General features: G+C 63.0%; 50 protein-coding genes, 1 tRNA gene and 1 other RNA gene (1 of these 52 running past the window's edge). 23 read left to right on the forward strand and 29 right to left on the reverse strand.

From position 1 onward, the window contains the following. Positions 1-276 precede the first annotated feature (276 nt). Positions 277-483: a hypothetical protein gene (locus tag IEW81_RS03875; RefSeq protein WP_097060366.1), complete on the reverse strand. Its 207-nt coding sequence runs from the start codon at positions 481-483 to the stop codon at positions 277-279. 180 nt (positions 484-663) lie between these two features. Here IEW81_RS03875 and IEW81_RS03880 point away from each other — a divergent pair, with 180 nt between their 5' ends. The 3 genes from IEW81_RS03880 to IEW81_RS14620 all read left to right on the forward strand — a co-directional run bounded on the left by IEW81_RS03880 (position 664) and on the right by IEW81_RS14620 (position 3,843). Beyond that, positions 664-1,242, forward strand: coding sequence for a thermonuclease family protein (locus tag IEW81_RS03880; RefSeq protein WP_097060365.1), 579 nt, complete (start codon positions 664-666; stop codon positions 1,240-1,242). 24 nt (positions 1,243-1,266) lie between these two features. Next, entirely contained in the window at positions 1,267-3,342 is a 2,076-nt protein-coding gene (locus tag IEW81_RS03885; RefSeq protein WP_097060364.1) for a RecQ family ATP-dependent DNA helicase, read from the forward strand. Between the two features lie 375 nt (positions 3,343-3,717). Continuing rightward, entirely contained in the window at positions 3,718-3,843 is a 126-nt protein-coding gene (locus tag IEW81_RS14620; RefSeq protein WP_268236626.1) for a hypothetical protein, read from the forward strand. Here IEW81_RS14620 and IEW81_RS03890 read toward each other — a convergent pair. After that, entirely contained in the window at positions 3,840-4,679 is an 840-nt protein-coding gene (locus tag IEW81_RS03890) for a hypothetical protein (RefSeq protein ID WP_097060363.1), read from the reverse strand. The two genes, IEW81_RS14620 and IEW81_RS03890, sit on opposite strands and share 4 nt — an antisense overlap. Before the next feature lie 586 nt (positions 4,680-5,265). On the opposite strand from IEW81_RS03890, the gene IEW81_RS03895 reads away from it, so the two are divergent. After that, on the forward strand, positions 5,266-6,726 hold the full coding sequence (locus tag IEW81_RS03895) for a DNA cytosine methyltransferase (protein WP_097060362.1): 1,461 nt from the start codon (positions 5,266-5,268) through the stop codon (positions 6,724-6,726). Here IEW81_RS03895 and IEW81_RS03900 read toward each other — a convergent pair. From IEW81_RS03900 to IEW81_RS03915, 4 genes are read right to left on the reverse strand one after another with little or no spacing between them, the layout of a single operon-like run. Next, positions 6,715-8,787, reverse strand: a complete 2,073-nt coding sequence (locus tag IEW81_RS03900; RefSeq protein ID WP_097060361.1) for an AIPR family protein — start codon at positions 8,785-8,787, stop codon at positions 6,715-6,717. The genes IEW81_RS03895 and IEW81_RS03900 overlap by 12 nt on opposite strands. Continuing rightward, positions 8,784-9,788, reverse strand: a complete 1,005-nt coding sequence (locus IEW81_RS03905; RefSeq protein WP_179691810.1) for a PD-(D/E)XK motif protein — start codon at positions 9,786-9,788, stop codon at positions 8,784-8,786. Before IEW81_RS03905 ends, IEW81_RS03900 begins: the two co-directional genes overlap by 4 nt. Then, positions 9,778-12,618, reverse strand: a complete 2,841-nt coding sequence (locus IEW81_RS03910; RefSeq protein ID WP_097060359.1) for a Z1 domain-containing protein — start codon at positions 12,616-12,618, stop codon at positions 9,778-9,780. The genes IEW81_RS03905 and IEW81_RS03910 overlap by 11 nt, the downstream gene beginning before the upstream one ends. Next, entirely contained in the window at positions 12,615-14,357 is a 1,743-nt protein-coding gene (locus IEW81_RS03915) for an ATP-binding protein (protein WP_097060358.1), read from the reverse strand. The genes IEW81_RS03910 and IEW81_RS03915 overlap by 4 nt, the downstream gene beginning before the upstream one ends. A gap of 94 nt (positions 14,358-14,451) precedes the next feature. Here IEW81_RS03915 and IEW81_RS03920 point away from each other — a divergent pair, with 94 nt between their 5' ends. From IEW81_RS03920 to IEW81_RS14625, 3 genes are all read left to right on the forward strand, one after another. Further along, a complete protein-coding gene (locus IEW81_RS03920) occupies positions 14,452-14,862 on the forward strand; it encodes a very short patch repair endonuclease (RefSeq protein WP_097060357.1) in 411 nt (136 codons plus the stop codon). Positions 14,863-14,871: 9 nt separating this feature from the next. Continuing rightward, positions 14,872-15,213, forward strand: coding sequence for a hypothetical protein (locus IEW81_RS03925; RefSeq protein WP_143544649.1), 342 nt, complete (start codon positions 14,872-14,874; stop codon positions 15,211-15,213). Positions 15,214-15,548: 335 nt separating this feature from the next. Further along, the gene (locus IEW81_RS14625; RefSeq protein WP_268236627.1) at positions 15,549-15,740 is read left to right on the forward strand and encodes a DUF433 domain-containing protein; all 192 of its coding nucleotides are present in this window, start codon (positions 15,549-15,551) and stop codon (positions 15,738-15,740) included. A gap of 97 nt (positions 15,741-15,837) precedes the next feature. Here IEW81_RS14625 and IEW81_RS03935 read toward each other — a convergent pair whose 3' ends face one another. Together IEW81_RS03935 and IEW81_RS03940 are read right to left on the reverse strand one after the other, a co-directional pair. Continuing rightward, entirely contained in the window at positions 15,838-17,274 is a 1,437-nt protein-coding gene (locus IEW81_RS03935) for an APC family permease (protein WP_097060355.1), read from the reverse strand. Positions 17,275-17,334: 60 nt separating this feature from the next. Further along, positions 17,335-18,441: an alcohol dehydrogenase catalytic domain-containing protein gene (locus tag IEW81_RS03940; protein ID WP_097060354.1), complete on the reverse strand. Its 1,107-nt coding sequence runs from the start codon at positions 18,439-18,441 to the stop codon at positions 17,335-17,337. Between the two features lie 201 nt (positions 18,442-18,642). Between IEW81_RS03940 and IEW81_RS03945 the strand changes: the two genes are divergently transcribed. Next, complete coding sequence (locus IEW81_RS03945) at positions 18,643-19,749, forward strand: PucR family transcriptional regulator (RefSeq protein WP_097060353.1); 1,107 nt, start codon at positions 18,643-18,645, stop codon at positions 19,747-19,749. Between the two features lie 20 nt (positions 19,750-19,769). On the opposite strand, the gene IEW81_RS03950 is transcribed toward IEW81_RS03945, so the two are convergent. Both IEW81_RS03950 and IEW81_RS03955 read right to left on the reverse strand, forming a co-directional pair. Further along, positions 19,770-19,973, reverse strand: a complete 204-nt coding sequence (locus IEW81_RS03950; protein ID WP_097060352.1) for a hypothetical protein — start codon at positions 19,971-19,973, stop codon at positions 19,770-19,772. Between the two features lie 218 nt (positions 19,974-20,191). Next, positions 20,192-21,466, reverse strand: coding sequence for a hypothetical protein (locus IEW81_RS03955; protein WP_097060351.1), 1,275 nt, complete (start codon positions 21,464-21,466; stop codon positions 20,192-20,194). A gap of 221 nt (positions 21,467-21,687) precedes the next feature. Between IEW81_RS03955 and IEW81_RS03960 the strand changes: the two genes are divergently transcribed. Then, positions 21,688-22,659, forward strand: a complete 972-nt coding sequence (locus tag IEW81_RS03960) for an aldo/keto reductase (RefSeq protein WP_097060350.1) — start codon at positions 21,688-21,690, stop codon at positions 22,657-22,659. Positions 22,660-22,695: 36 nt separating this feature from the next. Here the strand turns inward: IEW81_RS03960 and IEW81_RS03965 are convergent, their stop codons facing one another. Continuing rightward, positions 22,696-23,523 (reverse strand): acyltransferase domain-containing protein, encoded by an 828-nt coding sequence (locus tag IEW81_RS03965; protein ID WP_097060349.1) that lies wholly within the window; start codon positions 23,521-23,523, stop codon positions 22,696-22,698. Positions 23,524-23,645: 122 nt separating this feature from the next. Beyond that, positions 23,646-24,422 carry a GntR family transcriptional regulator gene (locus IEW81_RS03970; RefSeq protein WP_179691809.1) on the reverse strand — a complete coding sequence of 259 codons (777 nt, stop codon included), beginning with the start codon at positions 24,420-24,422 and terminating at the stop codon, positions 23,646-23,648. Between the two features lie 272 nt (positions 24,423-24,694). Between IEW81_RS03970 and IEW81_RS03975 the strand changes: the two genes are divergently transcribed. The 7 genes from IEW81_RS03975 to IEW81_RS04005 all read left to right on the forward strand — a co-directional run bounded on the left by IEW81_RS03975 (position 24,695) and on the right by IEW81_RS04005 (position 31,233). Next, positions 24,695-26,008: an ABC transporter substrate-binding protein gene (locus IEW81_RS03975; RefSeq protein ID WP_097060347.1), complete on the forward strand. Its 1,314-nt coding sequence runs from the start codon at positions 24,695-24,697 to the stop codon at positions 26,006-26,008. A gap of 122 nt (positions 26,009-26,130) precedes the next feature. Further along, the gene (locus tag IEW81_RS03980) at positions 26,131-27,102 is read left to right on the forward strand and encodes a carbohydrate ABC transporter permease (protein ID WP_218839990.1); all 972 of its coding nucleotides are present in this window, start codon (positions 26,131-26,133) and stop codon (positions 27,100-27,102) included. Next, a complete protein-coding gene (locus IEW81_RS03985; RefSeq protein WP_097060345.1) occupies positions 27,099-27,983 on the forward strand; it encodes a carbohydrate ABC transporter permease in 885 nt (294 codons plus the stop codon). Before IEW81_RS03980 ends, IEW81_RS03985 begins: the two co-directional genes overlap by 4 nt. Next, positions 27,980-29,026 carry an N-acetylglucosamine kinase gene (locus IEW81_RS03990; RefSeq protein WP_097060344.1) on the forward strand — a complete coding sequence of 349 codons (1,047 nt, stop codon included), beginning with the start codon at positions 27,980-27,982 and terminating at the stop codon, positions 29,024-29,026. The genes IEW81_RS03985 and IEW81_RS03990 overlap by 4 nt, the downstream gene beginning before the upstream one ends. After that, entirely contained in the window at positions 29,007-29,744 is a 738-nt protein-coding gene (locus tag IEW81_RS03995) for an N-acetylmannosamine-6-phosphate 2-epimerase (RefSeq protein WP_097060343.1), read from the forward strand. Before IEW81_RS03990 ends, IEW81_RS03995 begins: the two co-directional genes overlap by 20 nt. Further along, a complete protein-coding gene (locus tag IEW81_RS04000) occupies positions 29,741-30,490 on the forward strand; it encodes a sugar isomerase domain-containing protein (protein ID WP_097060342.1) in 750 nt (249 codons plus the stop codon). Before IEW81_RS03995 ends, IEW81_RS04000 begins: the two co-directional genes overlap by 4 nt. Beyond that, complete coding sequence (locus IEW81_RS04005; RefSeq protein WP_097060341.1) at positions 30,487-31,233, forward strand: sugar isomerase domain-containing protein; 747 nt, start codon at positions 30,487-30,489, stop codon at positions 31,231-31,233. Before IEW81_RS04000 ends, IEW81_RS04005 begins: the two co-directional genes overlap by 4 nt. A gap of 59 nt (positions 31,234-31,292) precedes the next feature. Here the strand turns inward: IEW81_RS04005 and IEW81_RS04010 are convergent, their stop codons facing one another. The 3 genes from IEW81_RS04010 to IEW81_RS04020 all read right to left on the reverse strand — a co-directional run bounded on the left by IEW81_RS04010 (position 31,293) and on the right by IEW81_RS04020 (position 34,673). After that, a complete protein-coding gene (locus tag IEW81_RS04010) occupies positions 31,293-32,078 on the reverse strand; it encodes a glucosamine-6-phosphate deaminase (protein ID WP_097060340.1) in 786 nt (261 codons plus the stop codon). Between the two features lie 290 nt (positions 32,079-32,368). Further along, the gene (locus tag IEW81_RS04015) at positions 32,369-32,761 is read right to left on the reverse strand and encodes a nuclear transport factor 2 family protein (protein WP_097060339.1); all 393 of its coding nucleotides are present in this window, start codon (positions 32,759-32,761) and stop codon (positions 32,369-32,371) included. A gap of 334 nt (positions 32,762-33,095) precedes the next feature. Then, a complete protein-coding gene (locus IEW81_RS04020; protein WP_097060338.1) occupies positions 33,096-34,673 on the reverse strand; it encodes a purine-cytosine permease family protein in 1,578 nt (525 codons plus the stop codon). Between the two features lie 84 nt (positions 34,674-34,757). On the opposite strand from IEW81_RS04020, the gene IEW81_RS04025 reads away from it, so the two are divergent. Next, positions 34,758-35,423, forward strand: coding sequence for a cyclase family protein (locus IEW81_RS04025; protein WP_097060337.1), 666 nt, complete (start codon positions 34,758-34,760; stop codon positions 35,421-35,423). Between the two features lie 89 nt (positions 35,424-35,512). On the opposite strand, the gene IEW81_RS04030 is transcribed toward IEW81_RS04025, so the two are convergent. Continuing rightward, complete coding sequence (locus IEW81_RS04030) at positions 35,513-36,895, reverse strand: MFS transporter (protein ID WP_097060422.1); 1,383 nt, start codon at positions 36,893-36,895, stop codon at positions 35,513-35,515. A gap of 106 nt (positions 36,896-37,001) precedes the next feature. On the opposite strand from IEW81_RS04030, the gene IEW81_RS04035 reads away from it, so the two are divergent. Next, entirely contained in the window at positions 37,002-37,910 is a 909-nt protein-coding gene (locus IEW81_RS04035) for a CPBP family intramembrane glutamic endopeptidase (protein ID WP_097060336.1), read from the forward strand. On the opposite strand, the gene IEW81_RS04040 is transcribed toward IEW81_RS04035, so the two are convergent. After that, positions 37,854-39,011, reverse strand: coding sequence for an MFS transporter (locus tag IEW81_RS04040; protein ID WP_229671228.1), 1,158 nt, complete (start codon positions 39,009-39,011; stop codon positions 37,854-37,856). The two genes, IEW81_RS04035 and IEW81_RS04040, sit on opposite strands and share 57 nt — an antisense overlap. A 173-nt stretch (positions 39,012-39,184) precedes the next feature. Here IEW81_RS04040 and IEW81_RS04045 point away from each other — a divergent pair, with 173 nt between their 5' ends. Together IEW81_RS04045 and purU are read left to right on the forward strand one after the other, a co-directional pair. Continuing rightward, on the forward strand, positions 39,185-40,384 hold the full coding sequence (locus tag IEW81_RS04045) for a low temperature requirement protein A (protein WP_179691807.1): 1,200 nt from the start codon (positions 39,185-39,187) through the stop codon (positions 40,382-40,384). Next, complete coding sequence (purU, locus tag IEW81_RS04050) at positions 40,381-41,235, forward strand: formyltetrahydrofolate deformylase (protein ID WP_097060333.1); 855 nt, start codon at positions 40,381-40,383, stop codon at positions 41,233-41,235. Before IEW81_RS04045 ends, purU begins: the two co-directional genes overlap by 4 nt. A 5-nt stretch (positions 41,236-41,240) precedes the next feature. Here purU and IEW81_RS04055 read toward each other — a convergent pair whose 3' ends face one another. The 7 genes from IEW81_RS04055 to ffs all read right to left on the reverse strand — a co-directional run bounded on the left by IEW81_RS04055 (position 41,241) and on the right by ffs (position 49,839). Continuing rightward, positions 41,241-42,305: an aspartate-semialdehyde dehydrogenase gene (locus IEW81_RS04055; protein WP_097060332.1), complete on the reverse strand. Its 1,065-nt coding sequence runs from the start codon at positions 42,303-42,305 to the stop codon at positions 41,241-41,243. An 83-nt stretch (positions 42,306-42,388) separates the two neighbouring features. After that, positions 42,389-43,654 (reverse strand): aspartate kinase, encoded by a 1,266-nt coding sequence (locus IEW81_RS04060; protein WP_097060331.1) that lies wholly within the window; start codon positions 43,652-43,654, stop codon positions 42,389-42,391. Positions 43,655-43,713: 59 nt separating this feature from the next. After that, complete coding sequence (recR, locus tag IEW81_RS04065) at positions 43,714-44,313, reverse strand: recombination mediator RecR (protein WP_097060330.1); 600 nt, start codon at positions 44,311-44,313, stop codon at positions 43,714-43,716. A gap of 3 nt (positions 44,314-44,316) precedes the next feature. Further along, entirely contained in the window at positions 44,317-46,332 is a 2,016-nt protein-coding gene (locus IEW81_RS04070; protein WP_097060421.1) for a DNA polymerase III subunit gamma and tau, read from the reverse strand. A 193-nt stretch (positions 46,333-46,525) separates the two neighbouring features. Then, entirely contained in the window at positions 46,526-47,641 is a 1,116-nt protein-coding gene (locus tag IEW81_RS04075) for an acetate/propionate family kinase (RefSeq protein WP_097060329.1), read from the reverse strand. After that, on the reverse strand, positions 47,638-49,725 hold the full coding sequence (gene pta, locus IEW81_RS04080; protein WP_097060420.1) for a phosphate acetyltransferase: 2,088 nt from the start codon (positions 49,723-49,725) through the stop codon (positions 47,638-47,640). Before pta ends, IEW81_RS04075 begins: the two co-directional genes overlap by 4 nt. 17 nt (positions 49,726-49,742) lie before the next feature. Next, an RNA gene (ffs, locus tag IEW81_RS04085) (signal recognition particle sRNA small type) lies at positions 49,743-49,839 on the reverse strand. Between the two features lie 82 nt (positions 49,840-49,921). Here ffs and IEW81_RS04090 point away from each other — a divergent pair. Together IEW81_RS04090 and IEW81_RS04095 are read left to right on the forward strand one after the other, a co-directional pair. Next, positions 49,922-50,006, forward strand: a tRNA-Ser gene (locus IEW81_RS04090). A gap of 85 nt (positions 50,007-50,091) precedes the next feature. Next, a complete protein-coding gene (locus IEW81_RS04095; protein ID WP_143544648.1) occupies positions 50,092-50,706 on the forward strand; it encodes a YdbT family protein in 615 nt (204 codons plus the stop codon). Here the strand turns inward: IEW81_RS04095 and IEW81_RS04100 are convergent. The 5 genes from IEW81_RS04100 to IEW81_RS04120 form a co-directional block, all read right to left on the reverse strand. After that, positions 50,703-52,427 carry a helicase HerA-like domain-containing protein gene (locus IEW81_RS04100; RefSeq protein ID WP_097060419.1) on the reverse strand — a complete coding sequence of 575 codons (1,725 nt, stop codon included), beginning with the start codon at positions 52,425-52,427 and terminating at the stop codon, positions 50,703-50,705. The genes IEW81_RS04095 and IEW81_RS04100 overlap by 4 nt on opposite strands. Positions 52,428-52,640: 213 nt before the next feature. Beyond that, the gene (locus IEW81_RS04105) at positions 52,641-53,912 is read right to left on the reverse strand and encodes a saccharopine dehydrogenase family protein (RefSeq protein ID WP_097060327.1); all 1,272 of its coding nucleotides are present in this window, start codon (positions 53,910-53,912) and stop codon (positions 52,641-52,643) included. A gap of 9 nt (positions 53,913-53,921) precedes the next feature. Further along, a complete protein-coding gene (locus IEW81_RS04110) occupies positions 53,922-54,584 on the reverse strand; it encodes a phosphatase PAP2 family protein (protein WP_229671229.1) in 663 nt (220 codons plus the stop codon). Positions 54,585-54,607: 23 nt separating this feature from the next. Continuing rightward, complete coding sequence (locus IEW81_RS04115; protein ID WP_229671230.1) at positions 54,608-55,849, reverse strand: ROK family protein; 1,242 nt, start codon at positions 55,847-55,849, stop codon at positions 54,608-54,610. A 312-nt stretch (positions 55,850-56,161) separates the two neighbouring features. Beyond that, complete coding sequence (locus tag IEW81_RS04120; protein ID WP_097060325.1) at positions 56,162-57,391, reverse strand: multidrug effflux MFS transporter; 1,230 nt, start codon at positions 57,389-57,391, stop codon at positions 56,162-56,164. Positions 57,392-57,575: 184 nt separating this feature from the next. Here IEW81_RS04120 and IEW81_RS04125 point away from each other — a divergent pair, with 184 nt between their 5' ends. Continuing rightward, a protein-coding gene (locus tag IEW81_RS04125) for an acetylxylan esterase (RefSeq protein WP_097060324.1) crosses the window boundary here: on the forward strand, positions 57,576-57,671 show its beginning. 867 nt of this gene lie beyond the right edge of the window; only the first 96 of its 963 coding nucleotides appear in the window; it begins with the start codon at positions 57,576-57,578; the stop codon falls past the right edge of the window.

The raw sequence follows: 57,671 nt of genomic DNA on the forward strand, positions 1-57,671 counted from the left end.
GGGGGGGGGGGCGAAAGAGAAGAAGCTTGAGCAGGAGATGACGGAAGGGAGAAGCAGGAGGTGACGGAAGGGAGAAGAAAAAGAAGAACGCGGTGGATGCAGGGGGAGGTAGAGCCTGTGGAGGAGCAGACGTCGGAGCACAATGGGGCTCATTCCGGCGGCGCATTCGGGCGTGAAGTCGGCGGCGTCGCTGGGGCACGGCGGGCGGGCTCGATAGCCATGCATGCAAGTGGCTCGATCCCGTCGATCGGGGCCAGTGCCTGAACGACGGTCAGGTCATCCTGAGTCAGGAGCGTCTGCCTGCCGTCGAAGTTCACTGCCGTCGAAGTTCATCCCCACGCAGAAGGAACATGAGACGGCGAATGACACCACCGTGCGCACGAGCTCGAGAGCTCGTTCGGCGAGCCAGCCATCGTCGTGCACGATGAGCGACTCGAGCACGGCCGCACCGGCTGCGACGTGGCTGCGGCTGCCGCGAACCACGCTGGCAGCTGCGCCGGAAACAACTCAATGCCCGAGCGTCGCTGCGCGATCCTCAATCCCTGACGCGGGGTGAACGGCATACGGATCGGTGCGCTGAACTGCGCGGTCGTGCTCACGCCTGCCACCGCGCGCCTGTGCAGTGACACAGCACCGCGCGGGCCGAGGTGTCAGACTCGTGGCATGCCCCAACGCTTCAGGCCCGGAGTTCTGGTGCTGCTCACTCTCATCGCGATCGTGATCGCGGTGCTGCTTGCAAGGCTCGCGGGCGTCGGCACGCCCGAGACGTCCGGCACGCCCGGCACGTCCGGCACGTCCGGCACGCTCGGCACGACACCGGCCACACGACCGGAAGCGAGCGTCGTCCCGAGCGCAGCCACCGAGGCGACCGTCGAATATGTGCATGACGGGGACACCCTTTTTCTCACCGACGGCCGCAAGGTCAGGATGCTCGGAATCAACACCCCCGAGATCGGTGACAATCTCGAATGCTACGGCGACGAAGCGACCAGCCTGCTGCGTCAACTCCTCCCCAAGGGCACCAACGTGCGAGTTCTCCCCGACGTTGAGCCGCTTGACAAATACGGTCGGTCCTTGCTGTTTATCTACTTGGATGATTCCACCAACGTCAATCTCGAGATGCTCAGGCAGGGCGCCGCCGAGGTCGAGATGTATCGCCCGAATCTGTTGTTCCAGGCTGAGATCGAGGCGGCAGAACAGGCTGCCATCGATTCCGGTGTCGGCATGTGGGGAGTGTGCTGACGGTAGCTGCTGGGAGACTCGAGTGTGACCGATACGCGAAGCGCAGCCCTGGCCATCCTCCGCACCCTGGTCGGCAGGGATGACGCCGACTTCCATGACGGGCAGTTCGAGGCGATCAGTGCACTTGTCGACGACGCGAGTCGGGCTCTCGTCGTACAGCGCACGGGGTGGGGCAAGTCTGCGGTCTACTTCGTCGCCACGCTGCTGCTGCGCCAGCGCGGCGCCGGCCCGACGATCCTGGTGTCGCCGCTGCTGGCGCTGATGCGCGACCAGATCGCCGCGGCATCCCGAGCCGGGGTGCGGGCGGTGGCAATCAACTCGACGAATCCGCACGAGTGGGCCGAGATCCAGTCGCGGCTTCAGGATGACTCGGTCGATGTGCTGCTCGTCAGCCCCGAGCGGCTCAACAACCCTTCTTTCCGCGAAACGCAGTTGCCTGCCCTCGTGGGGCGCACGGGACTGCTCGTGGTGGACGAAGCACACTGCATCAGCGACTGGGGGCACGACTTTCGGCCCGACTATCGGCGACTGCGCGACCTGATCGCGGAACTGCCGAACGGGGTCCCGGTGCTCGCGACCACGGCGACGGCCAATTCCCGCGTGGTGGCGGATGTCGCTGCGCAGCTCGGCTCTGCCGACACCGTGCGCACCATCCGGGGCCCGCTCGCGCGCCGCTCCCTGAGACTGGGCGTGCTGCGGCTGCCGGATGCGGCCGCGCGGCTCGCCTGGCTCCTGACCCACCTCAACGAGCTTCCCGGTAGCGGCATCATCTACACGCTCACGGTCAGCGCCGCCGAAGACACCGCGCGGCTGTTGCGCGATGCCGGCCACGATGTGCGGGCGTACACCGGCCAGACCGACACCGCGGAACGGCAGGATGCGGAGGAGGCACTGAAGCGCAACGAGGTCAAGGCGCTGGTCGCCACGTCCGCGCTGGGGATGGGTTTCGACAAGCCCGACCTCGGGTTCGTGCTGCATCTGGGCGCTCCATCCTCTCCCGTCGCGTACTACCAGCAGGTGGGCCGTGCCGGTCGCGCGACAGATAACGCTGACGTCGTGCTTCTGCCCGGGCCGGAAGACGAGGCGATCTGGAATTTCTTTGCCACGGCATCCATGCCCAGCCAGGAACGGGCCGAGGCGGTGCTCGCCCAACTCGGCGACCAGCCGCTCAGCACCCCCGCGCTCGAGGCTCGGGTCAACATCAAGCGCACGCCGCTGGAGCTGCTGCTGAAGGTGCTCGACGTCGACGGCGCGGTGCAGAAGGTGCAGGGCGGGTGGGTGTCGACGGGGCGCCCGTGGCAGTACGACCGTGAGCGCTACGAGCACATCGCCGCGGAGCGCAAAGCCGAGCAGCAGCACATGCTCGACTACGAGGCGCTGCCGGCCGGGGCATCCGGGTGCCGCATGGAGTTTCTGCAGCGCTCGCTCGACGACGACACCGCGACACCGTGCGGGCGGTGCGACAACTGTGCCGGCGCCTGGTTCTCCGCAGATTTGGGGGTGGATGCCGCGGCGCAGGCCGCCTCGTCGCTCGACCGTGTCGGGGTGCCGATCGACCCGCGCGCGCAGTGGCCGACCGGCTCGGCTGTCGCCCGGGGCAACATCCCCGCCGCCGAACGGATGCTGGAGGGCCGGGCCCTTGCGCGCCTCACCGACCTCGGCTGGGGCGGAACGCTCCGCTCCCTCTTCGCGATCGACGCCCCGGATGCACCGGCCTCCCCCGCGATGCTCGCCGCGTGCGTGCGAGTGCTGGCGGGCTGGGGTTGGGCCGAGCGCCCGGTGGGTGTCGTCGCGATGCCGTCGCGCGGTCATCCACTGCTCATCGACTCGGTGGCGAAGGGGCTGGCAACCGCCGGGAAGCTTCCCTATCTGGGCTCGCTCGGCTACGCCCATCCCCCGCAGGGCGGGCCCGGCGGTAACAGTGCGTTCCGTCTCGCGCAGGTGTTCGACGCTTTCGAGGTGCCGTTTGACGTCACGGGCGGCCCGATCCTGCTCGTGGATGACCTCGCCGACAGCCGCTGGACGCTCACCGTCGCCTCCCGCCAGCTCCTGCGCGCTGGCGCGGGCGGCGTGCTGCCGTTCGCGCTCGCGCTGCGGTAGCGGAGCCCTCTGGCGCGGCTAGGGACACCGCGGCAAAACCCGCCCCGGGCTATCACAGCGGGGGTTTGTCGAGGGTGCGTAGGTTGCAACATCCGCACGGTTGACGAACCCCCGCGCGGTTGGGTGGGCGCGGCTGAGGCCGCGCGGCGGCTACCGGCGAGTGACGGCGCGGCGTACATCCACCCTGGGACAGGTCGCCCGGATGGATGCCTCGAGCTCGTCGTCTGCGGTGATGACGCGAACCGGGCGACGGGCGTGAGCAGCAACAACGTGACCACGACGACGGGGATGAGGGCTGGCAGGCCGTGACCGGGGATCACGAACGCCCCGCTGTCGCTGGCCAGCGCGGGCGCGGAGGCCAGGGCCAGCCACACGATGGCGGGCACGACGGAGACGATCACGGGAAGGGCGGTGCGGGCATCCATTGTTCTGAGGGTTGACCAGTGGCGCACGGCGAGCGCGACGATCAACCCGGCAGGCAGCAGCACCCACGGGCTCTAGGTGGCCAGCAGCAGGGTGGCGATGCAGAACTGCACGGCGAGTGCGGCCACGACGCGGCCGGGCGAGGCGAGGTAGATGAGCCAAGCGGCGAGCACGATCGGCAGCGCCACGTGCGCGTTGAGGTAGCCGTATTCGATGGGCAGGCCGGCATGAAAAGGCTGACGAACCAAAGGAGCAGCAGCAGCGATCCGGTGGTGCTGGCGACGGCCACAAGGCCAACGCGCGATCGATCGATGATGGATGCCGCCACCGCTCCCATACCGAGGCTCGTTGCGGCGAGAAGCGCCACCCACACCGCCCCGAAACCGGCAAAGTCGTGAGCGAGCAGTGCGGCGGCACCCCCGGCGAGCCTGCCCGGCGCGATGCCGAGGGCGAGCAGCGCGGAGGGCAGCGGCACGGGGTTCTCGGCCGCTCCGAGGGCGATTCCGCTGGTCGATGATGCGCTCGGTGAAGTACAGGCTGTCGTTGGCGTCGCCGTTGAGCGCCCACGTGAGCGGCGCCGCGCCCGGCAGCACCTCCACTATCACGAGCGTGCCCAGCCACGCGGCGCCTCCCGGCATCGCCGGAACCCACACCGCCACCGCATGCCGCCCGGGCCTGCGCCACGCCCCGGCCCGGGTAGCCAGCGCGACCCCGACGCCCCCACCGACGATGACGACCACGCCGGTTGACACCAGGATGCTCGCCCCCGTGAGCCGCCCCAGGATCATGGATGCCAGCACCGTCAGCAACCCGACCGCGGGCACACAGAACAGGTGCCCGAACCGCCGACTCGCGAGCATCGCCCACAGCAGCGCGCACACGCCGATGATGGCGAACGGGATGAGGGCGGTCACGATCTACCTGCGCGCGGGCGACAGTCGCGCGGGCGAGGTAACAGTGGCAGCGTAGGTGCGTGGGTGCGGGCCGGGTGCGGTCGAGCGCACCGGTTTCTGTCGAGCGCAGTGAAAGTTATCGCAGCGCTCGACAATCGCGCTCGCGGAGTGGGGTTGGTCCGAGCGACCGGGCGCCAGCGTGGCGATGCCTTCCTGGAGATATCCGGTGCAGATCGAGTCGGTAGCGCGCGGGCTCCCCGGGGCGCGGCGGCTCCCCCATCTCGGAGCGCACACCTCCGTCGCATCCGCAGGTCGGCCCTGACTACAACGGCGCTTTCCGGCTGGCGCAGGTACTCGACGCGTTCGGGTTTCCGAAACCGTGAAGGTCACTATCCTGCTCGTCGATGACCTCGCGAACAGCCGCTGGACCCTCACTGTGGCGTCCTAGCTGCTTCGCCGGGCGGCGCGGATGTGCCACTCCCGTTCGCCGTGACGCTGCGGAGTCTGTGGGAACCGCCTGCTGGAGCTAGTGTCGCGGCCGTCGCATGACCTTTGACAGGCGCGAAACCTGGTACCCTCGCCTTGGTCCTGGAAGAGAAAGTTACAAATGAAAAAGCCCATTCCGGTCATCGACCTGTTTGCCGGCCCCGGGGGTCTCAACGAGGGCTTCTCGAGGCTCGGAGAAGACGAAGGCGACCCGGATTTTGACACAATTGGGTCGTTCGAAATGGAGTCGTCCGCGATCAAGACCTTGACCCTCCGAGCCGTCTATCGGCAACTACTTCGCAACGGCGGCGTCCCACCCAGCTATTACGACCACATCCGTGGAGACCTCGCTTGGGAATCCTTCGTCGCTGACGAACGAGTGGCTGAAGCGCTGGAGGTGGCAAGCGATCACATTCACCAAGTGGAGTTGGGCAGTGAGGATGACGACTCAGACGACCTAATTCGAGGAGCGCTGGATTCATCGGGAGTGACTTTGGAGTCGCCTTGGGTTCTAATCGGCGGGCCGCCGTGTCAGGCATACTCACTTGCTGGCCGCTCACGACGCGTCAATGACGACTCCTTCGCAAGCGACAAAAAGCACTTTTTATATCGCGAGTATCTCCGAATCATCAGCACTTTCGCCCCTCCGGTTTTTGTAATGGAAAACGTCAAGGGATTGCTTTCATCTCAAAGCGAGGGGTCGGGGACGTTCGACCGCATCATGAGAGATCTGTGTGAACCTGGCGACGGCCTGAAGTACGAGGTGCACTCCCTAGTGATAGACAAGAGGCCGAGCCAGCTCAAGCCGAGCGATTTCGTAATCCGTGCTGAGCAATACGGAGTGCCTCAACGGCGTCATCGCATCATCCTAGTTGGCGTGCGGGAAGGCTTCTTCGATCAAGCGCAAGTCGGAAAACTCACTCCATCCAACCCGGTAACCGTAGCCGACGCACTTCTCGGGATGCCCGAAATACGTTCCGGTATCAGTAGATCGAAGACTGACGACCAAGCGGAGTGGGAGGCGGTCAGGACTTTGGCCTCGTCACCAGCACAGCTCCCTCCTGCCCCCACGTCGCGAGGTGGCAAGTCTCTTCGACGACAATCGGTTCCAGCCGGGCTATTCGGTGAATGGACTATGGATGACGATCTCAAAGAAGTTATCCAGCATGAATCTCGCGACCACATGGTTGAAGATTTGAAGCGTTATTGGTTCGCCGCCGACAAAGCCAGACGAGACGGCGTATCGCCGAAACTCGCTCAATTTCCTCCCCATCTCCAGCCGAAACACAAGAACGCCGACAACGAAGCACGCCCCTTTCAAGATCGTTTTCGAGTTCAGGTCGCGAACGACCCAGGCACGACGGTCGTTTCTCACATCTCAAAGGATGGGCACTATTACATTCATCCGGATCCGAACCAAATGAGAAGCCTCACAGTTCGCGAGGCAGCGCGACTTCAGTCGTTCCCTGACAACTATTTTTTCGTGGGCAGTCGAACGCAGCAATACCACCAAGTTGGCAATGCTGTCCCTCCACTCCTCGCCAATCAAATCGCGAAGGTAATACGCGAGCTATTTCACTGACACCGCATCTAGCTGCGGACGCTCCATCCGAAATCCAAGACGCTCAACCTCAACAGCTATCTTCACGCCCTGGACAACCTGTTTTGCACTAAGAGCACGGTCTTGCGTTAGGTAGGAACCGATGGAGAAAGCTAAGCCCCGCTGCCAAGACTGGAGATTGCCGGTTTGCTTCGCCCACGCCGCGATACCGATCCATGCTTCAGGGCCGAGACTTAAAATTAAGGCTCGACCAGCAATCTCGTCGTCGGACGCAGGGAGAGACGTTTCGGGTTGGGAAGCTGCAGTGGCGGATCTTGAGGTGGAGGCGACTGCCCCTATCATCAGGTCGCTCGGCGCAACCCAAGAAATTTCTTTCACGGCCGCCCAACAATCCTTCTTTTTTGCCCATTCAAGTACGTTCTTTGACCCGGCGGATGAGATCAACTTCGCGTGAATCAGGGGAGCAAGTTCATTTACCGATGACGCCCAATGCGGAGACACCGCCTGCTCACGCCAAACCTGATCCAAGTTGAGTCGCATAGAGATTCGGTTCGATACTAGAGCGACTGTATAAGCAACAACCGCTGACCTGTAGCCGCCCAGCTTCAACGCGTTGACGAGCAGTTCAGTCTGTTTCCAGAGAATTGCCTTTGATATCAAGTCTTGGAAATACGGAGCATCGGGTGAGGTCGATTGTTTCGACTCTGCCATTGCCTGCGAGAATTCATTGAAATTCTTCTCGGCGCCTAGGGCGACAGAGAACGGCAATTGCCGCCAGGCGTTTTCATATTTTGCGACGTCCGTCTTGGCAAAAAGCTGCTTGCGCGGATGACTCAACAGGAACTGGCGCTTCTGCGCCGGGGTCCGCTCCCTGCCCACGGCATCGGCAAATTGCCCCCGCGAGCGCTCGTAGAACCACCGGGTCATTTCATGACTACCTTCGGGTGCCGGTGCCCAGATGCTCCGGGATAGCTTTTCGAGCTCTACGTGGAATGGATCGTTTGCACTGAAATCAGCCATTCTGATCAGGTTCTGCGTATTTGCAAAGCGTGATATCAGTGGGGCCAACGAGCTTCGGGCGTCATCTTCCAGTATGGAAAGCTTCGCTTGAACTAATACGTTCGAGAGGTCGACTCCTGGTTTGCGAGAGGCGTAGTACAGCGAAGCTGTCGTCTGACCGCCGTTGACAATCTGCAAGCCAATCAGTCGGGAGATCACGGTTTCACCGCTGGACGTCTTTCTACGCTCAACCGACGTAGCTGTCATTGACAGCCCATTGTTGTAAGCGAGAAACCTCGAAGGGTCGTCCTTCAGCGTGGTTTGCATCCCTTGATTCGTCTTTCCGCGCGCCTGCAAAAACGAGCGAACATTTAGCTCCAGAAGTCGAGGGCCAAACTCTTCATAAACGTCGGCCAAGAACTTACCCGGTATCACCAGCAGATATGCCTCGTAGTCCTTGCCCTCGAAGGGTCCGATCGACGCCAGACCGTCTACCCCGAAATCAGAGGTCAGCACTTCAACCGGTTCTTGGGTTTTTCCAGAGCCGATGAGGCGCTCCAACCGCTCCAAATCCCAAACTTCGTAACGCGCGGGATGTCCCTCGAACTCCTCGGGGGCCGGAGGGGTAGTCCGGAGCAGCGAATTGGTCAGCACCACGAACCGGATCGCTCGAGCGTGGGTCCATACGTCAAAGACAAACTGCGCGGTGTCGAAGACGTCCGTTGACTCCTCGATCTGTCGATAGAGGCCTTTCACACACGCAGCCGCGAACCGGTTCAATCGAGCAAAAAGGCGCGAAAGGTCTGCCTTGGTAAGCGTCGGGACTTCATCTTTCGAGGTGAAATGTGCCACGTAAAAGGTAAGCAGCGCCCGCTCCTCGTCCCAATCGAATGCGCTGATCTGCATTCGTGAACTTTCGAAGACGGCCTCCGTCACACGAGGATCGTTGGCCTCACCCGCATCAATGAGAATGTCGAGGGCCGTCTTGGTGAAGGCGCTCGCCAGACTCGATTCCTCGCCTTCAGCGTCAGCAGTTATACGCACCAACTGTTGCAGTTCGACCTGGAACAGATCGAGATTCATCGGTACTGCTCCAATACCGGCTCAACCATTGCTTCAAATGTGACTCGCCACTCCTGACACTGGTCAATGTTTAGTTGGTACTTGGTTCGGGAGACGGCCGGCGGCAGGTCAGTTGTTCGGAGCGAAGGGAAATCTTGCCGCACGGCAAAAACTTCTTCTCGAGTCGACTCATAGTGCGAAAAGTAAAGCGAGGCATGAATATCCAAATATCCAACGTCTATCAACAGATCTTCAAAGTGGTCTGCTTCATTTGCGAAATTAGCGAGTGACTTCCGGACCCGACCGACGATTTGTGGGAGAGTCAGACCCTGGCTGTGAGGTCGCACGTCGTAACCGAGGAAGATCAGGAACAAAGGCGAGATTTCGCCAGGGTCCAATTGCCTTTCGCTGTTTATCGTCGCGCTGGCAGACGCGAGTGATGCACTTGCTTTAACTTCAAGCGCCCAATCTTGAGCGGAGAAGTCGTGGACCTCTGAGTGGGGACCTTCCCACAAGGCGACCGAGCGGTCGACCGGGACGCCCGCTGCTTGGAGCTCTTGCAGAACGACCAGCTCGGCGAAGAGACCGAGCTGCTCTTCGCGCGTGAGCCCTTCAACGTTCCTGCTAAAGAATGCTTTCCATCGAGAAAGTCGCTCGGAGACCTTCTTTGCTTCTTCACCTGTGGAGGGCGTCACAGCCCTAACTAAGTCCTGCACCACGACGCCAAACAAAACGCTGTCACCCGGCCTGACTTGGTCGATTCTCAGTTGTTGCGCCTTTGGCGTCGAACTAACCAAGGAAAACTTCAGTCCGCGGACTTGGTCTACTTGGCTAACCAATGACGATTGGTGCTCGAATTCGAACCGGACACCTCGCATACGCGATTCCGTGTCCACGGTGAGTACCAAGTTCACTGTTCGAGACAGCATCACTCGGCGAGATACCTGGCCGAGCCCTACGTCAACACTTTCAAGCTCTGCGTAGGTTCCCTCGATGTCCATGAAGCCCGCCTCAGTCGTCATTGTCATCCGCCTCCTGAAATGCCCGAACCATTTCAAGGTCCCAATAGATCTCGTTTACGCGGTAGTTCACTGAGGGGGCTTCTTCGCTCCACGGAAATGCAATCGCAAACCCTACATAAGGCGTTTCATCTGCATCCAACCCAGCGGCGTCACGCTCGAGCGGATAAATCAACAAATATCCCCGCTTCGGACTTCTGATCCGGCGCTCAGCTAGCGCGGTCGGCGCAGTTGGCACCCCGGCCTTGTTTACGCGGCTGGATCCCTCCCAATTGCTTATGGCTTGCTGAAGGGCTCGAGACATTTCTTCGGCATCGTCTTTGATCGGGAAAAGCTCGTCGGCGCTGCTTACGAGACGACCGATAACATATGTGGGCGGGTTTCCGTCTGGGCGTGTGTCGGGATTTCGCTCAATTAGTCCAAAGCTGTCGTTCGGAAGATTTAGCTCCTCACCCGCACCGTCTTTGGATGCGATATACACGTCCCAAGTGGTCAACTCGGAATCTTCTAATCCGTTACATGAACGGACATACTCAGACATCGCCGCGGGGAGTGCGCGATAGGCACCGCGATGTGCATCGTATCCATCCAGGAACGCCAGGATGGTTGTCGGCCTAACGCCTCTCCAATAGTGCTTTCGATTGGTGGTGGCTACTGCATGCGGATCATTCTTCATCGACTCGAGGAGTGTCGTAAGGGCAGCTACGTTCCGTTTCCGCACAATCTCATCGTCAACAAACAAGATGGTTTCTGTGATTGTGCCGCTGAAGCTGGCGCGAATGTTCTTGGCGAATCGGGACTTGTTCGCTGCGGTTACCATTAGGCCATCAGGATGGGACTGCACCCGCAGACCGAAATCAATAGGAGTTTTTCCGAGTGCTGCCATGAGCTCAAACTCTTTATATAGTCGCTCAGAAGCGCCGGTGATCCTGCGATACCAGCGGACGAGCTGCTCTGTCGTGTACAGCCGGCAAACATCCAGGTAGCCCGGTCTGTATCCGAACCATCTACCCATCTGCATCAACGTGTCGTACATCTTGCTCGCTCGCAAGTAATAAGAGGTAGTGAGGCCTTCGAGAGTCAACCCTCGGGAGAGCTTGTCTCCACCCACTGCGATTACAGTAATTCCGTCTGGATTTTCCTCGTATAAAAGAGCGTCTTTCGCCTCCCCGTTGATCGCTTTGACCTGCATCTGTCCAACTACTTGCTCAATGAAGGGCTGAAGTTCGACGAATGATGCAAAGCCAGAGGATTGTGCGTCAAGGGTTCCCTGCGCCTCCATGAGCTCGTGGGTTGCTCGGAAGTCGCCCTCATACAGATCGCGCAGCATCAGCCACGCTTGAGTATCAAGGCCTTCGGCCGGAAGGTATAAAATTTCGTTCCTGATCGAAAGCACAAAATCGGTGACCTGTTCCGCGACGGCAGTTTGTACGTCGACGTATTTGGTGACATGGAGCAACATCGAATTGTGCTTCATCCGCGCTCGTCGGGCCCGCTTAACTGCGGAGGATAGGACGAAGGAACATATCGCTTCTCGGACACTTTTGGGCAGGGGTCCCTTTGGCAGTTCACCTTTCTTGTGTCCGTCCGGCAGCCAAGAGTCGTAGTCCTTGACTTCTCGATTCGTAGGAAGCGCCTCGACCCCCTCCACACCTGCCGAGTCGTCTTCCTTAAGTCCGAATATTTTTGCCGGCCCTGAATACGCCGAGGTCTCCGGCAAAGTCACAATGAAGTGCTCCGGGAACAACCCCTTTCCAAAGATCTCGTGATCCGCAGAGGGATTAATAAAGATGTTGGCGAAGGGGGTAGCCGTATATCCGACGTAGGCGGTCTTTTCGAAAGCATTCAGCAGTTGGCGGATCAACGCGTTGGTCGCCGAGGGACTACTCTCGTCGCCCGTCACTTTGTCGACGATCGAGCCGGTATCGATAGATGCGTGGTCCGCCTCGTCATCGATGAGCAGCATTGGAACATTGCGCACAATCTTCTGACCGGTTTCGGGGTCCAACTCATGGTGAAGACCGGTTGACCAGGCATAAAGGTTTTTCAAGATGGCGGTATTTTTCTTCACGACAAGAATCACCGGATCGCCACCAAGGGCGCCAACTCCTTGCGCAAGCCGTCGGTTAAAGTCGCCCTTCTGATCTGACGACGTAGGGCAATTGATTCGGGGCTTCCGGGCGTCTTTTAGTCCAACTCCTACGCGCATCCCCAGACTGCCGTTTATATTTCCCTGGGTATTGAACCCCAAAACACCGCTGTTGATTCGTAACTGGGTTTGGCTTCGAAGGTTGTCATGTGTCCCCGCCAACACAATGACCAATTTGTATCCGGCATCAAGCGCCTTGTTGATCAAGCCAACGTAGTTTGACGTCTTGCCGGACTGGACCTGGCCGGCGACGAGCCCACGTCGGCTCCAGGCCCCCGGTCGTCGTGGGTCTTCCAACATCCCTAGGATGCGATCGGTGATGGGGTGAAGCGATCCATCGATGACGGTTTCCGGCCGATGTTCGTCCTCGATCAGCCACTGCCGGTACCTGCTCCAGTACTCCCAACTGATTTCGTTCTTTTGAGTTTCCAGCCACTCGACGTGTCCTTCATTGTTTACGAGGAGGTGCTCGTTACCGACGTAGACGTTGAACAGAGTTTCTAACTGCAAGGCGGCGTCGTGCATCTGCTCTTCGCTTACCTCGTAGCCGGAACGAGACTCGGTGAACTCTTTCGCAGCCGCGAGAGCCTCGTCAAACAGCTCCTGGGGAACGACTCCGAATTCCCGGTACTGCTCGGCCAACTCCACACGTGCGTAACTGACTATCTTTTCAGAGACGTTCATTCGAGGTCCTCTCGGAAGGCTTGAACAATTTCGAGGTAGTAGATGAAGGGCTCGGCAGTAGCCAAAAAATCGAGGGCTTCAGAAGAAGATTTGCCCTTGGCGATTTGTCGTTGATGCATGAATTCCAATTGATCCCGTACTTCGAGGCCCTCGTCTTGAAAAGGGCCTTTGGTTGAATCCAACGACTCGGCTACTGCTATCCCAATCTGAGTGACGGGGACCGTCTCTTCAACAAATCGCAAAAGCCGCTCTACTGCGGTTTTGTTGACGAGTCCGTCACTCAGTGCATCGGCCACTAGCGGATGCCTACGATTCACCCGATAGGAAGTGCCACCGCTCCTGTGCCCAATTGCATCCCAAGCGACCACATACTCCTTTGCCAGACGGGACGCGGTCTGCTTGCCGCGGAATCTATAGACCTCTTCGGCATCCTTCTTCGTGGCTCTTGCAATACGCCGCAAATCACCCAACATCCCGCTGGGCGCCTTGATTGATGACTTCCTGACATCTACCTGCCATAGGTGATCCAGCGTTGACGGGATTTCGATGGCGATCCGGGCGAGCTTGCTGTGCTCCTCCTTAGCGCCGCCCACCCCCAGCCATGATCCGCCCACAAGCAAGCGATCTTTTCGATACACGTAGAACCCTTGGCTTGCGTTCCAACCATCCAAACCGGCAGCCGCTTCGTGCTCCGCTTCGCTCAACTTCGACTTGTGAGGCAGCACAAACGGCTCGACCACGACTTCGTAACCTGCCAACCAAATGGACTCTTTGCCAGTAGTCGAGGTAGCCATGTGGCTACGTAGAAACGGATCCCATGGGATTAGTTGCTGACCGTTCACCCATATCCGCACAGGTCGACTGCGGGAAAGGTATCGGTGGAAGACCAATTCGAGGTGCCTTCGAACGGAGTCGACGATTTTTAGAAAGTCAGCTTGCGATCCCGCCGACTCTGCGCCGAACACCTTATCGAGCATGCGATCCAGTTTCCCCAATGCGACTACGGTGCCCGAATCTGGTAATAACTCCGCCATACTTTCCGAAATTTCGCTGGGCGCTTCCGTGAGAAGTCTCCACTCGTCCGTCCTTTGCACGACGTCTAAGTCCCATTGGCGCACGTGTAAATTCTCGGCCTTCGGGGTTCGGGACATCACCGTCAACTGACGTCCCTGAGAGAACGAGGCTGTCTTGAGCCCGAGTCCGAACCTGCCAAGGTCGCCCTTGCTTCGATCATTCAGCGGGCTCTGACTTCCAAGCCGCATCGCCGCGACGAGGGTTTTCTCGTCCATCCCATCTCCGTTGTCAGTGATGGATATCCAAGAACTGGAACCCATCCAGTGCAACTGGACACGAATTTCGAACGCACTAGCAGAAATGCTGTTATCGATCAGATCCGCAAGGGCGGTCTGGGGGCTGTAGCCGAACGCACGAAGCGATTCGAGGATTGGGCTAGCGCTTGGCTCAACAATCTCGTAGTCATGGCCACCGGCTCTAGCGTCTTCGATTGTCGCGTGTGGCTCCCTATGCGTCACCGGGTCACACATTTGAATGCGATGCCAGCAAAGTAACGGGAAACGCAACCTCTTGCTGGGATGGGGGCAGAAAGAGCGTTCTTGTCCCCCGAACTGTGATAATGACGGCGATGAGATCGGCATCCGACGCTCGGTATTGCAAGATGCTTTCCCCCATTGCGCCCCGGCCGGATCGCTCACTACGAATATATTGGAGTCTGCTGACATTCGCTCGACTTCGCTAACCCCAATCCGGGTGACTTCGCCAACATAGGCCCGCAATTGGCCAGATTTCCGGACAAGTAGGGCGTAAATTGATCATGTGGCTGATGTTCACTCCCCTGAGCAACGCAGCCGGAATATGGCAGGAATCCGATCAGCGAACACTAAGCCAGAACTTCGGCTTCGAAGGGCCCTTCACGCGCAAGGCTTTCGATACAGGCTCAACTCGGCGAAGCTGCCGGGCAAACCTGATCTAGTGTTCCCGAGCCGCAAAAAAGTGATTTTTGTTAACGGCTGCTTCTGGCACGTGCATGACTGCAGGTACGGTCAGGTCGTGCCTGCAACCCGACCAGAGTTCTGGGCTGAGAAGCGCAACGGGACAGTTGGGCGTGACGCACGTAAAAACTCCGAACTGGAAGCGCTTGGGTGGCAGGTGCACACGGTTTGGGAGTGCGAACTTCGAATACCTGAACAGGCCATCGCAGATGCAGTTCAATTCCTTAAATCGTAATGACTTCAGGTGCCACTACCCCTTACTGGCGTCCGTGGCACCGCCACTGTGGCGACGGCGACCACCAGCATCGCGATGAAGACCGCGGCCGAGCCAGCGGTGATCCTCGCGGGTAAGAGGTCATCGGCATCCCCCTTCCCCGAAGATGGAGTTAGCTATCCCACCGAAGATGGAAACCCCGATCGCGCTGCCGATGGAGCGGGCGAACAGGTTCGTCCCGGTGACGACACTGCGCTCATCCCATCCGACGATGGATCGGCCGGCGCTAAGGGTGGGTACAGCCACCAGTCACATAGCGAGGCAGACGATGAAGCAAGCGATCACGAGACAGTAATTGGATCGGTCTGTTGAGGCCGAGTGACGACACGCTATCGACCATTGAGGAAGCCTGTGGGGTGCTTCGTGCGGGAACGTGGTTCGCATCTGAGCCACTGGGGTGGCGCTCGAAGCCAGCGACGTGCGCAGGCGCGGGAGATGAGGCAGCGTCTGCCCGCGCCACCGACCTGCCCAGCACCAGCCCTAGTGGATGCCATCCAGCGTGTCGGTCGCGGTGTTGCCGATGTTCGCCCAAAACTCCGGCTACCCCACTGGGCCGAAGTTCTGCGTTCATGCGGTTAATCTTCCTCGACTAAAAGACAGCCTCCGCCGGTAGCCTCCGGGCATGGCGCTGTTAAATCGCATAATCGTTGACCCGGAGGTCGCGCACGGTCGGCCGCGGCACGCGAATTCGCGTGACTGACGTGCTTTCGCGTCTAGCTCAAGGCGCCTCAGAAACAGAGATGCTTGAGCACTACCCACATCTCGCCGCCGAGGACATCCGCACATGCCTCGCGTATGCCGCTGCACAGACCGACCACGCGATCGTGGTTGCTTCGTAGCTGGTGCGTTTTCCTGCCGCCGAGCTGCGGTGACGGGCGCAGGTGGGAGGCACGAGGCATCCACTGGCCCCATAATGAAGCCGCCACAGCACCCGCCCTACCCGATCCCTCCCAGGGTCTCCATCTCGGTGTTGCCGATGCGCGCGATGACGTCGGGACGGTTGCGTCGAAGGTAGACGTACCTGATGACCGTGAGCAACACGAGCCCAAGGAAGATCCACGGCAGCACGTTGAACGGAAATGTCGGCACCGGGAACACGTTCGCATAAAAAACGTACGCCATACCCACAACCGACAGGACGGTCGTGAGCCACACCAGTGGGGTGGCCTTTCCCATCCTGCGCAAGACGATGAGCGAGGCCACCGCGACCAGCGCATAGGCGAACATGTAGCCGTAGGTTCCCGTCGTGTTGATCCAAACCAGCACGCTGATGCCATCGACGCCCGCAAGATAGAAGAGCACGGGCAGCAGGATGATGAACGGCGCCACCATGAGGATCGCCCGGTGCGGCGTCAGGTGCGTGGGGTGGGTGCGACCGATGGATTCGTGCACCACTCCCTCCTTGCCCATCACGTACACGATGCGTCCGATGACGTTGATCGGAGCGACGACGACGGCGAAGAACGACGCGGCGATACCGAAATTGAGGATCGGGTAGAACCAGGTGGGGAAACCCGCGAAGGCCGCGATGTCATCCATGGGGCTCGCCGACGCTCCGAGACCGTCACCGAGCACGGCGACCTGGGAGTAGGCGGCGAAGATATACAGCAGGCCCACGCCGAGCGCACTCCACATGATGACGCGAGGGATGGTGCGGAACGGATTGCGTGCCTCGCGACCCAAAGCATCAGCTGATGAGAAGCCGACGAAACCAAGGATGGCCAGCACCATACCGGCGGCGACACCGTTGAAGGTGATGTTCTCGAAAGCGAACTGTGACAGATCCAGCGCGTTCGGCCCGAGGGCGACGAGACCGGAGATCAGCACGATCGTGATGATGGTGATCGACACGAGCTCGAGCGCGAGCGAAACCCGGGCCGACAGCCTGATCGAGCGGATCGTGAAGTAGGTGGCCAGCGACCCCAGCAGGATCGCAATGACAACCTGCGACAGCACGCCCTCGACAGGAATCCCCAGGTCATTGAGCACCGTGGTCATGTACACGACGGAGCCGCTGAGCGAGGCCGCCGCAATGCCGAAGCAACCGAGCACGAGGGTCACGCCCGTCAGGAAGGCGCCGGTCGGGCCGAGACCCGCCGCCGAGTAGCTATAGAGCGACCCCGCCGATGCGCGCGTCTTCGCGAACTGGGCGATGTTGTAGCCGACAGCGAGGATGATGATGGTGGCGATCGCAAAAGAAAGCCACGTCGCTTTTCCTGCGGTCAGAAATATTGCCGCCGCGGTGAAGGCGATGACAGCGCTGGGCGCAATGTTGGCGAGCGCCTGGGCGGCGAGTTCCGCGCCGCCCATGACGCCCGAGCGAAGGCCGGCGTCGGCTTTCTGCCCGGTCGCCTCGGTTTTTTCTGTGGTCATGATGATGTTCCTTTCACTGGAGAGACAGGGTGATTCTTCGGGTGGAGCACGGCAGAAGCGCTACCGGGGGTCAGGGATGAGCAGGGTGCGCAGCGCCGTGCCGTCCTCGAGAGCATCGAGAGCGGCGACCGCCTCAGACAGCGGTCGCCGGGCCGAGACGAGGGCCTCGAGCTCAAGGTCACCATCCATGAAGCGGTCTACCAGGGCCGGGATATCGATCGAGGGTCGCACGCTGCCGTAGTTGGAACCGAGGATGCGCTGGTCAGACTCTGCGAGAACGAGCGGCTCGAAAGAGGCGCGGGCCCCCGTCGGAGGCAGCCCGACAATGACGGCCGCACCGCCGAGCCCGAGCATCCGGATCGCCTGCTCCGTCGTCGCGGTGTTACCTATCGCGTCGAACGCATAGTCGACCCCATCGGGGAAAAGTTCGAATAGAGCCGCTACCGGATCACCCGTGGCAGCGTTGATCTCATCGGTGGCCCCCAGTTTCGTGGCGAGTGCCGTCTTCTCGAGGCGGAGGTCGATCGCGACAATGCGGCTCGCGCCCGCAAGGCGCGCACCCTGCACGACAGACAGCCCCACCCCGCCGCAGCCGATGACGACCACGGTGGCTCCCGGTTCGACCCGGGCAGTGTTCGTGACGGCCCCCACTCCGGTAGCAACCGCACAACCGACCAGGGCAATAACGTCGAGGGGCGCGTCGTCCCGCACCTTGATGGCGCCGGATGCCGGAACGACGACCTCTTCGGCGAACGATGACACCCCGAGATAGTGGTGAAGGGGTTCACCGTCAACGCTGAGGCGGGACGTGCCATCCTGCAGCACCCCGAGTGGTGCGACGACCTTGGCGGCGACCTGGCAGCGCGCCTCATGGCCGACCAGGCAGTACCGGCATTTTCCGCAGGGCGCGACCCAGGAGAGCACGACATGGTCGCCGATCGAGAGATTGTTGACGCCGGGCCCGACCGCGCTGACGACTCCGGAACCCTCGTGCCCCATCACGAGCGGGCTCGGCACGTCCCACTCGCCCCGGCGCACGTGCAGGTCGGAGTGGCAAACGCCGGCGGCGGCAATGCGCACACGCACCTCGCCAGCCTTCGGGTCTGCGAGCTCAACATCCTGGTAAGAAATGCTCCTGGTATCTGACGAAAAAACGATGGCCTTCATGGTGACTTTTCTCCTGCTCGCTGGTCGAGACGTCGGTGCGTATCCTGAGTGTAGAAAAAGACGCGCCAGTTTCTCGCCTGACCAAATGCACCGTTTGCGAGCACATCGTGCCGTTATGTCCACCCACCTCCCGACTGGAGTTTCGCCATCCCACTGCGGACGACCGCACATACCCCCGAGGGTGAGAGCCGCTTCACCGGCGTGGCGGGGCACGATCATGCCCTGGCAGAAGACCGGCTGATCAGCGAAGCTCTCGCCCGCCTCACGGCAGCCGCCCGACGCGGCGGAACCGAGGCGATCCTCACCGAAATCGCTCGGCTGCTTGATGGATGGGCGGCCCTCATAGACCGCTACGGTAAACCGGTATCGGCGTTCGGTGCGGCGCGAGTTCACCTCGACGATGCCACCAGCTTCGCCCTGAACCGCACGCGCAAAATTCGCAACACGACGATGCAACTCCAGCCGGTGGGGCATGGCCAGGACCCGCGCGCATTCCTCGTGGTTTCGGCGCGGGGTGGCAGCGAGGGTCGCACTCGGGCACTCGCAGTGCAGGCGGCCTCACTGCTGGATCTCACCTTCTTCGCCCAACGCGACGGCAAGGTCGACGAAATCGCTCGTGCTGACATCGTCGACGTGCTGCTCAGCGGAAACGCCCCCCTGGCCCGAAAGCTTGCCAATCGGTGGGGACTCACCGGAGAGAAACTGGTCGCAATTGCACTGAAGTCGAGGTCTCGGGCTGTCGTGCTCGAAACGCAGGTACTCGACTGGCTGATCGAACTCCAGGTGCCACTCACCACGCGTGCGCTCGATGGCGAGATCGTCGTTTTTCTTGCCCCCGAGGTCGTGCCCACCTGGATACACAAGGTCGAACACGAAGCGCAGGCTGGCGTTCCCGTGCGATGTGGCATCGGCAAACCCACGGTGCTCGCTGACCTCGCCGTGAGCCTCGAGCAGGCCAGGCAGGCTCTGGATGTAGCCATCGCTGACCCTCGACCGTGCCTGCTGTTCGAGCAACTGCCCATGGTCGACCTGGTCATTCGAAACCTCAGCCCCACGACGATCAGCGCCCTCTACGACCCTCTGCGCGCGCTAGGCGACGAGGATTCCGGCAACCAGCTCGCCCTGTCGCTGCGCGTATTCCTCGCCGAAAACGGGTCATGGGAAACCGCGGCCTCGCAGCTTGGCATTCATCGTCACACGCTGAAAAACCGCATGCACCGCGTCGAAGAGCTCACCGGGCTCTCGATGTCGCGCGCCGATGATAGATTCCGGGCCTGGCTTGCGCTGCAGTCCAAGGCATCGGGGTAGTCGCGAGCAGCCGCCCCGGGCTACGCAGCGAGCGCGTGCCCGCGATCCTGCTCAACGGCCTCGCTTAGTGTGCCGTCGTCATTCATGCGCAGCCTTGCTGCTGAGCTCGGTGGCGGGTCGAACCGGGTGCGCGCGATGAGCACGAACACCAACGCGACGACGATCGCGGCGACGATCGGCATGCCGAACAGGAGCAATCGATCCACCATCGACAATTGCAGCATGTGATCTCCCGTTATCGCGCCCCCGACCGAGGCCTTCTTCACGGTAACGGCCGGGCTGAACCTGCACGATCCCCAGTCGGGGTGGCGCCAATCCGCGGGTAGACCGCTTCTCCTCAGGCCCGCGCCCCGCCCGCGTGCGCCGCATTGCGAATGTGGCAACGGATAAAGGAGGGCGGCCCATTGGGGGCCGCCCTCCTCTTTCTAGCGCGCTCGCTTTTCTAGCAGGCTCGCTCTCGAGCGCGGTCCAGACCCGTCTGGGTCCCCGGGCGATCAGTCGCCCGCGCACCACCGGCGTGCGGCGACGGGAAGACCCCGGCACGGCACAGCCGCGACTGACTCTTTGAACCAGCCGGTGCGGTCGGCGCGGTGGCCGCAATACCGGCGAGCATGAACCAACCCGCCTCGTTGTTGTACCACTGGCCGCACACGGCGACGCTGCAGGAGCTTGGCAGCGTGAATCCCGGGGCGTAGCGGGAGTGCACGTCGGTGAGATAGGCCTCGGCATTGGCCGTGTCCCCCATCAACTGTGCGACACGGCTGACCGAGACCCAGGGATATCCATCCGGTATCCCGCCCTGGAACCAGGTCGGGTAGGCGGCGGAGAACTGACTCCATGCCGAGATGGCCTTCGGATCGCTCGGCGACACAACCCCGTACAGGATCGGCCAGAGTTGCGCCGTTGCCTGGGCGTAGAACACGTTGATGTTGCTCTCGTTTGCGAAGGCCCAGTCCCAATTGTTTTTCGTGGGGTTCCATAGCTTCGCCAGGATGGCGTCCCTGGTCAGGGTGGCCCACGAGGCGTAGTACGAGGCTTCTGCGCTACGACCGAGCGCTGTCTGCAACTGCGCGAAGTCGGCGAGACCCGAATACACCTCGACGTTGTCCATCGTGTACGCGACCGCATAGCTCGGCTTGGCGATGGTGAGACCAGCGTCGAGACCGGTTTCGATCCGCACCCCGATCGGTGCGCCAAAGTTCAGGATGTTGGCAATCGCCTCGTACTTTCCGATGTTTGCGCTGACGAAGCTCTGGAGCGCGGGATCACCGCTGGAATATGCTTCGAACGCCAGGTTCAACGTCGTCGATGCGTAGCTGTCGACGGAGTCGAAATCACCGGTCGGTGTTTCGACACCGGTGGCCGCGTCATAGGTGTAATCGAACACGCTGTTGGCGGGCACATTGGGCGCGGCCGTGTTGAGGTGATCGAGATACCACCGCATCCATTTGAGTGCCCCGGATCGCGACGCTGCGGTGTTCGCCTCGATGAGCCCCAGGGCGGCGATGTTCGCGAAGTACGGGGTTATTCTGGTGTCGAAGCTGGTGATCGCCCCGCTCGCCAGCTGCTCGCCGAGAACAAAATTAACCTGTTCGTCAACCCAGCTGGCCGGCACTGCTGCATTCGCCGATGCCGGGACTAACGTCGCTCCGGCAAGTATCGTGACGGCCACAGCCGCACCGCCCCAACGCCGATACGAGCGAGATGTGAAGTCCATCAGTTGTCTCCTTTGTCAATGATTTCGTGGTCAGTGATGTCGAACTGGAACTCAAGCGAGGCACAAAGCCACGGTCACCAGTCAAGCTATTGTGGTACAGACCATTAAGTCAAGGAAGCTCCTTGACCCGACGAACATTCGGTATAGATTCGGTTCTTCTACAGAATTGGTCTAGATAAACTGCGATTGCACGCGTTCCCCGCGCCGGGCATTATGGAGTTATGGAGTACACCCACCTCGGCCGTTCCGGCCTCACAGTCTCACGCCTGTGCCTCGGCACGATGAATTTCGGCGACGAAACAACAGAGTCAGACTCTCACGCGATCATGGACTCGGCGCATGACCACGGAATGAATTATTTCGACACCGCCAACTCCTACGGCGGCAGCCTCGGCCCGGGGGCGACTGAGAAGATCATCGGTAATTGGTTCACCCAGGGAGGGCAACGTCGGGAGCGCACGGTACTCGCCACCAAGGTGTACGGGGATATGTCTGATTGGCCTAACGATGCCAGGCTCTCGGCGCTGAACATCCGCAAGGCTCTCGATGCGAGCTTGACACGGTTGAAGACCGACTACATCGACGTGTACCAGTTTCATCACGTGGATCGAGCGACACCGTGGGACGAAATCTGGCAGGCGATGGAGACGGCAGTCGCCCAGGGCAAGGTCATCTACGCGGGGAGCAGCAACTTTGCCGGATGGCACATTGCCACTGCCCAGGCGGAGGCCCGGCGGCGTAATTTCGGCGGACTCATCAGCGAACAGTCCGTCTACAACCTGCTGGCACGAACCATCGAGCTCGAGGTGATTCCGGCTGCGCTGGACCACGGCATCGGAATTGTGCCGTGGTCCCCCCTGGCGGGTGGCCTCCTCGGTGGCGTACTGGGTAAGCAGCGCGACGGCAAACGACGCCTCACCGATGGGGTCGTCCGTCGGCTCGCGAAGCATCGCGATGCCATCGAGCAGTACGAGAACCTCGCCACCGAACTCGGGCACGAGCCGGGAGAGATCGGCCTTGCCTGGCTGCTTCATCAGCCGGCGGTCACGGCTCCGATCATCGGGCCGCGGACAGCGAGCCAGCTGGATGCCGCTGTCCGCGCGCTGGGTGTCACTCTCGATGCGGATGTTCTCGGTCGCCTCGACGACATCTTCCCCGGTCACAAGCCAGCCCCGGAGGACTACGCCTGGTAGAGCCGGTGAATCGAGCTACCCGGCGCGCAACTCCACTCAGAGTCGCAGGTAGCCGGAACCAATCTGCCAGGGTTCACCTTTTTCGGCCCGGTCCAGCACCAACCGCCGCAGCGTGGTGTCTCGCGGCAGGGCGGGCAGCTCATCGAGGTCCCGAGTGCGGAAGAGGAAGAACAGGGCCGAGGTCGCATCATCGTAAGGCTGCCCGATGGGCGTAAACCGACGGGCGAAGGAGGCAATATTGGTCCCGGCCAGATGCTCAAGAAGATACGGATCCAGCAGCCAGGAAACGCACGCCACGGTCGCTATGGGCTTATCTGGAAAGTGCCTAGGGAAAAATTCTTTGGCCTGCGCCAGGCTCGCGTCGACCGCCTCGGCAGTCAGCGGGCCGAATTCGGGAATGTGAATACCCGGCACCCATTCACCCGGCGCCATCGCACCCTCGATCGTCTCCTTCGCTGGATGCACCATGAAGTTGAGCCGACCGAGCGCAAACATCATCCCGGTGTAATGCGCGATCATCCAATCCCAGGTCTCAAGACCGAACTCCGCATGCGCGCGACGATGCAGCGCAAGGTTGCGGCCGACGTCTGCCAGGGTGGCGCGGGTCACGCTCGCTGAGACCCCCAAATGGCGGTGAAAGTCGACGATCATTGGCGTCAACTGCAGATATGCGGTGAGCCAGGCCATCGGGTCCGTGGTGATCGCGTCGGGCGGTTCCTCCCTGAAGCTGCCGAGTCTTGCGGTCAGCCACGCTGTCACTTCGGCCACGGCCGCCTGATCGACGGCGCCAGCAAGCAATCGTGCGCATCCGATGCGGTCTTCTTCGGCGATGGCAAGCACATCGAAAAGCTCATCCTGGGCCATGGGCCTGGCGCGGTCCGGATTCTTCACCGTGCAGTTCCTCTCGAATCACACAGCCCGCATGTCACGGAACGCTCACCGCGCGCTCATGACGGGCTGGACGTTCACTCAATAGTCATGGTGGATTAGGCAGCGCCGCGTTTCACGGTAAGACGAATGTCGTACCGGTCGCCTCGGTAGATCGATTCTGCGCGTTCTATCGGGCGTCGCTTTTTATCGTAGGCAAGCCTTTTGACAATGAGAGCCGGGCTGTGGACGGGGACGTGAAGGAGTCCGGCCTGCTCCTGGTCGACAACCGTTGGCGTGATGACCTGATCGGCCTCGAAGAGCTTGATGCCGTAGGTCGTGGCGAGAATCTCGTACAGCGATTGGTCCAGGGGCTGTTGGTCGAGTCCGGGGGCGAGGTGTGCGGGAATGTCGATCGACTCCAGGCACATCGGGATGCCATCGGCCATCCGGACTCGTTCGATGTGGTACACCATGTCGGCAGGGCTGAGCACGAGTTCGTGACCCAGGGCAGCGCCGGCCGGCCGGTGGCTGACCTTGAGCAGGCGGGATGAGGCACTGAAACCGCGCGCGCTCATATCCTCAGAAAAGCCCGTGAGTTCGGTGTTCTTCGAGATGGTGCGGTCGGCGACAAAGGTGCCAGCACCCTGAAGGCGAGAAACATAGCCAGAGGTCGCCAGGCTCGAGATGGCCTGCCTCAGCGTCATTCGGCTCACGCCGAATTGTGCAGCGAGTTCGCGTTCGGGTGACAGCCGGTCACCGGTCTTCATTGTCATGATGACCTCAATCAGCCGGCTGCGCACCTGCTCGTGCTTTGCCTTGTCCGGATCAAGTGTGACCGAGCCGGGAAGCTCGACAAGAATTCCAGTCCGACTGCTGTCCTTCGGATGGCTCATCGTTCCATGCTCTCTGTGATGGCGACGGGCGACGCCCGCGCACTGCTTTGGCACAGTACCACTGGAACAGTCGAAATTCCGGCGTGGGCGCGGGCGGGCCATGAGACGGCCGCGATAATGGGCGTCTTTGTTACTTGACAACGCTTCGAAGCGGGCAGTACAGTCAAATTGCATTCAGAGGTCTAGACCTTCTATCACGTATACCGGGTCTGACAGCATCGTGCCAGATCCCGTGATCCCGCACTTTCCAACCCACGCTCAAGGAGGAGTTCATGGCAATGGCCACTTCAATCGCCACGGTGCGTCGCAGAAGGTTTGCGGCGGCCACGACGGGCATTCTCGCTCTCGCACTCGCAGTGACCGGCTGTTCCAGCGGAACCGGCGAAGCGCCGACGACAAGCATCACGTTCTGGCACTACTGGACGGACCGGGCCGAGGTCCTACAGAGCCTCGCCACCGAATACCAGGAGGAAACGGGCGTCGAGGTCAAGCTCGAGCTCGTTCCGGGTGACGCGATGGGGCAAAAGTTCCAGGCAGCAGCCCAGGCTGACAAGCTCCCCGATATCGCGGCGTCCTGGGAGCCAGCAGGTGAGGTGCTCGCGGTGTACGCAAACGAAGGCCAAGTGCAGAACCTGTCAGCACTGGATGGTGGGCAGGACTGGTTTGATCGATTCGAACCAGCGACGGTAGCGGGGGTCTCCTACGCACCCGACAACCCGTGGAAGGTAGACCCTGGCGCCTACCTCGTTCCGTTCGATACCAACAACATGCAGTTTCTCTACAACAAGGATCTCTTCGACCAGGCGGGCATATCAAAGCTGCCGACCACACTGAATGAATTTGTCGATGCCTCCGAAAAGCTGCGCGCCATCGGCGCTCAGCCCTTCATTTCTGGGTTCTCATCGTGGCCCCTCGAATCGATGGCGTCGATGTACATCGACAACGCAATCTCACCGGAAACTCGGAGCGCCGCATACGCGGGAGAGGGTCGCTATGACACCAAGGAATGGACCGAATTCCTCGGCATCTTCGAGACACTCGCGGCCGCGGGCGTCTTCGCTGACGGAATTGTGGGATACGACATGCCTGCCGCTGAGACCCTGTTTGCATCGGGCCAGGCTGGCATGATCTTCGACGGCTCGTGGGCGCTGGGTGTGTTCAACCAAACGAACCCTGACTTCACGAACTACGGAGTGTTCCTCCCGCCGAGCCTGGGTGACGAAGAACTGCGAATTCCCGGAGGCGTCGGCTCCACGGCATTCGTCGTCGGATCCTCACCCCATGTGGATGAAGCTGCCGCTTTTCTCGAGTGGCTGACAGATGCTCCGCAGCAGAAAAAATATGCCGAGTCCAGCTTCAATATCCCCGCCAATCGCGAAGTGGCCACCGAGCTTGCTCTCGATGAAAACATCGCCGCATTTGCGGAGGGAGCCGACAAGCTCATCGCGCCCACAACAGAGGTGATGCAAGCGCCGGTCATCACGACGATGGCGAAGGGACTCCAGCTCATAATCGCGGGAACTGACACTCCGGCCGCCGTCGCGGCAAGAATGCAGTTGGCGCTGGAAACCGGCCAGCCTCAGTGATCGGTTAGTTCGCTGGTGAACAGCGGGTGCGCTCATCTCGCGAAGAGAATGAGCGCACCCGCCCCATGAAAGGAGGCGCGGTGAACAGCGCACGCGTACTGGCGAAAGCCCAGAGAATATCCTTGGTTGAGACACAGGTCTCGGCGCCACTAGCCGCCGGCATCGCCAAGCGATCCGGACAATTGCCCGGGCCGAGGCGATTCAGCCGCCGTCGGCGCGCCGAGATGATCACGGCCTACCTCTTCATTCTTCCGACGCTTGCGCTCTTTTCGGTTTTCAGCGTCTACCCGTTCGCGCGCACGGTCGAGCTGAGTTTCACCGACTGGGACGGGTTGTCCAGGACGTTCAATGGCGTCGGCCTGGACAACTACTTCGCGGCCTTCCGGGATGGCATTTGGTGGGGTTCGATCTGGAATGGCCTCATCCTCGCCGTGGTCGCGCTCGTCCTCATGCAGGGCCTGGGGCTCTTGCTCGCTATCGCAGTCGATCGGAAGCTCGTCGGGCAGACGATCTACCGGACCGTCTTCTATATCCCGCCGATCCTGTCGGGCATCGTCGTTGCAACAATCTGGAAGTGGCTCTACGAACCCAATAACGGTGTGATCAACTCGACCCTGGAGAGCATCGGCCTTGGCGAGCTGGCGCAACCGTGGCTCGGCAATCCCGCTACGGCGCTGTGGGCGATTTCGCTCGTGTCGATCTGGCAGGGCGTTGGTTACCCGTTCCTGCTTTTCCTGGCCGGCCTGCAGGGCATCTCCGGCGAGATTTATGAGGCCGCCAAAATGGATGGGGCCAGCGGCTCGCAGATCTTCCGCACGATCACGATCCCGCTGCTTCGCCCGGTTATCGGCATCGTCAGCGTGCTGACCTTCCTTGGCGCGATGCAGACCTTCAACCTCGTCATCGCTATGACCGGCGGTGGGCCAGGTTACGCAACCGAGGTTCCGATTCTTCATATCTATCGGGCGGCTTTCGGAGGAACCCCGGACTTTGGCTACGCGTCGGCATTGTCCATCATCTTCGGAATGATGCTGTTCGGGGTGTCGATGATCTCGCTGTATCTGACCCGCCGATCCCGAGACGAGCAATCATGACACTCTTGTCCACCAAGTCCAGTCTTCCCGTGTCGAGGCCGACGCGACGAGCGGCCAAGAGGCTCACGGTGCCGCGAGTCTTCCTTCACCTCGGCTTGATCGCCTGGGGCCTGGCATCCATCCTTCCCCTCGTCTGGATGATCTCAGCGTCGCTGCAGACCAATGCTGAGATCTATGGAGGGGTGCACCTCATCCCTGAAAACCCACAGTGGGGCAACTATGTGCGGGCCTGGGACCAATCGTCATTCAGCGATTACTTCTTCAACAGCGTTCTCTACACGGTGTCGGTCGTGGGGGGAACGGTCCTCTTCGCCTCGCTATCTGCCTATGCATTCGCTCGGATGCAGTTCCCGGGCAAACGGGTGCTGTACGGGGCGTTCCTGGTCTTCCTGTTCATCCCCATTCCGGGAGCGTTCATACCGCTTTACCTGGTTCTCGCGAACATGGGGTTACTCGACACCCAGCTCGGCTACATCCTCCCGATGATCAATGGAAGCCTCCCGGTCGCGATGTTCATCCTTCGGGCGTTCTTCGAGCAAATACCGAAGGAGCTGGAAGAAGCCGCATTCATCGACGGCGCATCGCGACTGCAGGTCTTCACCATGATCGCGTTCCCGCTCGCGCGCCCCGCGGTTGCAACCGTGGTGATCCTCACCGTTCTCGGCGTGTGGAACGAGTATGTGCTTGCCTCGGTCGTCTTCAGCAACCAGGCACTGCTGCCGCTCCAGGTCGGGCTTCTCAGCTTCCAGGGAAGCTATTTCAGCCAGTACGGGCTCATGATGGCCGCGACGACCATCACGACGCTTCCGATCATCATCGTCTACCTCATGTTTCAGAAGAACATCATTCGCGGCGTGATGGCGGGAGCGGTGAAGGGATGAGCGAGCTGTTTCTGTCCGTCGACGGCGGGCAATCGGGAACCGTCGCCGTGGTGGCACATGCCGACGGCACAATCCTCGGTGTCGGTCGGGGCGGACCCATTCGCCATCATGAAGAGCCCGATGCCGAACGTTTCGTGCGGCAGGGTCTTTCCTCCGCGATCAGCGAGGCCATGAGCGATGCGCAGGGCCACGGGACGGTGGCGGTGTGTTGCCTCGCGATGACGGGATCCGCCGGCATCGCGGACCGCGTGGTTCGTGAGTTGGTCGCGGCTGAGCGCTACATCACGTTGGAGAACGATATTTTTGCCGCGCTGGCCAGCGGCACGGGGGGCGGAGGCGGGGTCGGCCTCATCTCCGGCACCGGCACCGTCGCGCTCGCGAAGACTCGTACCGGCGAGCACATCATCCGGGGCGGCTGGGGGTGGATGCTCGGCGATGAGGGTGGCGGATTCTGGATCGCCATGGAGGCGCTGAAGGCGGCGGCACGCGACATCGACGGAACGGGCGCACCGACGGTCCTCACGCGCACCCTGCCGGGAATCCTGGGTCAACAGGACCTGCGCGAGGTCTACAACATCGTTACCGGTCAACGGCTCGACCGAACTGCCATCGCCGCGCTCACTACGACGGTGGTGCGGATCGCCGAGGCCGGCGACGGCGTCGCCGCTGGCATTCTCGACAGTGCGGCGAGACATCTGGCAAAGCTGGTGCTGGCGACAGTCGCCGCAGCCCCCTTTCTCACACCAGACGAACGTGTGATCGTCGCCTGTGGTGGGGTACTGAATCCTGGCGGCTGGGTCGTCAGCCGAGTCACCGAGCATCTTGCCGAAAGTGCGCCCGGATTCCGGATGATCGCACCAGCCGTTCCACCGGTCATCGGCGCTTACTACCTCGCCCTGGCCGAAGTCGGCAACCCGGTCGGTTCTGGGCTGATGGCCCACGTGACAGATCAGGTTCGTTCACTCCCAGTCCTCACCGCCAAGACGCCCATCGCGGCGCCTGATCAACCAAAGGAGATTGCAGATGTACAACAACCCAGATGAATCGCAGCGGCTACGCAATGCCATTGTGGAGACACTGAAGGGTGCCGTCATCGCATCATGTCAGGCGGGGCCGGAGAGCCCACTCAACCAGCCGTCGATAATCGCAGCCCTCGCACGGAGCGCTGAACTGGGAGGTGCGCGGGCTTTCCGAGTCGATGGGCCCGCGAATGTTGCTGCCGTACGGGCATTGAGTGCACTCCCTATCCTCGGAATCAACAAGGTCGATCGCGAGGGGTATGACGTTCGAATCACCTCCACTACGGCCGACGCGATGGAGGTGGTTGAAGCAGGGGCAACCGTCGTCGCACTCGATGGCACAGACCGCCAACGACCCCATGGCGAGACCCTCGCCCAGATCATTTCGGCACTGCACGCCATCGGAGTTCCGGTGATGGCGGATATCTCCACGCCTGCGGAGGCCCGATTCGCGGTCGATGCCGGGGCCGACATTGTGGCGACGACCCTCTCCGGCTACACCGATTACACATCAGACGTCGATAAGCATGGGCCCGCTTTTCCGCTCCTCGATGCCATTCATGATCTTCCGGTTCCTGTCATCGTCGAGGGTCGAATCTGGACAACCGAGCATGTCGCTGATTGCTTCCTGGGCGGAGCCTTTGCCGTCATCATCGGTTCGGCAATCACCGTGCCCGAGCTCATCACGCGTCGTTTCGTGGCAGCCGCTCGCGAAGCGCAGCACACGTTGGTGCAGGCATGAGCGCGGTCGCGGATTACTTCTCGGATGTTCACACGCGCCTCGACGATCTCGCGGTCAGTCAAGCCGGCTCGATCGACGAGGCTGCCGCGCTCGGCTCGGCGGCGATCATAGCCAGGCGCCCCATTCACGTCTATGACACGGGCCACCTGATCAGCCACGAATTCATCGACCGGACGGGTGGCCTTGCGGCATACACTGCCCTGTCATTCGGGGCCACGGTGGCTCGAGGGAATGAGTGGATAGCAGCAGAGCGCAACCCGCTCGATTCCTCAGGGGAACGCTCCGCCAGCCTGCTGGTGGAATGGCTGTTCGAACAGGGGACGATTCAACCGGGTGATCCTCTTATCCTGAGCTCAGTGTCAGGCACGAACGCCCTGCTTATCGAGCTCGCCCTACAGGCTCGCGTACGCGGAGTCAGCGTGGTGGCGGTCACCGGTGTTGACTTCTCGAAAGAACTCGTGAGCAATCATTCGTCGGACAAGCGACTCTTCGAGCTTGCTGACGTCGTACTCGACAATCGAGTGCCGTATGGTGACGCCGCCCTCACGCTTGATGGGGCGCAGGCGCAGGTTGCGGCCTGGTCTGGTCTCGCCGGTGCCGCTTTGATGTGGGCGGTCACGGTGGGAATTATCGAAAAGAGTCTCGCAGCGGGGACGGTCCCGACAATTTACACAAGCTACAACCTGCCCGGTGGCGGCGAGCAGTACGCAGCAGCACGCGCGCGGTATCGAGCGTCGGGCCAGTGACGAGGCCTGCGGGTTACGAGCGTTACATCGCGGTCGTCAAGTCACTGCTCGACGCTTCTCTCGACGATGGCATCACCTCTGCCGTGACGGCTGCTGCAGGGCTGATCGCGGATCGGATCGCGGACGGAGGGATTCTTTACGCGTTCGGTGCAAGCCACGCCGGGCTGCTGGTTCAGGATCAGTTTTACCGGGCAGGTGGCCTCGTCCCCATCCAGCCGATCCTGCCAGCCGCGCTTATGCTCAACATCACTCCGGTCACCTCCACGAGCGCCCTGGAGCAAACCCCTGGAGTAGCGCAGGGTTTCCTGGAGAACGTTCCCCTCGGCAAGGGTGACCTGCTCCTCGTCGTGTCGGTGTCCGGTCGAAACCCGGTACCGGTGGAGATGTGCCTGCTTGCCCAGCAACGAGGGGCTACCGTGATCGCGCTCACGAGCGTGACCTACTCATCAGCCGTCGACGGGCGCGGGGTGCCCCGCCTGTTCGAAGTGGCTGACATTGTGATTGATCTCCCGGGGGCGGTGGGCGACGCGGCGATCCCCCTGGAAAACGGAGTTCCACCGGTTGGTCCGACGTCCTCCAGCATCGGCGCCGCAATCCTGCACGGCCTCATGGTCGAAACCGCCATGCAGCTTATCCAGCGTGGGGTCACTCCCCCGGTCTTCGCGAGTGCCAATCTCGATGACTCCGCCGCGTGGAACGAGCATTGGACAAAGATCTACCGGGATCGACTCGATTACCTGTAGCGCATCGCATCGTGAACACGGGTCTGGAGGTTCACCCGCACGCAACTGCCGATCAGCGGCTAGATTCCCTGCCAGGCGTACTTATGGGCGAAAGCATGCCGGTAGTACGCCACATTCGCCAGCCCTGCCGCCGCAGCCTCGTCGATCACGACGGTCACATGCGGGTGCATCTGGATCGACGACGCCGGCTGGCTCGCCGTCATCGGGCCCTCGACGGCGGCAGCGATGGCGCCCGCCTTGGCGCTGCCGAAGGCGAGCAGCACGAGGTGGCGTGCACGTCCGATCGTGCCGAGGCCCTGGGTGATGCAGTGCATCGGCACCTCGTCGGGGGTGTCGAAGAATCGCGCGTTGTCGGCCCGCGTCTTTTCAGTGAGGGTTTTCATGCGCGTCAATGACCCGAAGGATGACCCTGGTTCGTTGAAACCGATGTGGCCCGTACGCCCGATGCCGAGAATCTGCAGGTCGACTCCACCGGCCTCGGTGATCTCACGCTCGTAGTCAGGCCCGGCCGTCTCGATCGTGTCGACGGCGCCGTTCGGAACCCGAACGTTCGCGGGAGTCAGGTGCAGCGGCTCCACAACATCGCGGGTTATCACCGTCCGATAGCTCTCCGGATGCCCCGCAGGCAACCCGACATACTCGTCAAGCGCAAATCCGCGCACCCGCGACACATCGATGGAATCCTCCCGGAGCAGCCGGGCGAGGGCACGGTAGGTGTGCAGCGGGGTCGAGCCGGTCGCGAGCCCCAGCACGGCATCGGGCTTCGACACGATCAGATTCCGGATGGCACGGGCCACAAGTTCGCCGGCTGCCTGCTCGTTCGCGACGATAACTACTTCAGCCATTCAGTAATCTCCGCTCATTGAACCCAGATAGTGGGACCAGTTTATCCATCTCGGGTCAATGGTCCGTACCAGTTTTCAACTCTGCGGCCGGAGGCTCCATTGGCCTGCGCGGCACCGCCATGGTGGGGGCGGCAGCGACGATGGCGACGCCGATCAGCCGGCCTGGCTTGCTGGCAAAAGCTGCGCCGACTGCTGGTTCACAACGCGGCGGCCTCGGAGCTCGGCGCCCATCGTCACACGCTGAGAAACCGCATGTATGGCGTCGCACCAGCGGCCGACTACCGCACGTCTCAGGGCTGCGGCGAAAGGTGCTCGTGCACGGCCAGCCACGCGCCCGCGCGGTGGTGGAACACGATGGTCTCACGTTCACTGACGGTCGACTGTTCGCCATCCATCTGGAGGGTCGTCTCGACGTCGTGGACGAAAACGCCCACATCGCCGTAGACCTGCACGCGCCCATTGCTCGAGGAACACCCGATCACCCTGAACCCCGCCGACTGCTCCCATTCACGCCACAGTCGCTCATAGGCTTCTCTAGATTCCAGTCGCTCGGAAGTGGTGTAAAAAACGAACGACGCGTCATCAGCGAAGCCCGCGAAGTACGCCTCGGAGTCATGCGATCCGAAGGCGGTGACGATCGCGGCAGCGGCGGCCGCCACCTGTCGTTCGAGTTGCTCTGTCATGTTATTTCTCCCTTGCATAGCCGGCCAGTGGGCGGGTGCGGTCGCGCTTCGCCCCGCGGATAGGGCTCATCGTCGAGATGATCTCGTACATTACATGGGCGGTCGCCACGCCCATCGAAACGGCGTGCCGTGCGTGAACTCAGCACCGAAACAGGTATCCCCGGTGTCGAGAAGCGGGGTAGTGGCTGCCTCGACCAACCCGAGTACCTCGTCGAGGTCAGAAAGGTGCGCGAACATTGCCGCACCGGCATGCCCGGGCCCGAGAGAGGCAGCTACCTGTCCGCGTCTTCCCCGCCTGACCCCGTGGTCAATCCGTGGTCAGACGGGGGTCGGCTCAGCCATGGTCCCTTATCTGTCGGCGGACGGCGGCACGCGCTGCTTCCGAACCGTGGTCCATAACAATCTTCTGGGCAACGCTGTCGCGAGAGCCCACCAGCCGTGGCCCCTTCGGGCCAAAGGTGTATGACGGCTCCGGAAACACCAGCAGGGCGGCGAGGTACAGCACGATCGCCGTAACGATCGCCGCAATCAGGCTGAGATCGATGCCGCCTGCCGCGTTCGCGAACGGACCGATCACCACCGGTGGATAGTTCGCGAAAAGCAGGCCGACCACCGCCGCGACGATCCAGGCGACAAGCCCACGCCAATTGAACCCCGCCGCGAACCAGTACTTCCCGCCGGTTTCACCGCGGTTGAAAACCTGTAGCTCACGAGCGTCGTAATGCCCGCGATGCACAAAGTACCCGATGGTCATGATGATCATCCACGGCAGCGTCGTCACGATGATGGCCCCGACGAAGGCGTTGACCGCGCCGAGCAGGTCGAAGACAAGTCGGCCGACCAGGATGAAGACAAATGCGACAGCCCCGATCGCCAGCGTCGCCTGCACCCGGCTGAAGCGGGGGAACACCGATGAGAAGTCGAGACCGGTTCCGTAGAGCGAGGTCGTGCCGGTCGACAGGCCGCCGATGAAGGCCACGACGATGAGTACGACCGCGTACCACAGCGGCGAGGCCTGGATCAGGGCGACGACGTAGTCAGTCTGCCCAGCAACGATCGTCGCGGTCACAACGCCGAACAGGAAGGGAACCAGGGTGGCGAGTTGTCCGAGCAGAGTGGCGCCGAGCAGCTGCCGTGTTGGCGTGTTCTTGGGAATGTAGCGCGACCAGTCACCGAGGAAGGCGCCGAAGGAGATCGGATTGCTCATGACGATGAGAGTCGCCAGGATGAAGGTCGGCCAAAAGGACCCCAGGGCGTACTGCTCGGGGCCGGGGTTGTATGACGGGTCGAAGACTCCCGCGAAAGCGACGATCGCCAGCAGAAACATCGCCGTGTTCGCGATCACGGCTGTCTTGTTCACCAGGAGCATGAACTGATAGCCGTAGACCACCACCACGACGACGATCGCCCCGATGATCGCGTAGATAACGGTCCTGAGCACAGCGGAATCAGGAATACCGACGAGTCGAGTGAGGGCCCCCACTATCGCGTCGCCGCTGACCCACACCGAGATCGAGTAGAACGCGATGGCAGTGAGCAGTGAGAGGAATGACCCGACCACCCGACCCCTGACGCCAAAATGGGCCCCGGACGATACGGCGTTGTTCGTCCCTGTTTTTGGCCCAAAGAGGCCCATCGGCATGAGGAAGAGTGCTCCGATGACGACGCCTGTGACGGTGGCAGCGACAGCCTGCCAGAAAGACAGCCCCAGCGCGATGGAGAAGGTGCCGAGAAGAACGGTCGCGAAGGTGTTTGCACCACCGAACTGGATTCGGAACAGGTCGAATGGTTTCGACGTGCGATCGGCATCCGGAATGGTCTCGATGCCATGGACCTCGACCTCCGTCACCTTCGGTCGAGGGTTGAGGGTAGTCGCCGCAGCGTCTTTGCCGGTGGCGTTCGTTGTGGTCATGGGGAGCCTTTCGGGCACACTCAAAGGAAAAGCGATTGTGTGCATATTATGGCGAATGTTACCTGTGGGCAACATAATTATCGTATGAGAATAGTCCGCATCGTTGACCTGTCAGTGACCGTCGGGAACGACACTCAAACTTATCCAGGCGATCCTGCTCCAAAATTCGAGGTGCACAGCACCGTGGCGAAGGATGGATTCAACCTGCTGTCGGTGCAGATGGGCTCTCAGACCGGCACCCATGTCGACGCACCATTCCACTTCCAGGATGATGCCGCGAAGCTCGACGAGGTGCCGCTCGCGAATTTTGTCGGCACGGGAGTGATCGTCGATGCGACTGATCTGGGAGCCCGAGGGCGAATCACCTGGCGACATATAGAGCCGGTAGCCGCCAGGATCCACCCCGGCTGCATCGTACTTCTACATACCGGATGGAGCAGGCATTACGGAACCGCACGATACTTCGAGAATCCCTTCCTCGACGCCGAAGCCTGTCGGCGGCTGCTGGCCCTCGGGGTTCGGGCCTTCGGCATCGACGCACTGAACATCGATGAAACCCCCGACTCGATGCACCCGGGTGAGGGCTTTCCTGTGCACCACCTCATCGCTGACGCGGTGGGCGTCATCTGCGAGAACCTCACGAATCTGGCCGCCATCACCTTTGAAGACCCCTTCATCTCGTTGCTACCCATCGCCATCGAAGGAGCAGACGGCGCACCAGTACGCGCGGTTGCGATGCACCTCGAATAGCATCGCCCCGATGGTGGAGCACGCTCATCGAGAGTGCATGCGGTCGTGCGGTGCGGTCGTGCGGTGTGGCTTCGGCCGCGATCCGAACCTCAGCTGGGTATGTCGCCCGACGCGGGCTCACGCTGCTGACCGAGTACCGGCGTGCGCGGCATCGCCACGGTCGCGATCACGGTCACCACCGCGACCACCAGCACCGCGATGAACACCGCAGCCGAACCGGCTGTGATGGTCGCAGCTGAGAGGGATGCGGCATCCTTCTCCCCGAAGATCGAGTTGGCTATCGCGCCGAAGATCGCGACGCCGATCGCGCTGCCGATGGAGCGGGCAAACAGGTTGGCGCCGGTGACGACTCCACGCTCGTCCCATCCGACGCTGGCCTGGGCAGCGATCAGGGTCGGCACCGCAACAAAACCCATGCCGAGGCCGACGATGAAGCAGCCGATCGCTACGATCGCGATCGAGGGGGCTGTGCCGAAGATCGCGATCGTTAAGGTGCCGAGCACCACGAAGCTGATGCCGATGAGCCCGGTGTTCTTGAACCCGATGCGAAGGTACAACCGCCCACAGAGGGCCGCGGCGATGGGCCAGCCGACCGTGAGCGCGCCGAGGGCGAGGCCGGCGACCAATGGCGGGGCACCCACCGAGCCTTCGAGGTAGGTGGGCACATATGAGGTGAGGCCGATCAGGATCGCACCGACCCCGAGACCCACGAGCGTGGTCGTGAGCAGCAGCCGCCGCGAGAAAACCCACAGCGGCAGGATCGGTTCGGCCGCCCGCCTCTCTGCGAAGACGAACGCCACGAGCACCGTCCCACCGATCGCGAACGCGCCGATCGACTGGGGGGAATTCCACGCCCAGGCCTGCCCGCCCTGGAGCACCGCCAGGATGATGAGGGTCAGTGAAATGGTCAACAGCACCGCTCCGAGGTAGTCGACCGTGTGGCGGCGCGGCTCCACTTTCTCGTGGAACGACCTGACGAGCATCCACCCGGCAATAATGCACAGCGGGATGTTGATGAAGAACACCCCGCGCCAGGCATCGAGCTGCGAGAAGATGCCGCCCAGCAGCGGGCCGACCACCGATGAGATACCCCACACACTGGCGAGGTACCCCTGCACTTTGGCGCGCTCGGTCAGCGAATAGATGTCGCCCACGATCGTGATCGCCATCGGCTGCACAGCTCCGGCACCGAGACCCTGCACTGCCCGGAACGCGATCAGGGCAGGCATGCTCCACGCGAAACCGCACAGGATCGACCCCAGCAGAAACAGGCCGACACCGATCAGGATGATCGGCTTGCGCCCCACCACGTCGGACAGCTTCGCGTAGATCGGCACGGTCACCGCCTGTGCCAGCAGGTAGACGCTGAACAGCCACGGAAACAACGCGAAATCGCCCAGGTCGTTAACGATCGTCGGGATCGCGGTGGCAAGAACCGTCGCGTCGATCGCCACGAGCCCGGTCGTCACCATCAGCGAAATGAGGATGGGGCCTCGCTCAGAGCGGAAGCCAACGTCGGAGGTCACTGTGAGGGCAAGTCTGGGGGAAGCTCACACATTCCCGTGACAGCATGACGGGATGCTCGACCCGAACTGGGCCGCCACCCGGCCACTGCTGTGGATCGCGCTCGTGGCCATGCTCGTGCTGCTCACGCTGCGCACGATCCGCAAAGACCGCCGCGAATACCAGCGCTTCAAACGGTATCGCGGCACCGTGAAACGGCAGGCGACGTTTCGACGATGGTTGCGGGAATCGTTCCTGACGTTCGGCGGGCTCTCGGTCGTGCTGCTGCTGCTCGCCGGGTCGTACGTCGGCCCGCTACTGGCTGAGCTGCAGGGCGGAAGCTGGGTCAGCGGCATCCGGAGCAATCTCTGGATTCCTGCGGTTATCGCCGTGATCGTCATCGTGCTCACCTGGATTGGCATCCGCGCGGCGCGACATGACGACGATGGCATCGCGGCTGTGGGCGATATCGCGGCACTGCTGCCCCGCAACCGGCAGGAGGTGCGGCTCGGCGCGCTGCTGTCGATCAACGCCGGAATCGTGGAAGAGCTCGCGTTCCGCCTCGCCATCCCCGCCCTCGTGTTCGGCGCGAGCGGCAGCGCGATCGCCGCGGTCGCCGTCTCCGTGCTGCTGTTCGGCGCGCTGCACCTCTACCAGGGCGCCGCCGGCATCATCGGCACCACCATCGTCGGCATCGCCATGATGGCGCTCTACGTGGTCTCGGGCAGCATCGTCGCGCCCATCGTGCTGCACGTGCTCATCGACCTGCGCTCGCTCGTGCTCATCCCGGTCGCCGTCATGGGCGTGCACAAAGTGGATGGCCGCCTGCACCCGTGGCTGCCGGCCGTGCCGCGCACCCCGCCGGCCACGCCGCGTACCCCTCCGGCTGCAGCTGCCGCACCCGAGGCCGCGCCTGCCGCCGCTACCTCAGCCGACGGGCCGGCCCCGCCGCAGCCACACGGCGACCACGATGATCATCGCTAGACCGACGACGGTGATCGTGACATCCACGAAGGGCAGTACACCGATGCCCCACCCATCGAGCAGCACACCACCCAGCAGCGCACCACCACCGATTGCCACGTTGAACGAGGTCGTGAAGTAGGCGGCAGCGGCATCCCGTACCCGCAGTGATGCCGTGTGCATCATGCGCGCCTGCATGAGCGACGGCAACGCGCCGAACGCCATGCCCCACACGAAGATCGCCACGAGCGCGACAGGAGTAATCGAGGCGAAGGTGCCGATGACCAGCACGGCCACCATCACGAGTGCCACAGAGCCGATCAGCGTCGACTGCGGAAACCTGTCGCCGAGGGTTCCGGCGAGAACGAGGCCGAGAGCGCCAGCGACCCCATAGAGCAACAGCACTCCGGCGATGGATCCGGAATCGATCCCGACCGGGCCGATCAGGTACGGCGCGATGTACGTGTAGAAGAGGTTGTGCCCCAGCGCCACCAGGATCAGGATCAGGCCGACCGCGATGACCGCCGGCACCGTGCGGTCTTTGCGCATAGGAATCGGGATCTCCCCCGTCGACAGCACCACGCCATGTGACACCGCGGGCAGGAGCTTCGCCGTGACGAGAGTCAGGATGACGATAATCGCCGCGATGATGGCGAACGCGAGCCTCCAGCCGACCGCATGGCCGATGGCGGTGCCGAGGGGCACGCCGAGCACGAACGCAGCGGTTCCCCCGCCGCCGGTGATGGCGATCGCGCGACCGAGCTGGTGCTTGGGCACGAGGTGCGCCGAATAGGCGCCGACCACGGCCCAGAACAGGCCGTGCGCGAGCCCGCCGATCACGCGAGCGCCCACGAGCATCTCGTAGGTGGGAGCGAGCGCCGCGAGCACGTTCGCGATGGCGAAGACCATGAGCACCACGATGACGAGGGACTTGCGGGAGTAGCGACGCGTGAGCACGCTGAGCGGCGCGGCGCTCAGCACGACGGTGCCGGCGAAAACCGTGACGAGCAGGCCGACCTGGGATTCGGAGACCCTGAGCTCTGCGGCGATATCCGGAAGCAAGCCGGTCGGAAGGAACTCGCTGGTCACCGACGTGAAGATCAGTGCGGAGAGGGTAAGCAAGCCCGCCCAGGGAAAAGTGGTTGACGTGGTAGATCGTGGCGCGCCCATTAAGGCGGAATCCGTTCGGTGGAAGTGGTGCGTTCGCCGCCCGCGGGACGACGCGGGCCATGCGCCGTCTCCGCCAGCCTACTTGCCATATTCTGAGGATGGGGCCGAGCGAAGGAGACGAACTCATGGGCGGACGGCGCGGCGGCCTGCTTCGTGAGGAGAAGAACGGCCGTTACGAACCGTCGCCGGTGGAGCTGCTGTTCGACCTCGTCTTCGTCTTCGCCGCGACCCAGCTGTCGGTGTTCCTGCTGAAGCATCTCGACCTCACGGGGCTGCTGGAGGCGTTCGTGCTTCTGCTGGCGGTCTGGTGGTTCTGGGATCACATCGTCTGGACCACCAACTGGTTCAACCCGGACAAGTGGCCCGTGCGCCTTGTGCTGTTCGTTGCGATGGGGCTCGGGCTGGTCATGAGCACCTCGATCCTCGGGGCCTTCGAAGACCTCGGCGTCGTGTTCGTGGTCGGGTACCTCGGCATGCACGTGCTGCGGGGGGCGTTCATCATCGTGGCCGCGTGGCGCGAGAGCCGCGAGCTGGCGATGAACCTGGTGCGGGCATCCATCTGGGTCGCCATCTCGTCGCCGCTCTGGATCATCGGTGCAGTGGCAGACCCCCAGCAGCGCGTCTGGTGGTGGCTCGCCGCCATCGCCCTCAACTACTTCGGGCCCGCCGTGCGGTACTGGCTTCCCGTGATAGGGCGCTCCCCGGTCGAGAGCTGGGCGGTCTCCGGCCACCACATCTCCGAGCGTGCACAGCTGTTCGTGATCATCGCGCTCGGCGAATCGGTGCTGGTCATGGGCTTCACCTTCCGGGGCGACTGGATGAACCCCGCGAGCGCCTTCGCCCTGTTTGCCACCCTCGTGGGAACCCTTCTGCTCTGGCTCATCTACTTCAACAACACGGCAGGTGTGGCGCAGAAGTTCTTCGAGAAGGCCAGGGAGTCGGGGCGGCTCGCAGCCAATGCTTACACCTACCTGCACCTGGTGATCGTGGCCGGGATCGTGCTGGTGGCGGTGGGCGACGAGCTCGTGCTCGCGCACCCCGACGACCCACTCGACCCTTCGACGGCCGCTGTCGTCTTCGGCGGCCCTGCCCTCTACATCCTCGGTAACCTGCTGTTCAAACATTCGGTCGGCTACCGCTGGCTGAAGTCGAACATCATCGGCATCCTGGTGTTGATCCTCCTCTTCCTCCTGACCACAGCACTGGGCAGCCTCACCCCGCTCATTGCCAGCTGGCTCGCGAACGCGGTCATCCTGGCCGTCGTGATCGGCGAGGAGGTGGCGCACCGCAGAAGCCCCGCCGTCGGCGCTAACCTTGCACCGTGACCGCAACCACCCACTGGATCCTGACTCTCGTCTGCGACGACAAGCCCGGCATCGTCAAGGCCGTGAGCGGCGCGATCGTCGAAGCCGACGGCAACATCACCGAATCCCAGCAGTTTTCAAGCGCAGACACGGGGCGCTTCTTCATGCGACTGCAGGTCGAATCCGCGGCATCCCGCAGCACCTTCGAGGCGGCACTGGCGCCGGTGACAGACCGGTACAGGATGATCTCGCAGCTCGACATCGTCGGGCGCCCGCTTCGTACCCTCGTGCTCGTCTCGAAAGCCGGCCACTGCCTCAACGACCTGCTCTACCGCGAGCGTGCCGGGCAGCTCGCGATGGATCTTCCGCTGGTCATGAGCAATCATTCCGACCTCGGCAGCCTCGCCGCGTTCTACGACGTGCCCTTCGAGGCGCACCCCGTCACGAGTCCCGGCCAGAAGCTCGCGTTCGAGCAACGAGTGCTCGAGGTCGTCGAGGAACACGACATCGAGCTCGTCGTGCTCGCGCGCTACATGCAGATCCTCTCCCCCGAGCTCTGCGCGGCTCTCAACGGTCGGGCCATCAACATCCACCACTCGTTCCTGCCCGGCTTCAAGGGCGCGAACCCCTATAAGCAGGCGCACGCCCGCGGCGTGAAGCTCATCGGGGCGACGGCTCACTTTGTGACGAGCGACCTCGACGAAGGGCCGATCATCGAGCAGAACGTGGTACGGGTCGATCACTCACGCGATGCGAGCGAACTGGTCGCCATCGGCCAGGATGAAGAATCGCGCACCCTCACGCAGGCCGTGAAATGGTTCGCCGAGCACCGGGTGCTGCTTGACGGCGCGCGGACGATCATCTTCCGCTAGTCGGTTCAGAGAACGCTCGCGCCCAGCTTCGCCGCGACCAGCTCCGCGATCTGCACGGCGTTCAACGCCGCACCCTTGCGCAGGTTGTCGTTGCTGATGAACAGTGCGAGCCCGCGTCCATTCGGCACGCCCTCGTCCTGGCGGATTCGTCCCACGAAGCTCGGGTCTTTGCCTGCGGCCTCGAGTGGCGTCGGGACATCGGTGAGCACCACGCCCGCGGCATCCTGCAGCAGCTGCTTCGCACGTGCCACGCTCAGCGGATTGGCGAATTCGGCATTGATCGACAGCGAATGACCGGTGAACACCGGAACGCGCACGCAGGTGCCGCTGACCAGGAGTTCTGGCAGCTCGAGGATCTTGCGACTCTCGTTGCGCAGCTTCTTCTCCTCGTCGGTCTCGAACGAGCCGTCATCGACGAGGTTGCCTGCGAAAGGGATCACGTCGAAGGCGATCGTCTTCGGGAAGGTGGTGGCGACGGGGAATTCGATGGCGGATCCATCGTGCACGAGACCGCGCGGATCCTGATCGATCGCGGCCTTCGCCTGCGCGTACAGCTCCTCGCCGCCGACGAGGCCGGCACCCGAGACAGCCTGATACGTGCTCACGATGAGTCGCTGGAGACCAGCCTCGGCGTGGAGCACCTTGAGCACGGGCATGGCCGCCATGGTGGTGCAGTTTGGGTTGGCGATGATGCCGTTGCGCGCCTCAGCGATCGCGTGCGGGTTGACCTCGCTGACAACGAGCGGCACATCGGGATCCATGCGGAACGCCGAGGAGTTGTCAATCACGGTCACGCCGGCAGCGGCAAACCGGGGGGCTTGCGCGCGGGACGTCGTGGCACCGGCGGAGAAGATCGCGATGTCGAGCCCCGTCGGATCTGCGGTGGAGGCATCCTCGACCGTGATCTGCTCGCCCCTGAATTCCAGGGTCGTGCCGGCGCTGCGAGCACTCGCAAAAAAACGTATCTCGGCGATCGGCACATCCCGCTCGACGAGAAGGCGGCGCACCACGGCGCCGACCTGGCCGGTGGCGCCGACGACGCCGATACGAACGGGGATGCTATTGGTCATGCGCACAATTCTCGCATGCCCGATGTGCAGGTTGCTGCGGCCCGGTGTGGCGATGGTGCCGGCGAGGCGTCGGTGCTGAGGTTCTAGCGGCCGGTGCCGCCATGCACTACGGCCTCGACCTCACCGTCGAGACCGAACGCGGTGTGCACCACGCGGACGGCGTCGTTGACGGTATCGGCGCGCGTCACCACCGAGATCCTGATCTCACTGGTCGAGATCATCTCGATGTTGATGCCAGCCTCGAAGAGGGCAGTGAAGAGCTTGGCCGAGACGCCGGCATTGGTGCGCATGCCGGCGCCGACGACCGCGAGTTTCGCGATCTGGTCGTCATGCTGCAGCGACGCAAAGCCGATATCGGCCTTCTGGGCGGTGAGGGCCTCCATCGCCGCGTGCGCATCGGACTTCGGGCAGGTGAACGAGATGTCGGTCAGTCCGGTGCTGGCAGATGACACGTTCTGCACGATCATGTCGATATTGACGTTGGTGCGCGCGATCAGGGTGAAGATCTGTGCGGCCTTTCCCGGTGTATCCGGCACGCCGACGACCGTGATCTTGGCCTCGCTGAGGTCTGCGGCGACTCCGGTGACGATCGGCTCTTCCACGTTTTCTCCTTCGATCGGGTTCACGACGAGCGTGCCCTCGTTGTTGTTGAACGACGAACGCACGTGCAACGTCACACCATGCCTGCGGGCATATTCCACCGCGCGTATGTACAGCACTTTCGCGCCGGTCGCTGCAAGTTCGAGCATCTCTTCGCTCGTGATCCTGTCGAGCTTGCGGGCGGATGACACTACTCGAGGGTCCGCGGTGTAGATGCCATCGACATCCGTGTAGATCTCGCAGACGTCGGCACCAAGGGCGGCGGCGAGCGCCACGGCCGTCGTGTCAGATCCGCCGCGCCCGAGGGTCGTAATATCCCCGGTGCCACGATTGAACCCCTGGAAGCCGGCGACGATCGCCACAGCTCCATCATCGAGAGCCTCGCGAACGCGCTTGGGTGACACCTCCACAATGCGCGCCGACCCGTGCTGGGCATCCGTCACCATGCCAGCCTGGCTGCCCGTGTAGCTGCGAGCCTCGACACCGAGACTGCGGATAGCCATGGCGAGAAGCGCCATCGAGATGCGCTCGCCGGCGGTCAGGAGCATGTCGAGTTCGCGACCGGAAGGGAATGGCACCACCTTTTTCGCGAGATCGAGCAGTTCATCGGTCGTGTCACCCATCGCCGACACGACGACGACGACCTCGTTGCCCGCCTTGCGCACCTCGACGATGCGCTTGGCTACGCGCTTGATGCTCTCGGCATCGGCGACCGACGAGCCCCCGAACTTCTGGACGATGAGGCTCACGTGGTTCTCCTGCGGAAAGGGATGGGCTGTTAGATGGCCCGAAAGGCGATTCTAGCTGCTCAATTCTGCGCGAGCCTGCGGCCCTCGAAGGCGCGACCGAGGGTTACCTCGTCGGCGTACTCCAGGTCACCGCCGACGGGAAGGCCGGACGCGAGTCGTGTGACGCGCAGGTTCGGATACTGCAGCAGCCGTGTGAGATAGGTGGCTGTGGCCTCCCCCTCGAGGTTCGGGTCAGTGGCGAGGATGACCTCGGTGACCGATCCGTCGGCGAGCCTGCCGACCAGCTGCTTGATGCGCAGGTCGTCGGGGCCCACGCCGTCGATGGGACTGATCGCACCGCCGAGCACGTGATACAGGCCCTTGAATTCGCGGGTGCGCTCGATCGCGACAACGTCTTTGGCTTCCTCGACCACGCAGATCGTGACATGGGAGCGACGCGGATCACGGCAGATAGAACAGGTCTGTCCCTCGGTGACGTTGCCGCAGATGTCGCAGAAGCGCACCTTATCGCGAACATCGCGCAGCACCTCGGAGAGTCGCGTGACGTCGAAACTCTCGGTCTGCAGGATGTGGAACGCGATGCGCTGGGCCGACTTCGGGCCGATGCCGGGGAGGCGACCGAGTTCATCGATCAACTCCTGGACGATTCCGTCATACATCGCTTAGTCGTCTCTCGGCATGGGAACAACGCGGGGAACAACGACCTGCTCCTCGATGAAGGTGGCTCCGAGCAACTGGCGCACCACGGCTTCACCGTAGCGTGCGTTGACAGGAGGCGCCGTGGTCTGGGTAGCTGCGGGAGATGGAACCGGCGCCTTCGCCTTCGGAGGTTCTGGCGCGGGTGCTGGCGCTGGTACTGCCGCTGGCTTCGAATCGCGCAGCCCTGAAACCTGCGCGGGCTCGGGCATCGGCTCTGAGTCCGGGATGGAGACGACGGCCCAGCCACCACCCTCCGTGGGCGGGAACTCGTCGGCGGGAGGCTCTTCGGTGGAGACCTGCGGCACGACGTGCTGCTGGGCGGCCGAGGAATCCACTCTCGCAATGAACGCAGGCTCGAACCCGAGCACCTGCACGAAAGCCTTCTTGAGCAGCTCCCCCACGCCCTGGCCCGGTGCCGCCTGCTGCTTCAGCGCGTCGACATCTTTCTGGCTCGCGAACGAGAGCACGAGCACGTTGTTCTCACGAAGTTCGAGGGGTTTGGCCGTGAAGACGACCATCCAGGCGTTCAGTCGAGCGTCTTTGACGACGTCGAGGATCTCGGTCCAGGCATCCTTGACCTGCGCGAGCGTGACCGGGCCGACCGGAACGGAGACCACGGGAACGGACGCCACCGGAGCGACCGACACCGGAGCGGACGCCACGATGCCAGCCGTCGGCTGGGCGGTCGGGGGTTCGACGGGTGTGGCCGCCGGCTTCTCGACAGGGGGCGCTGCGGCCTGCGTGGCGGCGACCGCTGGCGCGGCTTTCTCGGGCGTTGCGGTCTGCGCTGCGGCCTGCGCGGCGGCACCCGGCGTCTCCACTCCGATGCGGCGCTCCAGGCGCTCCACCCGAGCGAGCGCTCCACGCTGGCTGTCATCGCTGGCCGGGACCAGGATGCGCGCGATCATGAGCTCGAGATGGAGCCTCGGCGAGGTGGCACCCGTCATTTCCGTCAGGGCGGCGTTGACGACATCCGCAGCCCTCGAAAGCTCTGCCTGGCCGAAGGTCGCCGACTGGGCAGCCATGCGATCGAGCTGGTCCTGGGGCACGCCCCTGAGCACGGATGCCGCATTGCCGGAGGTCGCGGCGACGATGATGAGATCGCGCAACCGCTCGAGCAGGTCTTCGACGAATCGACGCGGATCCTGGCCGGTCTGGATGACGCGATCCACCGATCCGAACGCCGCAGCCGCGTCGCGCGCACCGAGGGAGTCGACAACCTCGTCGAGCAGGGCTCCGTGGGTGTAGCCGAGCAGCGCGACGGCCCGTTCGTAATCGACTGAGTCGCTCTCGGAACCGGCGATCAGCTGGTCGAGCAGCGATAGCGTGTCGCGCACAGAGCCACCGCCGGCGCGAACCACGAGCGGCAGCACACCGGCCTCAACGTGCACCTTCTCGCTTTCGCACAGCTGCTGCACGTAGTCGAGCATCTGCGCGGGCGGCACGAGGCGGAACGGGTAGTGGTGGGTGCGGGAGCGGATCGTGCCGATGACCTTCTCGGGCTCGGTCGTCGCAAAAATGAACTTGACGTGCTCCGGCGGCTCTTCCACGATCTTGAGCAGGGCGTTGAAACCCTGCGGCGTGACCATGTGGGCCTCGTCCAGGATGAAGATCTTGAACCTGTCGCGAGCGGGGGCGAACACCGCGCGCTCTCGCAGGTCGCGGGCGTCATCCACTCCGTTATGGGACGCCGCGTCGATCTCGACAACATCGAGGGAGCCGCTGCCGTCACGCGCAAGCTCGACGCAACTGGCGCAGACACCGCAGGGCGTGTCTGTCGGGCCTTCCGCGCAATTGAGGCAACGGGCCAGAATGCGGGCCGACGTCGTCTTGCCACACCCTCGAGGCCCGCTGAACAGGTACGCGTGGTTGACGCGGTCGGTGCGCAGTGCCGTGCGCAGCGGATCGGTCACCTGTGATTGGCCGATCAATTCGGCAAACGTCTCCGGCCGGTAACGGCGATACAGGGCAGCAACCACCACTCAACAGTAGCCGCCACCGCCGACCTTGCGAGTCTGGGAACCGGGCCGCCCCACCGCTCGACCGGCCCTCCCATCCAAATGAAGGAGATTTCGCGAACAGGGGCCGAGAATCCGCGCGCAGCGAGCCCAGAAGCAGAAATCTCCTTCATTTGGATCAGACGGGCGGGACTGCCTTCCACCGAGGCCGAGCTCAGCGCAGGACCGCGATCGCCTGCCGCGCGATCTCGAGCTCCTCGTTCGTCGGGATGACGAGGATCTTCACGGGCGAGGCGTCGGTCGAGATCACCCTCGCGTTGCGCGAGATCGTGTCGTTGCGATGCTCGTCGAGTTCGATCCCGAGCCAGGCGAGGCCGCTCATCGCTCCGGCCCGGGTCGGCGCGCTGTTCTCTCCGACGCCGGCCGTAAACACGACGGCGTCGGCACCGCCCAGCGTGACGAGGTAGGCGCCGAGGTAGTGGCGGAGGCGGTGATAGTAGACATCGAGCGCGAGCCTCGACGCGGCATCCCCCGATTCAGCCGCAGCCTGCACGTCGCGCATGTCGCCGTCCCCCGCGACACCGAGCAGCCCACTGCGGCGATTCAGCATGGTGTCGAGTTCGGCCAGCGAGAACCCGGCACGACCGAGATGGAACAGGATGCCCGCATCCAGGTCGCCCGAACGGGTTCCCATCACGAGGCCTTCGAGCGGGGTCATCCCCATCGAGGTGTCGACGGATCGACCGCCGTCGATCGCGGCGACTGATGCCCCATTACCGAGGTGGAACACGATGAGCTTCAGTTCGGTGAGCGGCCGCCCGAGCAGTTCTGCGGCTCGGCCCGAGACGAAGTTATACGAGGTTCCGTGGAATCCGTAGCGCCGCACGCTGTGTTCGGCCGCGACACCGGCATCAACTGCGTACGTGTAGGCCGCTGGCTGCAGCGACTGGTGGAACGCGGTGTCGAACACCGCGACGTTCGCGACCCCGGGGAACGCGGCACGGGCCGCCCTGATTCCGGCCAGGTTCGCGGGGTTGTGCAGGGGCGCGAGGGCGGCCAGTCGTTCGATCGCCGCTTCGACGTCGGCTGTCACCAGGGTCGCAGAGGTGAACTCGCTGCCGCCGTGCACCACGCGATGGCCGATGACCGATGGATTCTCGCCGCCGAGCTCACCCAGGATGCCCTCCATCGCCTGGGCGTGGTCCGCCGCGGCTCCCGACTCTCCGATACGCTCGACGATCCCGCCCCGCAATCGGCGCTCGGTGTCGACATCGACGAGCTCCCACTTGATGGACGACGAGCCGGAGTTGACGACGAACGCGGTGATCATGCCGACATCCCCTGGGCCTGGATCGCCGTGATCGCGACGGTGTTGACGATGTCGCGCACCAGTGCACCACGCGAAAGATCGTTCACGGGTTTGCGAAGACCCTGCAGTACGGGCCCGATCGCGACGGCGCCCGAGCTGCGCTGCACCGCCTTGTACGTGTTGTTGCCGGTGTTGAGGTCGGGGAAGATGAACACCGTCGCGCGACCGGCAACCTGCGAGTTGGGCATCTTCGCCTTCGCGACGGCGGCGTCCGCCGCGGCGTCGTACTGGATGGGCCCCTCGACCAGCAGGTCGGGGCGGCGCTCGCGCACGAGCGCGGTGGCGGCGCGAACCTTGTCGACGTCGACCCCGGAGCCAGACTCCCCCGTCGAATACGACAGCATCGCAATCCTCGGGTCTATCCCGAACTGCGAGGCCGTTCCGGATGACGAGATCGCGATGTCGGCGAGCTGTCCGGCGTCGGGATCGGGGACGATGGCGCAGTCGCCGTAGACCAGCACACGGTCATCGAGCGCCATGAAGAAGACGCTTGACACCACGTCAACGCCGTCCGAGGTTTTAATGAACTGCAATGCCGGGGTGATGGTGTGCGCGGTCGTGTGGGCGGCTCCGGAGACCATACCGTCGGCGAGGCCGAGGTGCACCATCATGGTGCCGAAGTACGACACGTCGGTGACGATGTCGCGAGCCCGCTCGACAGTCATGCCCTTATGGGCGCGAAGCCGTGAGTACTCCTGCGCGAACCGCTCCCGCAGTTCAGTAGTCGTGGGGTCGATGACGATCGCCGCACTGATGTCGACACCAAGCCCGGCGGCCCTGGCTCGAACCTCGGCCTCGTCACCGAGAATCGTCAGGTCGACGACGTCGCGCCGCAGGAGGGTTCCCGCGGCGAGCAGGATGCGGTCATCCGAACCCTCGGGCAGCACGATATGACGGCGATTCGACCTGGCACGCTCGAGCAGCGCGTATTCGAACATCAGCGGGGTGACGGCCGTGGTCTCACCAGCGCCAAGTTCCGTTGCCAGCAGGTCTGAATCGATGTGCTTCTCGAACAGGGCGAGTGCCGTATCGATCTTGCGCTGGGATGTCGCGGTCAGCCGCCCTCGCGTCTGCACGATGCGTTGCGCGGTGGCGTACGTTCCGTACTCGGTCGTCACGATCGGCAAAGTCTCATCGAGACCCGCGATGAGGCGCTGGATCACCGGGGAGAGGTCGAATCCGCCGTTCAGCACGATGCCGGCCAGTGATGGGAAGGTTCCGGATGCGTGCGCCGTCAGTGCGGCGAGCACCATCTCACTGCGGTCCCCCGGGATGACCACCACACTGCCCTCGATAAGTCTTGGGAGCACGTTCTCCATCGACATCGCGGCGATCACAACCCCGAGGCTCTCGCGGGCGAGAAGTGCTGTATCGCCCTTCAGCAGCGTGCCGTCGACGGCATCCATGATCGCCTCAACGGTCGGCGCCACCATGAACGGGTCTTCCGGCACGGCCCAGACCTGCACGCTGGTGACGGTCGCAATTGCGTCGATGATCTCGTCGAGATGGTCGGGATCGGCGCGGTTGGCGATGACGGCGAGCAGGCTCGCGTGGGCCGCGGTCAGCTCGGGCAGGCTCAGTTCGGCCACCTGGCGCAGCTCGTCTGCAGTTCTGGCGCGAGACTCTGAGGGCTCACGGCCAGTCAGCACGAGCAGCACCGGCGCACCGAGGTTTGCAGCAATGCGGGCGTTGAAGCCGAGCTCGGTGGGCGTGGCGACATCCGTGTAATCAGAACCGACTATCACCACGGCGTCGCACTTGCTCTCGACAGCTTTGAACCGGTCGACTATCCGCGAGAGGGCGGCATCCGGATCGTCGTGCACGGCCTCATAGGTCACGCCGACGCACTCGTCGTAGTCGAGGTTGACGCCGTCGCGCCCGAGCAGCAACTCGAGCACATAGTCGGGTTCGTCTGACGTCCTGGCGACGGGCCGGAACACGCCCACCGTCTCGACGCTGCGAAGCAGGGTGTCGAGCACCCCCAGCGCGATCGAGGATTTGCCCGAGTGACCTTCAGCAGACGTGATATAAATCGAACGAGCCATGCTGATCAGCCTACGGAGGTAGCGGCCCCTCGCGCACCCGCCAGAGCCCGGTTACCCTTGCTACGTTTCCGTCCTGGGGGAGTTGGCCAAGGTGGCGCCACGCGAGGAGCCACCCCAATTCTAACCCGTGCGGGTGGTTCGTCATTCAACGGCTATGATTTCGAGAGGTCATCGCGGCGACGTGGGTGACTGGCCAGGAGAATTCGCCTAGTGGCCTATGGCGCCAGCTTGGAAAGTTGGTTGGGTGCAAGCCCTCGGGGGTTCGAATCCCCCATTCTCCGCGAAAGCTGCAGCATCTATGGCCCCCGATCCGTTGGTTCATCGGGGTTGGGGGGAATGTGGCGACTGCGCTTGCGGGTGATGCGGGTGTCTGACACCATCCGTTTGCGGCCCCATCCTTCCCTCCTTTCGCGGGGCCTCATCGCCGCGATCGCCTTCCTGGGCCCGGTGTTCCTGGTGCTGTATTACCTCACCGCTCCCGAAGGCCCGTGGCTGTTCATCGTCTACCTGCAGGTTGCAGCGAGCCTGCTCATTGGCATAGCGGTGTCTCGTTACTTCGGTACAGCGATCTGGGTCGACGCCAACGGCATTTCCGAGCGGGGATTCTTCCGCAGGAAGACCCGCTTCGACGCCTCCCAGGTCGGATCGGTGGTGTTCGTCATCACGCTCTACTCGTCCCTGCCTCAGGGTGCTCCGCAGCTGTTCATCTGCGGCCACGAGGGGCACCAGCTGGTCAGGATGCGCGGACGATTCTGGCCACTCGCCGCCATGGACACGGTGATGAACACCCTCAACGCGCCACTGGTGCGCCTCCCGCAGCCGATGACGTCGAAGGAGATCCACGGGCAGTACCCCGGTATCGGCTATTGGTTCGAGCGTCGCCCCGTGCTGGCGGTGCTGTTATTCGTCGTGTCGAGCGTCATCGGCGGCGCCATCAGCATCCTGGTCGCGGAGCTCGTGGGTCCGCTTCCCGGCGATTAGCGGCGCTTGAGGGTCGAGAAGATCCCGCGCAGCACCTCTCGCACGACGGTCTGGCCGGTACGAGAACCGAAGATATCGCCGAACGGATTGTCGTCTTTGCGGGCGGTCGTGCGTGTGGTCGTCCGAGGTTTCGCCTTCGGCGTTGACCCGCCCATGTCGCGGACAGCCCTGTCGTAGTCCGCCTGGGCTTTCGCCGCGTCTTTTGCCTGCAAGGCTGCCGTTTTCTGCACCTCCACCTGCGCGATCGCCGCTGCCGCCGCATTCATCTTCACCGCGAGGATCTCGCGGGCGGATTCCCGGTCGACGAGCGTGCCGTACTGGGCGAGCAGCGGGCTCGATGCAACCGTGGCCTGCATTATCTCGATCGGCGTGGGCGACATGGAGCCCTGCGGCGCGCGAAGCCTCGTCCACGCAACGGGCGAGGGTGCACCCTTCTCATTCATGACCGTGATGATCGCCTCGCCAGTGGCCAGGGTCGTCAACACCTCTTTCAGGTCGTACCCCGAGGTCGGGTACGTCGAGACCGTGGCCCTGAGGGCTTTCGCGTCATCGGGCGTGTGCGCTCGCAACTGGTGCTGCACACGGGAGCCGATCTGGGCGAGCACCTCGCCGGGAACATCCTTCGGCGTCTGGGTGACGAAGAAGATACCGACCCCTTTCGACCTGATGAGCCGCACCGTCTGGGTTATAGAGGCGATGAAGTCGTCGGATGCGCCGTTGAACAGCAGGTGGGCCTCGTCGAAGAAGAAGACCAGCTTCGGCTTGTCGATGTCGCCCACCTCGGGCAGATCATTGAACAGGTCGGCCAGCAGCCACATCAGGAAGGTGGAGAAGACCGCGGGCTTGTCCTGGATGCTCGGAATCTCGAGCAGGCTCACGATTCCTCTGCCGTCGGCTGTCGTGCGCAGGAACAGGCTCGTGTCGATCTCGGGCTCACCGAAGAAGACGTCGGCGCCCTGGTCGGAGAAGCCGATCAGTTCGCGCAGGATGACCCCTGCCGTGGCGCTCGACAGCCCGCCGAGGTCTTTCAACTCGGGCTTGCCGTCGTCGCTCGTGAGCCACTTCATTACGGCACGAAGATCGCTGAGGTCGACCAGCGGGAGCCCGGCGCGATCCGCGTAGTGGAAGACGAGCCCGAGACTCGACTCCTGGGTCTCGTTGAGGCCGAGCACCTTGCTCAACAGCAGCGGGCCGAAACTCGATACGGTGGCCCGGATCGGGATGCCCGTGCCGAGGCCCCCGAGCGTGAAGTACTCCGTGGGGCTGGCCGCCGCCGCCCAGTGCTGCCCGATGCTGTCTGTGCGCAGCAGCAGTTTCGGGTTGCCCGTGCCGGGGCTCGCGATACCGGAGAGGTCACCCTTGATGTCGGCCGCGAACACGGGAACACCCGCCGCGGAGAGCTGCTCGGCGAGCACCTGCAGCGTCTTGGTCTTGCCGGTGCCGGTCGCTCCCGCCACGAGCCCGTGACGATTCACCATGGCCAGCGGGATGCGCACCGGCACGTCGGATAAAGGCTCCCCGTTGACAAGCGCACCCATTTCCAGGGCCGGGGCGTCGAAGGCGTAGCCCGCCCGGATCACGTCCACCTGCGCGGAGCTCAGCGGTCCCGCGGTGGAGGTGTGCGCGATTGGTGCCGGTGCCGCCTGCTCGGCGGCCAGCGCAGCCTCGGCAACGGCGAGGGCTTTCTTCGCGGCTTCAACCAGGGCTGCTGCATCCGTCATGGTGGTCAGTTTATGGCTCGCAGGGCGGTGGCCCGTGCGAACACGTGTCGTCGATCGCAGTCCCTTGTCACGGTCTGTCGGGCGATAATTCCTGGTCTCGAGATGTTCGGCGTTGGCCCCCATCACCAAAACGGCAGGTCTCAACCACAGCCTTGCGCGATCAGCACCCCAGCCTCGAACGCCCGCCGCGAGTGGGTCCTCGCGACCCCGGCGTCACGCGAGGCGGTCTTCCATCCCCCACGCCTGCCCGAACCCGCCATCGGCCACCGGCAAGGCCATCAGGTCGAGGAACGGCTTGGCATCGAAGGCCTCCGGGCCGAGCACTCCAATGCCCGTCCAGACTCCGGTCGCGAGCATCTCCAGCGCGATGACGGGGTTGAGGGCGGTCTGCCAGACGACGCACTGGGCGTCGTACTCGGCCATCGTCCACTCGTTATCGCTCACGTGGTAGAGATAGACCTCACGCGGCTCGCCGTCGACCCCGGTGCCAGTGACCCACAGGCCCGCGCAGGTTTTGCCGGTCATCCGCGGCCCAAGGGTCGCCGGGTCGGGCAGGCCTGCCGCCACGACGTCACGCGGGGCGACCATCACGGGGCCGTCTGCCGACCGCACGCGCACGGGCTCTGTCTTGTCCAGCCCGAGCTGGTTCAGGGTCTTCAGGATGGCGATGAACTCGTCGCCGAGCCCGTACTTGAAGGTCACTCGCTTCGCGTCGACCCAGCGCGGCATGAGCAGCACTTCCTCGTGCTCGACGTTGACACACTCGACCGGCCCGATGCCCTCCGGGAACACGAAGATCTCGGGCTCGCTGAAAGGCGCCGTCGTGAACCAGCCACGATCCTTCTCCCAGATCACCGGTGGGTTCAGGCATTCCTCGATGGTCGTCCAGATGCTGAAGGATGGCGCGAAGATCTCGTTGCCAGACTCATCGCGCACCACGAGGTTCGCGCCGTCGCGGGTGCCGAGCTCGTCGATTTCGCTGAACAGGTGGTCTGCCGCATAGCGCGCGAACACGTCGCTGAGCCCCGGCTCCACGCCCATGCCGACGAGGGCCAGCCTGCCCGCGGTCTCCCAGTCCGGAGACTGCGCGAACTGGTCGTCGCCGAGCTTCACCCCGGTCTCAGTGTGCGGGTCTGTCGGATGCGGCTCAGACAGGCTCATCGCCATATCGAGGTAGTCTGCGCCGGCGGCGAGCGCACCCGCGAAGATCGTGGGCACGAATTTCGGCTCCACCGCATTCATGACGTGGGTCGCGCCATGCTCCCTCGCGACAGTCGCGACGTTGTCGGGGTCTGATGCGTCGATACGGGCGGCCACGAATCGCGCACCATGGTTGCCGTGCCGCTGGGTGATCCAGGCGATCGTGCGCTCGGCCCTCGACAGGTCGTAATCACTGACGATCATCGTCTCGAAGAAGTCGCGACGAGCCGCAATCTTTGCAATCGCGTCACCGACGCCGCCGGCGCCAACCAGGAGGATTTTCATAATGTGACGCTATCGCGCCTTCGCGGCTGGCGCACTCCATTCACGCTGCAGTCTCGACGCCAGCGGCGCCCACAACAGCACGGCCACGGCCGCGCCGACCAGCAACCCTCCGACGGTGTCACTGAGCCAGTGCGCGCCGAGATAGGTGCGGCTCAGCATCATCGCCATCACGTAGACGCCCCCGGCCGCCCACACCCACGTCCGTTGGAGCAGGATGGCGAGAGCCACCGCCATGGTCGCCGCATTGGCCACATGCCCGGACGGGAATGACCCGAAGTCGGCAGTCACCAGTATCTCGAGTGGGCGAGAGCGCCCGAACAGCGATTTGAGCAACTGCACCATGCCTGCACTGACCACTGTCGCGATCACGAAATACAGGGCTGACCTGGGCTTCTTCACCACCAACAGGATGACGGCAATGGTGATCGGTACCACGAAGACGCCGAACCAGCCTCCGCCCAGAAAGTCCATCGCGAACGCCGGCACGTCCCAGATCGGGTTGCGGTGTTCCACGAGCTCGCCGAGCCACCTGGTGTCGAAGCTGTACGGTCCAGCCCTGAACGCGACGATCGCACCGAGTGCCAGGGCCAGTACGACGGCCGTGCCGCCGCTGATCAGCGGCCAGCGACGCGACACCTGCCGCGCGCGCTCGTGATTCATGCGGGTAGACACCCTCTCACGCTACCCGCTTCGGGTCAGAGGGCAGCGGTTCGGGATGCCCGTGGCGTACCGCTCGACCGGGCAGGGTCGGCGATGAGGTCGGCGAAAACCAACTCGGCAGCTCCCACCATCAGGATGCTCGCTCCCAGCCCCGCCTGCGCCAGTGTCACGTCACGATCCGGCCCCGACATGGTGCGCGCGCGTACTGCTGCGGTGAGCCCCACCGGGTCGACGGCATAGAGCGACTGCAGGAATCCGCCGAACACGATCAGATTCGGATTCAGGATGTTGGCGACGTTTCCGAGGGCGACGGCGAGGTACTTCCGCTGCCTGTTCACGATGGCACGCACCGGGTCATCAGCGGAGGCGTGGGAGAGATGCTCGAGAAGAACATCGTTCAATCGCTCCGACTCGTGCGGTGCGAGATCGAGTGCTTCGAGCAGCGGTGCGCGAGCGACCTCGGTCTCAAGGCATCCCGCCGAACCGCAGTGGCAGGGATCGCCATCGTTCCTGACCAGGGTGTGCCCGATCTCACCCGCGAATCCGGATGCACCACCGATCGGTGAGCCACTGGACATGATTCCCCCGCCGATGCCGCTGGCCCCACCGTTCAGGTAGACCAGCTGTCCGACGCCTCGCCCAACCCCTCGGACGCTCTCGGCGATGGCGCCAAGACTGGCGTCGTTGGCCGCGGCGACCCTGTAGCCGGTGGCATCCTGGAGCATCTCAGCGACCGGTTCATCTCGCCATCCCAGATGGGGCGCGACAGCAACAACCCCATTGCTTGCCCGGACCAGGCCGGGAATCACCAGCCCGATACCCACGGTATGAAAAGCGTCGAGCTCACCTCGCATGCCGTCGATGACGGCCGCCGCGATGTTCACGGCCTCGCGCGGCGAAGGAACCCGCTCTGTGTCGAATCGAACGCGACGCAGCACCCTTCCCCCGAGAGCGACGAGACCGATCTCCACGGAGTCCATCTCGGGATGCACGACCACGGCTACCGTACGATCACTGGGCACAATGACCGGGCTGGGCCTGCCCACCTGCTGGTGTGCCTGGTCAGGGTCAGTCTCGATGACGTGTTCGAGCAGCACGAGTTCGTTGACGAGCGCCGCGATGGTCGATCGGTTCAGCCCGGTCTCTTTCGTGAGCCTCGCGCGAGACACCGCCCCGAGCTCATGCACCCGGCCGAGCACAAGCGAGAGATTTCGCCGACGAACCATGTCGAGGTTGCTTCCCCGCATCGCCGACAGAACCACTGAGCCCGTTGCCATAGCTACATCCTCCCGGTTTGTCGGCTATCGAGCCACTAACGACTCCCCGACGGCGTCGAGACTGACGGCAAGCGAGTACTCCGGGGTATCGCGAACGTGAGCGGGCTGATCGCCCGACCTGTCGACCTTATGTTGATGTGTAAAACATATAGCAACGAATCCCACACACAGCGACACAGGTTGCCCTCGTTGTGTGCGTGTCTCTTGAAGCTGGACCGACGAATCCAGCGGGAAAGTAGGGGACCGCAGAGATCCACGACGTTATGTTGTTCGGTACCCTCCCGGGTGCCGGCATGGTCGTGCGCTTCGACATCAGCGTGAGAGTGCAGGTACTGATCGGGGGCGCACGACGGTCCACATCACGATGATCGAGACCATCGCGGTGAGCCCCATGATCACACCCATGGGAATCGCGTTGACAATGCCGAATAGCCCCACGATGGGCGAGATGATGCCGGCGAGTCCGAAATTGAGTGCTCCCAGCAGCGACGCGGCGGTTCCAGCCTCGCTGCCGTGACCATTGAGAGCGAGCACCTGGGTGGCCGGGAACGAAAATCCGCACGCCATGATGAAGAAGAACAGCGGTATCAGGATTCCGAACAGCCCCACGGCCTGCATGTCGAGTACCACGATGGTTGCCGACGTGACAAGAAGCGCGACGCCTGCTCCGACGAGGATCCACTGCGGGCCGATGAATCGCATGAGGAACGCGCTGGCCTGCACCCCCGAGACGATGCCCAGGGAATTGACCGCGAACAGAAGGCCGAACTGCTGGGGATCGAGCCCGTACACACCCTGGAACAGGAACGACGATGACGACAGGTAGGTGAACAACCCCGAGAAGGTCATGCCGCCGATGATCGCCACACCGATGAACACCCGGTCGCCCAGCAGGGACCTGTAACGCTGCCGCATGGTGCTGTGACCGAGATCCATTCGCCGTGCCGGTGGCAGGGTCTCGACGATGAAGAACACCGCCGCGAGCACGACGAGCACCCCGTAAGCGGCGAGGAAGATGAAGATCCCGCGCCACGGAAAGATCAACAGAAGCTGGGAGCCGATCAGGGGCGCCAGAATCGGCGCGAGGCCGTTCACGAGGGCGAGCCGGGACAGCATCCTGACCAGCGGAAGCCCGCCGAAAAGATCGCGCACAACGGCCAGTGCGACCACACCGCCGGCCGCGGCTCCGGCCCCCTGCAGCACACGGAACACCATCAGCAACTCGATCGACGGCGCGATCGCCACACCAAGACTCGCAAAGACATGAACGGAGGTGGCGATGATCAGCGGCATTCGTCGACCGATTTTATCGCTCCATGGGCCGACCACCAGCTGCCCGAGAGCGAAGCCGAGGGTCGTCGCCGTGAGGGTCAGCTGGATGGCTGCGGTCGAGACATCCAGATCCGCTTCGATCGTCGGGAAAGCCGGCAGGTAGAGGTCGATCGTGAACGGCCCGAGTGCCGTGAGGGCACCCAGGACGAGCACGTACACGAGCCGCTCGCGAGGAAGAAGGGAATCACCGGGGTGAACGACAGTAGTCAAGGTGTCCTAGCAGGAGGGGAAGTCGGGAGGGTGAGACCGAAACGGGCACCGCGTCTAGTCTGCAGGCTGGCGCTCACCCCGCCTGACCGCGCGCGCCTTCCGGGTCGGCAGTGGGCAGGTCATAGATTGGGTCCTGTTGCCCCGGCCCGCCACGGCCGCTGGCTTCCCGAAACGGAGTGCAGCAATGCCAATGACTGACCTTTCCCTCGCCGAACTGGAGAAATACCGACCCGACGTGGTGCAGCCTGCCGACTTCGACTCGTTCTGGTCGACCACGATC

It is taken from the genome of Salinibacterium xinjiangense (assembly GCF_014645015.1).
In the GTDB taxonomy this organism is placed as follows: Bacteria; Actinomycetota; Actinomycetes; order Actinomycetales; family Microbacteriaceae; genus Rhodoglobus; species Rhodoglobus xinjiangensis.

Coding starts and splice junctions, on each gene's coding strand:
- IEW81_RS03880 (WP_097060365.1), top strand. CDS start 664: ATGCCCCAACGCTTCAGGCCCGGAGTTCTGGTGCTGCTCACTCTCATC.
- IEW81_RS14620 (WP_268236626.1), top strand. CDS start 3,718: ATGGCGGGCACGACGGAGACGATCACGGGAAGGGCGGTGCGGGCATCC.
- IEW81_RS03895 (WP_097060362.1), top strand. CDS start 5,266: ATGAAAAAGCCCATTCCGGTCATCGACCTGTTTGCCGGCCCCGGGGGT.
- IEW81_RS03900 (WP_097060361.1), bottom strand. CDS start 8,787: ATGAATCTCGATCTGTTCCAGGTCGAACTGCAACAGTTGGTGCGTATA.
- IEW81_RS03905 (WP_179691810.1), bottom strand. CDS start 9,788: ATGACGACTGAGGCGGGCTTCATGGACATCGAGGGAACCTACGCAGAG.
- IEW81_RS03910 (WP_097060359.1), bottom strand. CDS start 12,618: ATGAACGTCTCTGAAAAGATAGTCAGTTACGCACGTGTGGAGTTGGCC.
- IEW81_RS03915 (WP_097060358.1), bottom strand. CDS start 14,357: ATGTCAGCAGACTCCAATATATTCGTAGTGAGCGATCCGGCCGGGGCG.
- IEW81_RS03935 (WP_097060355.1), bottom strand. CDS start 17,274: ATGACCACAGAAAAAACCGAGGCGACCGGGCAGAAAGCCGACGCCGGC.
- IEW81_RS03940 (WP_097060354.1), bottom strand. CDS start 18,441: ATGAAGGCCATCGTTTTTTCGTCAGATACCAGGAGCATTTCTTACCAG.
- IEW81_RS03950 (WP_097060352.1), bottom strand. CDS start 19,973: ATGCTGCAATTGTCGATGGTGGATCGATTGCTCCTGTTCGGCATGCCG.
- IEW81_RS03955 (WP_097060351.1), bottom strand. CDS start 21,466: ATGGACTTCACATCTCGCTCGTATCGGCGTTGGGGCGGTGCGGCTGTG.
- IEW81_RS03960 (WP_097060350.1), top strand. CDS start 21,688: ATGGAGTACACCCACCTCGGCCGTTCCGGCCTCACAGTCTCACGCCTG.
- IEW81_RS03965 (WP_097060349.1), bottom strand. CDS start 23,523: ATGGCCCAGGATGAGCTTTTCGATGTGCTTGCCATCGCCGAAGAAGAC.
- IEW81_RS03970 (WP_179691809.1), bottom strand. CDS start 24,422: ATGAGCCATCCGAAGGACAGCAGTCGGACTGGAATTCTTGTCGAGCTT.
- IEW81_RS03975 (WP_097060347.1), top strand. CDS start 24,695: ATGGCAATGGCCACTTCAATCGCCACGGTGCGTCGCAGAAGGTTTGCG.
- IEW81_RS03985 (WP_097060345.1), top strand. CDS start 27,099: ATGACACTCTTGTCCACCAAGTCCAGTCTTCCCGTGTCGAGGCCGACG.
- IEW81_RS03990 (WP_097060344.1), top strand. CDS start 27,980: ATGAGCGAGCTGTTTCTGTCCGTCGACGGCGGGCAATCGGGAACCGTC.
- IEW81_RS03995 (WP_097060343.1), top strand. CDS start 29,007: ATGTACAACAACCCAGATGAATCGCAGCGGCTACGCAATGCCATTGTG.
- IEW81_RS04000 (WP_097060342.1), top strand. CDS start 29,741: ATGAGCGCGGTCGCGGATTACTTCTCGGATGTTCACACGCGCCTCGAC.
- IEW81_RS04010 (WP_097060340.1), bottom strand. CDS start 32,078: ATGGCTGAAGTAGTTATCGTCGCGAACGAGCAGGCAGCCGGCGAACTT.
- IEW81_RS04015 (WP_097060339.1), bottom strand. CDS start 32,761: ATGACAGAGCAACTCGAACGACAGGTGGCGGCCGCCGCTGCCGCGATC.
- IEW81_RS04020 (WP_097060338.1), bottom strand. CDS start 34,673: ATGACCACAACGAACGCCACCGGCAAAGACGCTGCGGCGACTACCCTC.
- IEW81_RS04025 (WP_097060337.1), top strand. CDS start 34,758: ATGAGAATAGTCCGCATCGTTGACCTGTCAGTGACCGTCGGGAACGAC.
- IEW81_RS04030 (WP_097060422.1), bottom strand. CDS start 36,895: ATGGTGACGACCGGGCTCGTGGCGATCGACGCGACGGTTCTTGCCACC.
- IEW81_RS04035 (WP_097060336.1), top strand. CDS start 37,002: ATGCTCGACCCGAACTGGGCCGCCACCCGGCCACTGCTGTGGATCGCG.
- IEW81_RS04045 (WP_179691807.1), top strand. CDS start 39,185: ATGGGCGGACGGCGCGGCGGCCTGCTTCGTGAGGAGAAGAACGGCCGT.
- IEW81_RS04055 (WP_097060332.1), bottom strand. CDS start 42,305: ATGACCAATAGCATCCCCGTTCGTATCGGCGTCGTCGGCGCCACCGGC.
- recR (WP_097060330.1), bottom strand. CDS start 44,313: ATGTATGACGGAATCGTCCAGGAGTTGATCGATGAACTCGGTCGCCTC.
- IEW81_RS04075 (WP_097060329.1), bottom strand. CDS start 47,641: ATGATCACCGCGTTCGTCGTCAACTCCGGCTCGTCGTCCATCAAGTGG.
- pta (WP_097060420.1), bottom strand. CDS start 49,725: ATGGCTCGTTCGATTTATATCACGTCTGCTGAAGGTCACTCGGGCAAA.
- IEW81_RS04100 (WP_097060419.1), bottom strand. CDS start 52,427: ATGACGGATGCAGCAGCCCTGGTTGAAGCCGCGAAGAAAGCCCTCGCC.
- IEW81_RS04105 (WP_097060327.1), bottom strand. CDS start 53,912: ATGAAAATCCTCCTGGTTGGCGCCGGCGGCGTCGGTGACGCGATTGCA.
- IEW81_RS04115 (WP_229671230.1), bottom strand. CDS start 55,849: ATGGCAACGGGCTCAGTGGTTCTGTCGGCGATGCGGGGAAGCAACCTC.